This is a genomic window from Bacillota bacterium (assembly GCA_036504675.1).
In the GTDB taxonomy this organism is placed as follows: domain Bacteria; phylum Bacillota; class Sulfobacillia; order JAJYWN01; family JAJZPE01; genus DASXUT01.
Genome location: DASXUT010000020.1, coordinates 1 through 40,411 on the forward strand (window position 1 = coordinate 1; position 40,411 = coordinate 40,411).

Genomic DNA, 40,411 nt, shown 5'->3' on the forward strand with positions numbered 1-40,411 from the left:
GGTCGAGGCCAAAGAGGGGGTCAAGATCGAGCAGGAGACCCAGACCCTGGCGACCATCACCATCCAGAACTACTTCCGCATGTACAAGAAACTGGCCGGGATGACCGGCACGGCGGCCACCGAAGAAGAAGAGTTCCGGAAGATCTACGGGATGGACGTCATCATTGTCCCGACCTACCGGCCGATCATCCGCAAGGATCACCCGGACACGATCTACCGGAGCGAAAAGGGCAAGTTCGAGGCCGTCGTGGGCGAGATCGAGGAGCTCTACGACCGTGGCCAGCCGGTCCTGGTCGGCACGATCTCGATCGAGAAGTCCGAGCGGCTGGCGAAGATGCTCGAGAAAAAGGGCATCCCTCACCAGGTCCTGAACGCCAAGCACCACGAGCGAGAGGCCGAGATCATCGCCCAGGCCGGCCGGGTCGGCCAGGTGACCATCGCCACCAACATGGCCGGCCGCGGCACCGACATCCTCCTCGGCGGCAACCCGGAATTCATGGCCCGCCAGAAGATGCGCCAGAAGGACCACACGGACGAGGTCATCTCGGCCATCTCGGACAAGATCCCGCCGACCGACCCGGCGCTGACCGAGGCGCGCCAGGAGTACCTTGGATATCTGGAGGAGGCCACGGCGGAGACCCGCCAGGCCCATGACCGGGTGGTTGAGGTCGGCGGCCTCCACATCATCGGTACCGAGCGGCATGAGGCCCGGCGCATCGACAATCAGCTGCGCGGCCGGTCGGGCCGCCTGGGCGACCCCGGCTCCTCCCGCTTCTACCTGTCTCTCGAAGACGACCTGATGCGCCTGTTCGGCGCGGACAATATCTCCGGCATCCTTGACCGCCTGGGCATGGACGACAGCATCCCCATCGAGCACTCCCTGGTGACGCGGTCCATCGAGACGGCCCAGAAACGGGTCGAGGCCCGGAACTTCGACATCCGGAAGCACGTCCTGGAATACGACGACGTCATGAACATGCAGCGCGAGGTGATCTACGAGCAGCGCAAGCAGGTCCTGCGCGGGGAGAACCTCAGGCAGAACATCGCGACCATGCTCGACTCGCTGGTCGACGGGGTCATCGACACCTATGCCGACCCCAAGGTCCACCCGGAGGACTGGGACCTCGGGGCGATGCTCGAGTACGTCGAGGCCAACATCCTCCCCGGCAAGCTCCTAAAGGCCGACGAGCTCCAGGGGATGAGCCGCGACGAGATTAAGGAAGCCATCCTCGAGGCGGCGAACCGCCTGTATGACGAGAAGGAGCGGCAGATCGGCCCGGAGACCATGCGCGACCTCGAGAAGTACATCATGCTCAGGGTGGTCGACCAGAAGTGGATGGACCACCTCGACGCCATGGACGACCTCCGCGAGGGGATCAACCTGAGGGCATACGCCCAGAAGGATCCGCTCGTCGAGTATAAGATCGAGGCTTACGACATGTTCCATGGAATGATCCGGTCGATCCAGGAAGACGTGGTCCGCTACATCTTCCGGGTCAACGTCGTCCAGAAGCCGCAACAACGTCGGCAGATCACCCTCAGCGCCGGCGGGTCTGAAGCGGGTTCGGCGGCGATTAAGAAGGCCGCCGCGGCCAGCGGTGCCCCGGCCGACGCCCCACGGGCGGCCGAGGCCGGAGCCGAGGGGCCGCAGCAGCCCATCGTCGTCGGCAAGAAGCCGGGCCGCAACGACCCGTGCCCCTGCGGCAGCGGCAAGAAGTACAAGAAGTGCTGTGGGAAAGACGCTTGAGCGACAGCCCAACGCCCCCAACGACAGAACGAGGTGATGATTCCGGTGCCTTACGAAGACATTGACCGCATGCTGGCCGAGAGCGGCCGGAAGATCGAAGAATTGAGGGATTCACTTTGATCTCCCGGACAAAGAGAAACAGATAGGCGAGCTCGAGACCCAGGCCGGGCAGCCCAACTTCTGGAGCGATCAGGAATCGGCCCAGAAAGTGGTGGCCAGGCTCAGCCGCCTCCGGGAGCACGTGGACAGAGTCCACGGTCTGGCCAAGCGGCATGAGGACCTGGCGATCCTGGCCGAGCTGGGCCGGGAGGAGCAGGACGCGGCCATCGAGGCCGACCTGCAGAAGGACGCCGAGGCCCTCCGCGAGGCGGTCAATCGGGCCGAGGTGGCCACCCTGCTGAGTGGCAAGTACGCCGCCAACGACGCCATCGTCTCCCTCCACGCCGGGGCCGGCGGAACCGAGTCGCAGGACTGGGTGGAGATGCTCCTCCGGATGTACACCCGCTGGGCCGAGCGCCACGGGTACGACGTGAAGATCGTCGACATCCTCCCCGGCGAAGAGGCCGGGATCAAGAGCGTCACCTTCGTCGTCTCGGGCGACAACGCCTATGGCTACCTGCGGGCCGAGAAAGGCGTCCACCGCCTGGTGCGGATCTCGCCCTTCGACTCGTCCGGCCGGCGCCACACCTCCTTCGCCTCCCTCGACGCCATCCCGGAGATCGAGGACGACGGGGACATCGAGATCCGGCCCGAAGACCTGAAGGTCGACACCTTCCGCTCGGGCGGCAAGGGCGGGCAGAACGTCAACAAGGTCGAGACAGCCGTCCGCATCACCCATCTCCCGAGCGGGTTCATCGTCGCCTGCCAGACCGAGCGTTCACAGCTCTCCAACAAGGAGACCGCCCTCCGGATGCTCCGCTCCAAGCTCGTCGAGGCGAAGGAGGAGCAGCAGGCCAAGGAACTGGCCTCGATCCGCGGGGTGCAGACCGAGATCGCCTGGGGGAACCAGATCCGTTCCTACGTGTTCCAGCCCTACACGCTGGTCAAGGACCACCGGACGGCGGTCGAGATCGGCAACGTGCAGGCGGTCATGGATGGGGGGATCGACCCCTTCATCTACGCCTACCTTCAGAAGACGACCAAGGCTGGTTCACCGGCCTAGCCTATCGGTCCTGGACCATTCGAGACGGCCCTGATGAGATCGCCCCGACGAGGATGGAGCGGGAGGTGCCTTCCCATGAGAAGGATCATTGTCCTCACGGTGGTCTTCTTTCTCGCCCTGGCCCTCGTGACCGAATTGGTCCTGCCCTCGGTCATCGCCCGGGGGGTGGCCGGCGGGCTGCGCTCGGCCCTCGGTCCGGGTGACTTCAAGGTACAGCTCAAGGCCTACCCGTCCCTGAAGATGCTGACCGGAAGGTTCGACCAGATCACCATCGAGAGCACCAACGTCCAATCGGCCGGACTGGTCATCGACCAGCTGACGGCGACCATTTCCCAGGTCCAGGTGAACCTGCGCGACTTCCTGGCCAAGAAGATCACCGTCAATCGCGGTTCCAGCGTGGATGTGAAGCTGACGATCAGCGAGAAGAACCTCAAGCAGTACGTGATGGCCGACGTCAAGGGGGTCAAGGACCCGCGTCTGGTGATCGAACCCGGCAAGGTGGTCGCCGGCGGCTATCTGACCTTTGGCGGCAAGGACTACTTCGTCGTCAGCGAGGGCCGCTTCGTCGTCAAGGACGGGGGCAAGATCGGGCTCGAGTTGTTCAAGCTCGCCATCGACGACCAGGAACTCCCGGCCGGCCTGATCAGCAAGGTGATGCAGCTCATCGGCGGCCCGGACCTGTTCATCGACATGTACAAGTTCCCCATCCCGCTCGAGGCCAAAGAGGTCCAGATGAACCAGGGCAACCTGGTCATCGTCGCCCGCGGCATCGGTCGCTAGCTCGGGGGCCTGGGCGGGCCCGCGGTGCGCCCATCATCCGATAGTGAGGAGAGAGCGCCTTGATCCAAAGTCGCGTCAGACCTGTCGCCCTGACCCTCCTGGCCGTGGCCCTCGCCGTGACCCTGCTCTTCGGGGGCTTCGCCCTTGGCCGCCGAGCCCAGGCTCAGGGCGTCGGAGCCCAGCCCGGGACGGCCGATGACCCGGTGGTCACCAAGAGCTACGTCGATCAGTTCGTCGGGCTGCAGGTGGTGAGCGTGCCGGCGGGGCAGCAACTCATCGCCGACGCCGGAGCGGAGATCATCCTCCGGGCCGGGAAGGCCACGGCCATCGCCACTTCCGGCGGGGTGGCCGACCTCACCGCCGGCAAGGACCTGAAGCTCGGCGAGGCCATCGTGGCCAACCACCTCCTCCTCATCCCGCGGTCGGACGGCCGCGGCCTCAAGGCCGTGAACGACCTGGTCCTGATGGTCCGGGGGACGTTCGTGATCAAGTAAGGCGCAAGAAGTAAAGCGGCGGGTCAAGCCGTGAGTCAAGCGGCGGGCACAACGAGGCCCGCCGCTTTATTTGTCTACCGCGCACCCGCCCCGCGGGCCCGGCCCGAGGCCCGCGCGTCCCGCCCGGCGACCAAGCTCCACAGCCATGCCCGAAAGGGTTTTCCCAGCGGGTGGTAGAATAGGAGGAAGGACCTGACGCCGGAGGCTCACCAAATGCCCTCTAACTGGCTTTCCAAACGCTTCTCCGCCATCCTGCTGGCCGTCGCCGTGGCTGCGTCGATAATCGCCTCAGGGGTTGCCGTCTACCGGCGCCAGGCGGCTGTTTCTTGGTCCCCCTCGGTCGACCTGGCCGTCGACTACGACGAGGTCCTGCGCTCGGCCAACGCCCTCAACTTCGACCCGGTCGGCCTGCTCAAGGAACTGCGGGCGGCCGGGTTGACGTCGCTCATCATCCACGAGCGGACCCTTCAGGAGGTCAAGGACTATGGCGAAGCCGGGGTCCTGGACGGCTCGGAGCTGGCCAACCAGGCCTTGGTCGGCCGAGGCGACGGCCTCTACGAAGCCCTCAAGGCGAGCGGCCTCCATGACCCGTGGTCGACCTACGTCATCACCCCCCAGCCGGGCCTGGCCGAGAGCGTGCAGGCCGCCGTGGCCCGGCGTCTCGGGCAGGCGCGAACCGGCTGGTTCCAGTTCGGCGAGGCCCGCGTGGTCATCATCAAGGGGGTCACCCGTGAGGAGGGTCCCTCCGACCCGAGGACCGGGCGGGCCACGGTGAGCCTGACCACCCTCGCCGGCTACTGGCCGACCGACTTCGCTGCGGCCCGGGTCGCCGGCTTGAGGGTCATCCCCGTCCTGGCCAACGACGGGCGTCCCGGGCCGGTCGGCATCGAGCGGATCATCACCCAGATCGAGACAGCGGTCAGCGGGCGGCCGGCGACCGTCGTCCTGTTCAATGAAGATGAAGCCCTGGGCTATCCCGGTGGGCTGGCGGCCACCACCGCCCGCCTGAAGAACCTGGGCTGGGCCGTCGGCGTGGTCCGCGGTCAGCGGCCGGCGGGCCTGGGCGAAATCGTCCACGCGATGGATTACCGCGCCGTCAAGGCGGCCGCCGTCACCCCCGACGCCCGTCCCGAGGACAACCTCCTGGCCGCCAAGGACCGTGCCTACCGCCTCCTGATCATTTCGCCCTTCATGTACCCGAGCGCCGACGCGCCGACCATGCGCCGTCTGGCCGCCGACTTCACCGCCTCCCTCCGCGACGGGCTCGCCCGCTCGGGCCTCAGCCCCGGGGCGGCCGCCCCCATCCATCCCTTTGCCCTGCCCCGCGGTCCGGCCTTCCTGATCGGCTGGGGCGTCCTCGCGGCGGCCTGGGCCGTCTTCGAGGAGCTGATCCATGGGGCTGCTCGCCTCCGGTGGCCGTGGCTGATCGCGAGCGGGCTGGCGGCCGGGGCGGCGACCTACGCCGGACTGCCGGCCCTGTGGCTCGAACTCCTGGCCCTGGTGGCGGCCGTAGTCTACTCGGCCTGGGGCGTCCTGATCTTGCTCCGGGCCATCCTTGAACGGCGGTTCCGACCCGGCTTCGGCAGCGCCCTGGGCCAAGCGACGACGATCACCGCCCTGTCGATCGCCGGCGGGACGGTCGTCACCGCCCTCCTGGCTTCCCCGGCCTACATTCTCGAACTGTCCCTCTTCCGCGGGGTGAAGTTCGCCTTCGTCCTTCCTCTCCTCTTGGTGGCCCTGGCCTTCTTGGCCGAGACGGCCGGCGAAGGGCGAGCCATCCAACGGGCCGTCGAGGCCGTCGAGCACCCGCTGTCCTTCGGCGATGCCCTCTGGCTGGGTCTGGCCGGCCTGTTCGGCCTGGTCTACTTGGGGCGGAGCGGCAACTTCCCAGCCCTGCCGGTGACCCGGGCCGAGAGCCGCCTGCGGGTCCTGCTCGACCGGCTCCTCGAGGCCCGGCCGCGGACCAAGGAGTTCCTAATCGGCCAGCCGGCCACCGTCCTCCTGGGCTTCCGACCGTGGGCCAACCAGGCCGTCATCCTCGCCCTTTCCCTCCTGGCCGTGGTCGGCCAGGTCTCGGTGGTCAACTCCTTCGCCCATCTGCACACCCCGTATCCCTTGTCCCTCATCCGCAGTTTGAATGGATTGATCCTGGGCCTCATCACCGGGCTGGTCCTGGCCGCGGCGGTCGGCCTGTTCGTCGGACCCCGGGGGACCGGGGTCCGCGGAGGGAGTGAGCCCTCTTGACGTCTACCTCGAAAACCTGGCGGAACCTACGTCTGGCGGCCTCGGCCCTGATCGTCCTCGGCCTTCTGGCCGCCGGCTACCAGTTGGCCGAAAGGATGGCCGTCGAACGTCAGAACCGCACGGTCGAGTTGATCATGGACTACGACGAGATCCAGAACCTCGCCCGCACCGAGGGTTACGCGATCGAGCCGCTCCTCGTCGACCTTAGGGCGAGCGGCCTCGGGACCATCGCCATCCCCGAGGACACCATCGAGCGACTGCGCAACGATGGACGGTTGGGCTACTGGCCCGGCGGCCAGTTGGCGGCGATGGCTCTGACCGAAGGGCAGGCTGACCCGGTCCTCTCGGAGATGGCCGCGCAAGGGCGATTGCGCGGGGAATACACCTACGTCCTTTCCTCGGACCCGGCGACCATCGACCGCGTGGCGACCGAGTTGCGCCGTCGCGTCGCTCCCGACGTAACTACCTCAATCGACCTGGGAGCTGGTCGGACCATGCTCGAAGTGCGCCGGCAAGTGGCGGCGGCGGAAGTGATCGGCCTCGGCCCCCGGTCGGAGGAGTACAAGTACCTTGCTTCCCTCGGCTTCCGGACCGCCCCCCGCCTGGCCAACTACCCCGGGGCCACTTCTCAGGACATCGAGCGTGAGCTGGCCGCCCTGGCCAAGGACGGCCGAGCCGGCACGGTCATTTTCGCCGGGAAAGAGGTCCTGGGTTACCCGAACAATCTCGAGGCCACCGCCCGCGGGCTGACCGCGAACCGCCTGACCCTCGGCCTCATCGAGACCCCGGTCCAGCTGTCCCTGGTCCCGCAGGCCGGCCTGTCCGACCTGACCAAACTGGTGAGCTACCGCGCTGCCCGCGTCTACGCCATCTCCCGCAAGGAACTGGACAAGATCACCCCCGCCGAGATGCAGGACCGGTGGGTCCGTTCGGCCAAAGAGCGGAACATCCGGGTGATGTACCTGCGGCCGTTCCTCAAGACCCCCGGGGACCTTCGGAAGATCAACCTCGATCACGTCCGGCTGACCAAAGAGGGTCTGGTCCAGAGCGACTATCGCGTCGGGCCGGCCGCCGGATTGGCCGAAATCCACGTCCCGCGGTGGGTTGCGGCCCTCATCGTCACCGGCGTCGCCGCCGGCGGTTGGCTGCTCCTCCTCGACATCGTCGCCCTGCGGGCCCGGACCGGCCTGGCTCTCTTGCTCCTGGCCGTGCTCGGCGCCCTCTTTGCCGACCTCGTCTTCCCCGGGGCCCGCGGCGGCGGGCTCGGGATCCAGGCCATGGCCCTGGCCAGTGCGCTCATCTTCCCGACCGTCGGGACGGCCTACCCGTTGAAGCGCTGGTCGCGCTATCGTGGTAACCTCCCCCTGACCACGACGCTCGGCGTGGCCACCCTGTCGCTGCTCACGGCCACGGCCATTTCTCTGGCCGGCGCCGTCTTCATCGGGGCCCTCCTCGGCGATATCCGCTACCTCCTCGAATTCGAGTACTTTCGCGGGGTGAAGTTGGTCCATATCGTCCCGATGTTCCTCCTGTCCCTGATCTATCTGGCTTACCACGGCGCCGGGGCGACCCAGCCACCGAGGCGGCGCCGCCCCGACGTTTCCGGCCCGCCGCGCGACGTCATCGTCGAGGCGGCTCATTTCCTTCGGACCCAGGTCCGGGCCAAGCACGTCGTCATCCTTCTCCTGGCGGCGGTGGCCGGCTACATCTACATCGGTCGGACCGGCAACACCTCCGGCCTCGCCGTCAGCTCGTTCGAGCTGAACCTCCGCTCCGGGCTGGAACGCCTTCTGGTGGCCAGGCCGCGGACGAAGGAGTTCCTCATCGGCCACCCGGCCATGATCCTGGCCGCCTGGGCCGCCCTTCGCGGCTACCGTCCCTTGGTTTACCTTCTCATCCTGGCCGGGAGCATCGGCCAGGTGTCGGCGGTGAACTCCTTCGAGCACCTGCGGACGCCCTTCGCCCTGTCCCTCTTCCGTGGAATGAACGGTCTCGTCCTTGGGTACGCCATTGGTGTGGTCGCCCTCTTTGTCATCGACCCCCTGGCCGGCTGGCTCCGAGACCGACTCGGAGGTGGCCGTGGTGCCTAAAGTGGTGATCTCGGGGTACTACGGCTTCGGCAACGCCGGCGACGAGGCCATGCTGACGGCCATCATCGGGGCCCTTCGGCGGCACGGGGACTACGAGTTCGTGGTCCTTTCCGGCGACCCCGAAAGGTCCGCTTCCGAGCACGGCGTCCGCGGTGTCGGCCGGACCGACCTGCCAGCCATTTACCGCGAATTGAGGGGGGCCGAGGCCCTGATCAGCGGCGGCGGCAGCCTCTTGCAGGACGTCACCAGCCAGTTCACCGTGCCTTACTATCTGGGCCTGATCTACTTGGCCAAAGCCCTCGGCCGGAAGGTCGTCGTCTACGGGCAGGGGATCGGCCCTCTCTACTCGACCGGCGCCCGCTGGCTGACCCGGACCATCCTCAACCGGTGCGACCTGATTACCGTCCGTGACGACGCCTCCGCCAATGAGCTGGACCGCCTCGGGGTGAAAAGGCCGCCCATCCACGTCACCGCCGACCCCGTCCTGAGCTTGGCCCGGTCCGGCGCCAGGGACGGACAGATGATCCTGCGGGAGGCCCAGGCCCCGGCCGATGGGCCGCTGATCGGCCTGTCCCCCAGGGAGTGGCTGGGTCGCGCCGACTACAAGGCCGTCTTGGCCAAGGCCGCCGATCACCTGGCCGAGCAGACCGGGGCCAAGATCGTTCTCATCCCCATGCAGCACCCCGAGGATTGGCGGGTCTGCCGGCAGATCCGGGAGCAGATGCGTCGCCCGGCGGCGGTCCTCGAGCGGCATTACGGCGTGGAAGAGCTCCTGGCCGTCTACTCCCGCCTCGACCTCGTCATCGGGATGCGGCTTCACGCCTTGATCTTCGCCGCCCTGGCCGGGACGCCGATGGTCGGTCTGAGTTATGATCCCAAGGTTGATGCCTTCCTCCGGACGCTCGGGCAGGAGCCGGTGGGGACCACTGAGGACCTGCGACTGAGTGAGGTCATCAGCCGTCTGGATCGCGCCTGGGCCGACCGGGTGGCGTCCGGCGAGGAGATCCGTGAACGCTTGCGGGGACTCCGCGAACGGGCCGAGGACAGCGCGGTGTTGACCTCCCGGGTGATCATCGGACGCGCGTCGTCCGGAGGTGTCCGAGATGACTGAGGGGCGGGACAAGGCCCGCGACCGGGTGGATATCCTCGGCGTCTTCATCGACCGGGTCGACCTCGATGGGGCGGCCGCCCTGGTCCGCGGGATGGTCGAGGAACACCGGGCGGCCCGTGACGTGGCCGGGTGCGACGCCGCCGGGCGCGAACCCGGGGGCCGGATGATCGTCACCCCGAACGCCGAGGTCATCTATTCCGCTCGGCAAGATCCAGCCCTGGCCCATATCCTGAACCGGGCCGACCTGGCCGTGGCCGACGGTTCAGGGGTCGTCCTGGCCTCGCGGATCCTGGGTCGGCCGCTGCCCGAGCGGGTGGCCGGTTATGACTTGTTGCTAAAGCTGTTCACGACCGGCGCCGAGGCCGGCTGGCGGGTCTTCCTCTTCGGTACCTATCCGGAGACCGTCGCCGAAGCGGCCCGCCGCCTACCCGGCGACTATCCCGGCCTGATCGTGGCCGGCTTTCACGACGGATACTTCGGGCCGGCCGACGAAGCCGGGATCATCGAGCAGATCAGGGGCAGCCGGGCCGACCTGCTGGTGACCGCCCTGGGCGCGCCGAAGCAAGAACGATGGTTGGCCGCCCACCTGGGCGAGACCGGGGTGGGGGTGGGGATCGGCGTCGGCGGGTCCCTTGACGTCCTGGCCGGGAGGGCTCGCCGGGCGCCCCCGACCTTCCGACGGCTTCACGTCGAGTGGCTCTATCGCTTGGTCCGCGAACCCAAGCGGGCCCGTCGAATTCTCGGCTCCCTGCCGCGCTTCGCCTGGGCCGTGCTGGCCGAACGCGGCCGGCCGCGATCGCCCGCGCGCCCCTGATGACCAGCAAAGGCCAATCGCAAGGGGCCCATCGTCTCCAGTAAGGGAGGTCGCCTAAGACGACAGACTATCGTCAGCTAGAGGAACAAGCCAGGGCCACCCGACGGCACATCATCGAGATGACCGCGGCGGCCAAGTCCGGCCACCCGGGAGGATCCCTCTCCGCCGCGGACATCCTCACCGCGCTCTACTTCGGGGTCCTCCGAATCGATCCCCAACGGCCCAAATGGCCCGATCGGGACCGGTTCGTCCTCTCCAAGGGGCACGCCGCCCCGGCCCTCTACGCCACCCTGGCCGAGCGGGGCTACTTCCCGGTCGAAGAGTTGAAAACGCTCCGCCGCATCCACTCTCACCTTCAGGGCCATCCGGACATGCGCAAGACGGCCGGGGTCGACGCCTCCACCGGATCCCTCGGGCAGGGGCTGTCCATCGCCAACGGCATGGCCCTCGGTGGCAAGCTGGACAACCGCGACTTCCGCGTCTACGCGGTCCTCGGCGACGGGGAATGCGAGGAAGGTCAGATCTGGGAAGCAGCCATGGCTGCCGCCCATTACAAGCTCGACAACCTGACCGCTTTCCTCGACCACAACGGGCTGCAGATCGACGGCCCGATCGAAGCGGTCCTTTCGCCGGAACCGCTGGCCGAGAAGTGGCGGGCCTTCGGCTGGCACGTCATCGAGATCGACGGCCACGATTTCGGGCAGATCCTCAAGGCCGTCGAAGAGGCCAAGCAGACGTCCGGCCGACCGACGATGATCGTCGCCCGGACGGTCAAGGGCAAGGGTTGCTCGTTCATGGAGAACGAGGCCGACTGGCACGGCAAGGCGCCCTCTCCGGAACAGGCCGAGAAGGCGCTCGTTGAACTGCGCGAGACGGCCAAGGGGCCGGCGAGCGGGCCGGCGAAGGGAGGGGCCGGTCAGTGAAGGCCCTCGTCACTCTCGATTCCCAGGCCAAGAAGACGGCAACCCGCGATGCCTACGGGGAGGTCCTGTCCGAGCTCGGGCGGGAGAACCCCGACGTGGTCGTCCTGGACGCCGACCTCTCCAAGTCCACTAAGACGGCCGTCTTCGGCAAGGCCTTCCCGGGTCGCTTTTTCAACATGGGCATCGCCGAGGCCGACCTGATGGCCACGGCGGCCGGCCTGGCGACGGTGGGCAAGATCCCCTTCGCCAGCACCTTCGCCGTCTTCGCCACGGGGCGGGCCTTCGACCAAGTCCGCAACTCCATCTGCTACCCGCGGCTGAACGTCAAGATCGGGGCCAGCCACGCCGGCCTCACCGTCGGCGAGGACGGGGGTTCCCACCAGTCGGTCGAGGACATCGCCCTGATGCGCGTCCTGCCGAACATGACCGTCATCGTCCCGGCCGACGCCGCCGAGACGAAGGCCGCCGTCCGCGCGGCCGCGGCCCTCGATGGCCCGGTCTATCTGCGCTTCGGCCGGGTCGGGGTGCCCGCCCTCTTCGGCCCGGACTACCAGTTCCGGGTCGGCGAGGCGGCCGTCATCCGGGAGGGCCGCGACGTAACCATCTTCGCCTGCGGGGTGATGGTCGCCGAGGCCCTCAAAGCCGCCGCCGGCCTGGCCGGCGAAGGCCTCGAAGCCGAAGTGGTAAACGTCAGCACGATCAAGCCCTTCGATGTCCGGACGGCCGTCGAATCGGTCAGGAAGACGGGGGCGGCCGTTTCCGCCGAAGAGCACTCGATCATCGGCGGGCTCGGCGGGGCGGTGGCCGAATGCCTGGCCGAGAACCTGCCCGCCCCGCTGGTGCGGGTCGGCCTGAAAGACACCTTCGGCGAGTCCGGCACGCCCGATGAACTGCTGGCGGCCTATGGCCTGACCGCTCCCGACATCGTCAAGGCGGCCAGGGAGGCCGTCGCCCGCAAGGCGCGGTAGGGCGCGGGGCCGCGGCGAGGCCGCGGGCTCCCGGCCGCCGTGGCCCAGGCGCCGGCATAGCCCCGTTCCCAGGCGGCATGCTATGGTCGAATCTCTACAAGGGAGGATCGACCTGTCATGCCCAACGTCACCCGCTGGGAACCCTTCCGCGACCTGGCCAGCTTCCGCGACGATATCAACCGGCTCTGGACCGAGACCCTCAGCCGGTGGCCGGAAGGTGGCTGGCGAGGGGGCTGGAACCCGGCCATCGACATGCACGAGACCGATGCGGACGTGGTGATCACGGCCGAAGTTCCGGGGGTCACCCGCGACCAGATCGAACTGTCGGTGACCACCGACAGCGTGACCATCGCCGGCCAGACCGAAGGCGCCCGGCAGGAAGCCGACAAGGAACGCCACTATCACCGGCAGGAGCGCTACTTCGGCCAGTTCTCACGGACGGTCCAGCTGCCGACATTGATCGACCCGGCCCGGGCGATGGCCACCTTCCACGACGGCCTGCTGACCATCACCCTGCCCAAGTCCGAGGAACACCGGCCGAAGAAGATCCCCATTCAGCCCCGGTGACCTAAGCACGAGAGACCCAGGAACCCAACGATTTGCGAGCGAAAGTCAACTAGACAATAATCCCTCCAAGCGAGCCGCTGGTCATCCGACCAGCGGCTATTTGTTACCGCTTGGCGAAGCTTTGACATAATTGACAAAACCCAGGAGGAAACCTGACAAAACCCGTCGAAGAGAGCCGTACAACCGCTAACCGCGCCGCTTCACATAAGCACATCAAGACATAATCCGCGACCGCTGGGCGGTTGCCCGACGCCACTGCTTCGGAGGGGTTACCAGGTTGATCCAGTTCATTGACGTAACGAAGGTCTACCCCAACGACATCGTCGCCCTCAAGGACATCAACCTCGGCGTCGAACGAGGCGATTTCGTGTTCATCGTCGGTCCCAGCGGGGCCGGCAAATCCACCCTCATCCGCCTGCTCTACCGGGAAGAGACGGCCAGCCGCGGCCAGGTCATCGTCCACGGCAAGAACGTCGCTCGGCTTCGCCGTTCCTCCGTCCCCCTGCTCCGCCGGACCATCGGGGTCATCTTTCAGGACTTCAAGCTCTTGGCCGACCGCAACGCCTTCGACAACGTGGCCTTCGCCCTGGAGGCCACCGAGGCGCCGCGACGCGAGATCCGCAAGCGCGTCCCGTCCGTCCTCGAGCTGGTCGGATTGAGGGACCGGATGAAGGCCTTTCCGCACGAGTTGTCCGGCGGCGAACAGCAACGCGTGGCCATCGCCAGAGCCCTGGTGAACGGCCCGTCGATCATCGTCGCCGACGAGCCCACCGGCAACCTCGACCCCGATACCTCCTGGGGGATCATGAACCTCCTCCAGGCGATCAATCGCAACGGCGCGACCGTCATCATGGCTACTCACGCCAAGGGCATCGTCAACGCGATGAAGCGGCGAGTCGTGGCCATGGAGCATGGGCGGATCATCCGAGACCAAGCCCAAGGGGTCTACGCCCATGAAGCTAACTAGCCTCCGTTTCGGGGTCAAGCAGACGTTCCGGAGCATTCGCCAGAACGCCTTGATGAGCTTGGCCTCGATCCTGACCGTCGCCCTCTCTCTGCTCGTCGTGGGGATCTTCGGCCTGATCGCCGTCAACCTCGACCACATCGCCAGCTCCGCGGAGAAGCAGGTCGAAGTGACCGCTTTCATCAAGGATGACCTGGCCCAGCCGGCGGTCGACGCCCTCAAAGCCCGGCTCAAGGCGGTCCCCGGGGTCACCGAGGTGACCTTCGTCTCCAAGGAAGAGGCCCTTACCCGGCTCAAGGCGGTCTTTGCCAACGACCCCGGCCTCCTCGCCGAGGTCGAGGAGCAGAACCCGCTCTATCGCTCCTTCGAAATCAAGACGGACAAACCCGACGCCATCAAGCCGGCCGCCGAGGCCGTCGCCGAACTGCCCGGTGTGCTCCGGGCGACCTACAAACAAGAGCTGGTGGAGAAGCTCTTCCGGATCACCAGGGGCATTCGAGTGGCCGGGATGGTCATCATGGTCGCCCTTTTCCTGGCGATGGTCATGATCATCTCGAACACCATCCGGATTACCGTCTTCGCCCGCCGCCGCGAGATCGGCATCATGAAGCTGGTGGGGGCGACCGACACCTTCATCCGTTGGCCCTTCGTCTGCGAGGGGATGTTCCTCGGGGCTCTCGGCGCAGTCGTCACCGCGGTGACCATTTGGATCTGCTACACATGGGCTTGGAACGGTCTTCAGAAGAGCCTGCCGTTCATCCCCATCTTACCCAAGCAGCCACTGCTCCTGAATCTGACCATCCTCATCGTCGCGGCCGGTGTGGCCATCGGGGCCATCGGAAGCGCGATGTCACTGCGCCGCTTCCTGAGAGTCTGAGGCCCCGACACGGAGGTACATCAACCCTGCACGGAGGTTTTGCCCGATGACCACGTCGCCGGCCGGTCCGAAGCGCCAGAGCGACCTGAAGCTCCCGGCCACGGGCGCGCGGGTGGTAGGCCTGAAGCGTCTCGTCGCCGGCTTCGTCCTGGCCGCCATGGTCCTCGCCCCGGCGACCGTCTTCGGCGCCGGCACCGGCAACGTCAAGGACGCCCAGGACCAGCTGGATAAGATCAACCAGCAGATTCAGGACAAGCAAAGACAGCTCGGCACGGTCCAATCCCGAAAGAACCAGGTCCGGAATGAGATCAACCGGATTACCAGCCAACTGCAAAGGACTTCTCGGGACCTGGTCAGCCTGCAAAAGCAGATGACTCAGACCGAGAAGGACATCGCCCAGGCCCAGGCCGAACTGAGCGTAGCCGAAGCCGACCTCGGCAAGCGGCGCGGCTTCATCGATACCCGGGTCCGGGCCCTCTATGAGAACGGCAGCGTCAACTACCTCGAGGTCCTCCTCGGTTCCCGGGACTTCTCCGACTTCCTGAACCGCTTCGACCTGTTGAGTCAGGTCATCGCCAAGGACGTCGAAATCTACGGCCAGATCAGGACCACTCGCCAGCTGGTCTCCGACAAGAAAGCCGCCCTCGAGGACAAGCAGGCCCAGCTGACCGGCCTGAAGAAGCAGACCGAGGTCAAGAAGGCCAGCCTGGACGACAGCGAGTCGGAACGGCAGAAGGCCCTCAAGGAGTTGGCCACCCTCGAGAACGGTCTCGAGGACGACCTCGAAGCCCTCGAGAAGGCCTCTAACGAGCTGGCCGACTTCATCCGGGCCAACAGCAATGAAACCGGGCTGGCCACCGACCGCTCCCAGATCAGCCTAGCTTGGCCGGTTCCCCCGGCGCGGATCACCTCCCCATACGGCTACCGCTACCACCCGATCCTCAGGACCCGCAGACTGCATACCGGCATCGATATCGCTTCGCCGAGCGGCACGCCGATCAAGGCGGCCGAGTCCGGCCGGGTGATGATGGCCCGCTACAACTCGGTTTATGGCTACATGGTGATGATCGAACACGGCGCCGGGGTGGTCACCCTCTACGCCCATCAGCAGAACCGCCTCCAGGTCAAGGAAGGCGATCTGGTCAAGAAAGGCCAACTCCTTGGCTACGTAGGCAGCACCGGCTGGTCGACTGGGCCGCACCTCCACTTTGAGGTGCGCGTGAACGGCAACCCGGTCAGCCCGACCAGCTGGCTTCCGGCCAGGTAGGGCGGACAGGCTTGTCACCTAGGTTCAACACCGGTGTCTTCGCAGCGCGACGCGACTGGACGGCAAAAGCCGGGGCATGCCTTTTCCAAGGCCCCGGCTTTACTGATTCTTGCACGCCAGATGGCACATAATTATCCTATTGGCCGCCCGTCAGGCGATATGGTACACTTATAGGGTACCCAGTCAGAAAATTCATCGCCGCCCAGTCAAGGGCGGCCCTGTTAAATGGACGGTGAGCTGCTTGGTTTCCCGGAGAAAAGCCGTCATCTGGATGGTCGTCCTCATCCTGGGCACCAACGTCGGGACGTTCGCTCTGGCTACCGGCCAGATCCCCCTTGTCCGTGACTACGTCCGGCCTCAACTGCCCGGGGACATGGCCCAGTTCGACCAACTCTACCGGGTCATGCAGTTGATCAAGGACCGCTACGTCGACCAGGTCAGCGACGCCACCCTCGTCGAGGGGGCGAAGACCGGCATGGTCGCCGCCCTCAAGGACCCGCCGTCCTACTACCTTAGTCCGACGGCCATGAACGAGTTGCTCATCGACACGAGCGGCACCTACGCCGGAGTCGGGGTCGAGGTCTACTCGAGCAACGACTACATCGAAGTGATCGCGCCAATCGAAGGCACCCCGGCCGAGAAGGCCGGCATCCTGCCGAAGGACAAGATCATCAAGGTCGACGGGAAGGATATCGTCGGCGTGTCCACCGACGAGGTGGTCAATCTCATCCGCGGCACTCCGGGAACCAAGGTCACCCTGACCATCTTCCGCACCGGGGTCAGCGAGCCGTTCGACAAGGTGATCACCCGGGCCCAGATCGAGCTGAAATCGATCTACTCCAAGCTACTCTCCGACAAGATCGGGTACATCAGGATCACCCAGTTCTCGGAGAATAGTACCAAGCCCTTCACCGACGCCCTGACCACCCTCAAGGGGCAGGGGATGGCCGGGCTGATCATCGACCTCCGCAACGACCCGGGTGGGTCCCTCCAGACCTGCGAGGAGATCGCCGCCCAGATCCTGCCCTCCGGACCCATCATCCACCAGGTCGATCGATCCGGCAACAAGCAGACGGCCACGGCCCCCGGGCCAGGGCTGAAGATCCCCGTGGTGGTCCTCATCAATGAGGGTTCGGCCAGCGCATCGGAGATCCTGGCCGGGGCCATCCAGGACGCCGGGATGGGGGCCCTGGTCGGGACGAAGAGCTACGGCAAGGGGTCGGTGCAGACCATCTTCCCACAGCCAGGCAATACCGGCGTGAAGATAACCACCGCCCGTTACCTGACCAGGAACGAGAAGCCGGTCGACAAGATCGGCCTGACCCCGGACTACGAAGTGAAGATGGCGACGCCCAAAGAAGGCGAACCCATCATCAAGTTGGACGACCCGACCAACCCACAGCTGGCAAAGGCCATCGAGGTCATGAAGAATCTGCTGAAGCTGAAGAAGTAGCCGGTGGCATCCGATCCGGAGGTACATTGGGACGGCCCCCCCTGTCTCTCGACAGGAGGGGCCGTCTTTTCATCTTCCATCCGTTCTAGCCGGCGTCGGCACTCCCGCCGCCGCGCATCGCGGCGAGGTCACCCACCTTTATCGGCCTCACCGGCGGCCTTGAGTTGGGCCAAGCAATCTCGGCCGGCGGTGTGCCGGTCGCCTGAGAAATCATCTGCGCGACCATCCGGGCGCACGTCTTCCCCTGACAAAGCCCCATGCCGGCTCGGGTGCGTCGCTTCACGCTGTCGACGCTCCGGGCCCCATCGCGGATGGCTTCTTCGATCTCTTCTCTGGTGACTTCCTCGCACCGGCAGATGACGAGATCGTCACTCATGTCGGCCGCACCTCCCTTGGGGAACCGGGTCGGATGACTGCCTCCGAGGGCCTGATCGAGGAAGGGTCAAGGCCGCGGATTTCGCCGGCCAGCCTTGCCGGCACGGCCAGGGTGACAATGGCGGTCTGGTCGAAGGCCTTGGCCCGCCTGACCTTGACGACCCTGCCGGCCGCGATGCCTTGGCCGGCCCGGTCGGTCGCCATGACCATCTGGTCGACACTCGGCGACGGGAGACGCTCGTAGGGGAAGGAAACCAGGGCTTCACCCGTCGGCTCCCGCCCGGCCGCGCCCCCGTCCCCGGCCCTCGACAGGTCGATGACGAAGATCGCCAAACCAGGGCAGGCGGCCAGGCATTGGCCGCACCCGGTGCATCTGTCATCGTCCAACCGGGGCAGGTTGGTGATCGGCCTGCCGACCGTGATCGCTCCCCGCGGGCAGGCGCTCTCGCAAGGATTGCAGGGGATCTCCTGGACACACTCGATCACCGCCAGCGGACCACGGGCCATCCGCTCCCGGGGCGGGACCCGCCGGCTGCGGCTGAGCTCTTCTGAGGACGGGAAGCCGTCGTAGGCCACGCCTTTTTCGGTCAACGGCCGACACCCGCCTTTCCAACCTCGGGTTCTCTGTCCGGCGTCGGTCGCCCGGCCGCGAACGTCCTTACCAACTCGGCCTTAGCCAGGCGTCGGTGTTCACCGAAGGGGCCGGTCCTGAGGGCGGCGATCCTCTCTCTGACCAGACCCTTCTTTACCTCGGCCTCCTCCGAGCCGAGTCTCCCGACCGACTGAGCCACGGCCAGGCCGGCCAGCCGTCCCTCCTCCATGGCCGTGCTGGCTTCCTCGACCCCGGTGATATCCCCGGCCACGTGAATCCCATCGACGGTGGTCATCATGTCGTCATCGTGGAGTGGGACGAACCCCCCGAGCTTGGGGAAGTAACCCAACTCGCAGCCGGCCATCCGGGCCAGCTCGGTCAGGGGCGTAAGACCAACGGCCAGGCAGATCGAGTCGACATCGAGGATCTGTTCGGTCCCGGGCACCTGGTTGAACGGCTCGTCAAGGCGGCAGATGACCGCCCGCTCGACGCTGCTCTCACCCCCGGCCTCCTTAATCGTGTGAGAGAGCAGGATCGGGACGCCCGCCCGCCGGACCTTTGAGGAATGCACCCCGTATCCGCCGATCTTTGGCGCGGCCTCGACCAGCGCCACCACCTCCGCCCCGGCCTGCAGGAGTTGATAGGTGACGATCAGGCCGACATTCCCGGAGCCGATCATCAGGAAACGATGCCCCGGCAGGACCCGATGGATGTTGACCATTGTCTGAGCGGCGCCGGCCATCATCACCCCGGGTAGGGTGCTCCCGGGAAAGGCCAACCCGTTCTCGCTGGCCCCGGTGGCCAGGATGAGCCGGTCGGCCCGCAGCTCCTCAATTCCGTCGGGGGCCGACAGGCCGAGAAGGTTCCCTTCAAAGACGCCGTAGACCGCCCGATTCAGCAAGACCTTGACGCCGAGTTCCTGAGTCTCGGCGAGCAGGTCCAGGCCGATTCGATAGCCGCGGGTGCCGGCCCGATGTTCGCGGGAACCGAAGAACTTGTGAATCTGCTTGAAGAGCTGACCACCGGGCTTCCCGTTCTCGTCGACCAGGGTGACCTTCACCCCGCACCGGGCGGCCTCCACCGCGGCGGCCAGGCCCGCCGGACCCGCGCCGACGATGGCCAGTTCAGTCCGCTTCATTACCCTGCCACCTGCCTTCACCGCGCTGGGTCTCGATGACCATCCCGTCGCGAACCGGGGTGACGCATGTCCGCACGTTGGGTTCCCCATCGACGGTCATGACGCAATCGGTGCACCGCCCGATCCCGCAGAACAGCCCGCGCGGTTCGCCCCTCCGGGTGGTCAGGCGAAAGACCCTTATTCCGGCGGCCAGGAGGGCCGCGGCGATCGGCTCGCCGGCCGCGGCCCGGACGGGACGCCCGTCGACGATGATGGCCACGCTTTCCTCTTGTTCGCCTGGTCCCAGGATGGGGTGGTTGGAAACCCGCATGTAAAACGCCTCCTGATCTCAAGGGCCTTTCCTGCCCACGCGGCCTAAGACCTCTCCGGGGAGAACCCCCCGACCAGATGGCCGGTTCGTCCCCTGACCAGCAGGTCGGCGACCATTCGGCCGACCGCCGGAGCGGTGGTGAACGCCCCTTTGAAGGAGCCGCAGAAGAGCAGGTTGTCGACCTCGTGCCGAAAGCCGAAGAACGGCAGACCATCGTCGGAGTAAGGGGTTACGGCCGCCCAGGCGCGGACGATGTTCAGCTTGGCCAGGCCGGGGAAGTGCCGCAGGACCCTCTCGGCGACCTGTTTGAGACCGGCGTTGTCCAGGGCGGCCCGGTGGTCCTGGCACTCCTCCGTGTATTGCCCCAGGATGACGCTGCCCCTGGCCGCCTGGTTCAGGGCCAGCCCGACTCGGCGGGTCTCTCTGGCCGTGGCGGGGGTGAGGAAGCCGGCCCCGACCACCGGCCCGCGGATGGTCGGCGGCACCGGCTCGGTGACCATGGCCGTCCCCCGGTGAAACCGCACGGGGACATCCAGGCCGGCCAGCCGGCCGATGCTCCCCGTCCAGGCGCCGCCGGCGTTGACGAAGGTGCGTGCCCGGACCGCGCCAAGGTCGGTGAGGACGGCGATGGCCCGTTGGCCGTCCAGCTTGAAACCCCGGACCGGCGTATGCTCGGCGATGGTTGCTCCGTTCTTCCTGGCGCCGGCGGCGAACCCAAGGGTGACCCGAAGCGGGTTCAGCCTCCCCTCGAGCGGGCAGTAAGCCAGGCCGACCAGGCCATCAGGAGAGATAAACGGTTCGACCGCGGGGGCTTCTCGGGGGCCCAGGATCGACCCGGCCACGCCCCGCCGGGCCTGCCTCGCCAGAAGGCCTTTGGCCGTCTCCAATTGAGCCTCCGTGGTCAGGACATAGCTGCCGCCGGTGACCTCGTACTCCAGGTCCACCCCCAGCTCGTCCGAGAGACCGGGATAGAGTTCAAGGCTCTTGAGGGTTAGCGCCAGGTGGGCATCGGCTTCGCGGTCCAAGACGGAGGTCTGACCGAGGTTGGCGCCTGAGGCTCCGGAGGCGATTTCCCGCTGCTCCAGTAAGAGCACCTCGAGGCCCTCTTTGGCCAGGTAGTAGGCGGCGGCGCAACCCAGGACGCCCCCGCCGATGACCACCGTATCAACCTTCTTCGGCAAGTCTCTTCCAGTGTTCATGGTGGGAAAGACCTTCCACGCCTTGGATGGATTTCCTGCCAGCTAGGCGGCTTATTGTTAACGTGACTGAAAAGATTTTAATCCTACTTAAAAGCATGAAGGACTTCACCGAAGTCCCGTGGAAAAGAGGAATAAGCTCCACCATTTGGCACGTAGCAGTGTTTTTCCCATCCAGGAGAGGAGGCCGGATAGGTGACCCTCATTCAGTACTATCCCGGGGAGTCTCTGTTCCATAGGCTCGACCCCCGGGTCAAGATCCTCATCCTTCTCTTGCTGACCGTCGTCATCTTCATCGTTGAGAACTTCTTCGTCATCGCCATCATCTTTGCGACCATCTTGGCCCTCTGGACCAGCGCCCGGTTACCCCTCAAAGCGGTGGCCTCGTACTTCAAGTTCCTCCTCAGCCTCTTTGTCTTCTTGACCATCCTCCAGGCCCTCTTCTATCCAGGCACCAGGGTTCTGGTCCATCCGATCATCCCCGACGTCGTCCCGCTCCTCGGAGGCTCGGGGACCATCACCGTCGAGGGGCTCCTCTTCGGCCTGTTGATCTGCTTCCGTCTTCTCGTCCTGGTCTGTCTGCTCCCCCTGATCACCATGACCACGCCCATTCACATGTTCGCCCTGGGCCTGGTGAGGATGGGGATGACCTACAGGATCGCCTATACCGCGACGACGGCCATCAACATGATCCCGACCCTCCAAACGGAGACCGGTGTGATCATCGACGCCCAGCGCCTCAGGGGCTTCACCGTCTTCGAGAAGGGGACGATTGTGCAGAAGATGAGGGCCTATCCGGCCTTGGTTGTCCCCCTGGTCATCGGGGCCATGCGCCGGGCCCAGTTGATGGGCGTGGCCATGGACGCCAGGGCCTTCGGGGCCCTCGACAAGCGTTCCTACGTCGAGGATATCGCCATGCGTCCGATGGACTGGGTGGCGGCCGGCGTCCTCGTGGTCTACTCGGCCGCCACGCTCTTGGCCAACTTCACCCTGTAGAGAGGGGACGTACCAGTGTCTGACGTCCTGGTAAAAATAGAGAACCTGGCTTACCGGTATCCCCGGACCAAGCGTTATGTCCTGACCGACATCAACCTGGAAGTCGAGCGGGGCGAGTTCGTCGCCATCATGGGCGCCAACGGCTCCGGCAAGACCACTCTGTGCCAGTGCCTCAACGGGGTCATCCCCCACTCGCAGGGCGGCCGCCTGAAGGGCCGGGTCACCGTTGCCGGTCTCGACACTCAAACGAGCTTCACCTCCCAGCTCGCCCAGAAGGTCGGGATGGTCCTGGACGATCCGGAGACGCAGCTCTTCACAACGAAGATCAGCAACGAGATCGCCTTCGGCCCGGAGAACCTCTGCCATCCGGTCAAAGAGATCATCGAGCGGATCGGCTGGACGCTCAAGGTCGTCCGGCTCGAGGGGTTCGAGGATCGGCCCCCGACGGCCCTCTCCGGCGGGCAAAAGCAGCGTTTGGCCATCGCCGCGGCGCTGTCCATGTTGCCCGAGGTGATGGTCCTCGACGAACCCACCTCGCAACTGGACCCCGTCGGGACGGTCGAGGTCTTCGAGGTCATCCAGGAGCTCAAGGAGCGGCATGGGATGACCATCTTGATGGCCACCCACAAGAGCGAGGAGATCGCCCGCTTCGCCGACAAGGTGGTCGTCCTTCAGGAAGGCAGGATGGTCGCCTGTGACCGTCCTCAGGTCATCTTCTCCGACGCCAAGCTGATGCGCGAGACCTGGATCAGGCCCCCGCAGGTCTCGGAGTTGGCTTCGTACTTGGGCGAGCGTGGGGTGAACCTCCCGGCCTGCCCGGTGCTCAAGTCCGACGCCGTGGAAGCCGTTACCCAGCTTCTGTCAGCCAAGGAGTGAAGACAGTGGAAGAACCGGTGATTCAGGTCCAGAACCTCACCTACACCTACCCCGGCGGCTTCACGGCTCTCCGTGAGATCAACTTCAGTGTCCGGAGGAACGAGTTTGTTGGGATCATCGGACAGAACGGCGCGGGCAAATCGACCCTCCTCAAGAACATCACCGGGCTGCTGACGCCCGCCGTCGGGCGGGTGGTCGTCCACGGCTTTGACACCCGGCGGGCCAAGGTGGCGGACATCGCCACCCATGTCGGTTTTGTCCTCCAGAACCCCGACCGGCAACTGTTCGCCCAGACCGTCCGGGAAGAGGTCGCCTTCGGACCCAAGAACCTCGGCCTCCCGGATTCCGATATCGAGGAACGGGTCCAGACCGCCCTCGCCTATGTGGGACTTGAAGGCAACCGGGAGGGCTTCCCTCCGGCCCTGAGCAAGGGCGACCGGGCCAAGGTGGTCATCGCTTCAGTCCTGGCCATGCGGCCGGAGCTGATCATCCTCGACGAGCCGACCAGCGGACAGGACTATCGGGGCTGCTATCAGATCATGGATATCGCCCGTGCGTTCCATCAATCGGGCCACACCGTGGTCGTCGTCACCCACCACATGGCCCTCGTCGCCGAGTACGCCGACCGGGTCATCGTCATGGGCAACGGCAGCATCCTCATGGACGACACGACTCGCAACGTCTTCGCCCGGCCCGACCTTCTCCGTCAGACCTACATCACGCCGCCCCAGATCACCCAGGTCGCCTCCGAGCTGAATGGGGCCGTCGGTCTGACGGAAACCGTCCTCCGCGTCCCCGAGCTCGGCGAGGCCGTCCTCCGCCGGCTGGGCGGGAAGGTCCCCCAGAACTAACCCCCATCGTCGCCGGAGGACCCCGATGATCATTGACGGCCATGTCCATTTGACCCGGCCCCTGTCCATGCTCCTTGAAGGGATGAACGCGGCCGGTGTCGACCGGGCGGTAGTCTGTTCGGCCGGCCTGGCCGAGGGCGAGACGATCACCGACCTGGCCACCGCCCGCCTGGGGATGGACCGCATCGCCCGGGCAGGGGCGCAGGCGGGTTACGGTGCCGACCGCCTATGGGCAATCAACGAAGGGCTGGCGGCGGCCGTAAAAGCTTCCAGCGGCCGAATCGGAGCCCTCGGGAAACTCGATCTCCATCTGCCCGACGAGGTCGTGGCCCATGAACTCGAGCACCTCCGCGACCTCGGCCTGTGGGGCGTCGGTGAGACCGTCGGTCTCCACGGTCGGGTCGAGCGGCTTGAGCCCGTCCTCCGGGCGTTATCAAACGCCCCTCGGCCGGTGCTTCCGGTATGGATCCATGGGGACTACCCGATGGATGCGGACGACCTGGAGCAGGTCCTGGCCCTCGCCCGAGGGTACCCGGCGGTCCCCATCGTCATCGGCCACCTTGGCGGGGACCATTGGATCCCGGTCATCGACGGGGCCCGCCGGCTGGACCATGTCTACCTCGATACCTCCGAGGCCGTGAACCTTGTCGCCGTGCGGGTGGCCGCCGCGGAAATGCCTGACCGTCTCCTCTTCGGTTCCGATTTCCCCTGGGAAGACCCGCGGGTGGCCTTGATGCGGGTCGGGCAAGTGGGTCTGGAATCGCCGGCGCTCCAGAGGATTCTTGGACAGAATGCGCTGGCTCTCTGGCCAAACCTTTGAAAGTCGAACTCCCGGATGACCGCGGCGGGGAGGAGGCGTGGTGAAAGAGCTGCCGGCCTCTCGGGAGTCGACGGCCCAATGATAAAAGGAGGAGCAGCCATGACCAATCCTGTTGTTACCGGCCGGGAAGCGGGACTCAAAAAGTACCTTGGGACGACCCACCCCGCGGTAATCGCCGTCTGGGCGGCCCTGATCGCGGTAGCGAACCTACTCCCCTCGATTCCCTTGATCGGCACGGGTGGTACCTTCAGTGTCAGCGCGGCTCTACTTCCCCTGGCCGGAATCTTCTTTGGTCCTATCCCGGGCGCCGTCTGCGCCGCCATCGGTCAGTTCATCGGTCAGATCCTCGCCCCGCACATCGCCTGGCTCGGCATGGGGACCTTCATCATCGGGACGACCAACGCCCTCGTTGCCGGCTTCATATCTCGTAAGAACTGGGTCGCTCCGGTGGCCATCATCGCCCTCTTCACCCTCCTCTGGTTCACCACCGCCATCGGCCAGCAGGCCGTCCTCTTCCCGATCGTGGTCTACGGTTCGGGTATCGTCATCGGTCTGGTCGGAGCTCTCTGGGGAGCGAGGCTGCTGGAGAAGGACAACCCCGTGGGTCGAGGCGTCGCCATCTGGCTGGCCTCCTACGCCGGCTTCATGGCCGCGGCCGCGGTCGGCAACTACCTCGGCATCCTGGTCGTCAAGATCCCGGCCAAGGTCTGGAATGTCCTGGCCTTCGTGACCCCGGTGGAACGGACGATCTTCTCTCTGGGCGCCATGATCATCGGTATTCCGCTCCTCGTCGGCCTCCCGAAGATCGGCATTTTCGTGGGCCCGCAGCCCAAGGAAGAAGACGACGACTGAGCTTCAGCGTTTCGGGCGGAGGAGGTCCAAAGCTCCTCCTCCGCCCGGGCCCCTAATTTGCCGGAGGTGACCGACAGAGTGTTCAGTGTCAACGAAGAAGCCGCGAAGATTGCCCGCCGGATGATCTCCGAGGCTGACCTACTCAACATTGAAGTTAGCAGGCTGGACAACGGTGCGACCGTTCTCGACTGCGGGGTTTCCGCGGCCGGGGGATGGCTGGCCGGAAAACACTTCGTCGCCGTAACCATAGCCGGACTCGGCGAAGTCGCCTTCGGCACCTTCCAACTCAGCGGACTTGTCCTTCCCTCGATCGACGTCTACGTCGACCGGCCGGGGATCGCCTGCCTGTCGTCGCAGTTCTCGGGGTGGCGCATCCCCGGGGTCAGGTACAACACCCTGGCGCCGCTCGGGTCCGGGCCGGCCCGGGCCATCGCCCAGAACGACAAGTTCTGCAAGCCGGTCCCTTACGTGGACAAGAACCACGAGGTCGTCTGGGCCATCCAGACCACCGTCCTTCCGGATGTCGCCATGACCGATTCGGTCGCCGCCGCCTGCGGCGCCGAGCCGGAGAACCTCTATGTCCTGGCCGCCGCCACCGGGAGCTTCGCCGGGGCGATGCAGGTCGTCGCCCGCAACGTCGAGCCGGCCATGTGGCGCGTCGCCTCCCAGGGGTTCGACCCCAACAAGGTCATCTGCGGTTACGGTTCCTCTCCGCTCCCGCCGATCGTTCGCGACGAACTGAAGGCGATGGACCGGGTCAACACCTCCCTCCTCTACGGGACCAGTGTCCTCCTCTACGTGGACTGCACCGACGCCGAGGTCGAGGCGGTCATCGAGCGGCTGCCGCTCTCGGGTTCCCGGCTGTACGGTGAAGAGTTCATTGACATCTTCGAGCGGGGGAAGCGCGATTTCTATGAGATCGACAAGGACGTCCATACGGTGGCCCGCTTCACCATCAACAACGTCGCCACCGGACGGACTTACAGCGCCGGAACCATCCGTCCCGACCTGCTGGAAAAGTGCTTCTCCAGATAGACCAATGATCATCGATGTGCACAACCACGTTCTCTCGCCGGAGGTCATCGCCGGGGCCCGCCACTACATGACCCGGGATGCCCACTTCAAGACCCTCGGGGAGAGCCCGAAGAACAAGTACGCCACCGCCGATGACCTCGTGGCCGAGATCGGGGCGACCGGCGTCGACCAGGCGGTGGCCTTCGGTTTCGCCTTCAAGGACCAGGGCTTATGCCGGGAGACCAATGACTACGTGATTGACGCCGTTCGGCGCTACCCGGGTCGGTTGATCGGCTTTGCCTGCGTCTCTCCTCTGGCCCCGGGTCTGGAGGCGGAGCTGACCCGGTGTCATGAGGCCGGTCTGGTCGGTGTGGGCGAGCTGTTCCCCGATGGCCAGGGCTACGACATCTCCGACCAGGCCCAGGTGGGGTTGCTGGCGGGCGTCTGCCGCGAGCGGGGGATGCCTATCCTTCTCCACACCAATGAGCAGGTCGGGCACGCCTACCCGGGGAAGGGGGTCACCGGACCGGTCAGGGCGGCGGCCTTCGCCGAGCACAACCCCGGGGTGACGGTCATCCTGGCCCACCTTGGTGGGGGGCTGCTGTTCTATGAGCTGATGCCGGAGATGCGGCGCATCCTCCGCGACGTCTACTACGATACCGCCGCCATGCCCTTCCTCTACGACAAGGCCCTCCTCCAGGCCGCCGCCACGGCGGGGGTGCTGGAGAAGGTCCTCTTTGGAAGTGACTACCCCCTGCTATCCCCGGGCCGCTACGTCGAAGAAATCGACCGAGTGGGCCTGGACTCCTCACAAAAGGCCCTCATCCTAGGAGCTAACGCCGCACGGGTGATCCCAACCGCCACGGGGAGATGATAACTTGGCGATTCTGATCAAGAACGCCAGATACCTGATTCAGGACGCGGATACCGTCCTGGAGGGGGCCGACCTCGTGATCCGGGGCAACCGGATCGCTTCGGTCTCACCGACCGGGGGAGAGCCCGGCGTCGGTGACGGCGCGGGCGCCGGACCGGTGGAGGAAGTCATCGACGCCACGGAGAAAGTAGTTATCCCGGGCTTCGTCAACGCCCATACCCATCTGTACCAGAACCTCCTGAAGAACGTGCGCGAAGATCTCCCTCTCAAGCAGTGGTGTGAAGAGGTCACCTTCCCCTTTGCCGACGTTGTCCATCAAGACCACTGGCAACGCAACGACATCTCGGTCGGGTACGCCTGGTCGGTCCTCGGGGCGATGGAGATGGTCCGCTCGGGGATAACGTCCTTCATCGACATGGATCTTACCCTGGACACCATCTTCGAGGCCTGGCTGGACGTGGGTGTCCGGGGCATCGCGGCAATCACCATGGTCAACCGTTGGGTGCCGAAGGACCTGATGCGAGACGACTCAGTCCGCAAGGCCGAGGTCCTGTCCTACGTTGATCGGTGGACCGGCTCGGCTGGGCGGGGACTGGTTCAAGTCGTCCTGGCCCCGTCCACCCCGTTTGCCTGTACCCCTGATATGCTGGCCTGGATCCGCTCGATTGCCGACCAACGGGACCTCGGAGTCCAGACCCATGTCTCCGAGACCCGGTGGGAGGTCGAGCAATCCACCAGGGAGACCGGGACCACCCCCCTGGCCTATCTCGACTCGCTCGGTTTTCTGAAGGGCCACCTCACCGCGGCCCATTGTGTCCACCTGACGGCGGCCGAGATTGACCTGGTCCAGGAGCGGGGGGTCATCCCCATCTACAACCCCAAGAGCAACATGAAGCTGGGCAGCGGGGTCGCTCCGGTGGCCCGGATGCTCAGGCAGGGCATCCCCGTCGCCCTGGCCACCGACGGGGCGGCTTCCAATGATATCATGGACATGTTCGAAGAGATGCGGGTCGGGGCACTGCTCCAGAAGGTGGCCGCCGAGGATCCCTCGGTCATCTCCGCCCGGGACATGTTCCGAATGGCCACATCGAACGGCGCCCGAGCCGCCCGGCTCGACGCCGGTGAGCTGAAGCCGGGGAAGCTCGCCGACCTTGTCATCCTGGACCTCAACCAAGTGCACACCTCGCCGATTCACGACATTGTCCAAGCCCTTGTGCTCTGTGGAAAGGCAGCCGACGTGGAGACCGTCCTCATCGACGGCAAGGCAGTGATGCGCGACCGGAGGTTCACGACCATCTCTGAGGAGGAGACCTTCCAACGTGCAGTGGCGATCGGAGCGGACCGCTATGAACGGTCCCGGCAGAAGACCCTCAAGGCCGAGTTTTAGACCAAAACCGGTGGCGACACGCCCGGTGGCGGCCTACCTATGATCGGGCCGCTGATCAAGAAGATCAGGCAGGAGAACGGGATGAGCCAGACCGAACTGGCCGTCAAGACCGGATTGACGCCGAGCTTCGTCTCGCAGTTCGAGCGCGGCCTGACCGAGCCGTCGCTGGCCACCCTCCGGAGGATCTGCGAAGTCCTAGGGGTCTCCATGTTCCAGTTCCTGGTCGGGGACGAAGAGGTCAACCCGCTGGTGAAAAAGGATCAGCGGAAGCGGATCGTCTTTCCCAAGTCGAACCTCGTCCATGAACAGTTGACCAGGAGCGGCGGCCGCAAGCTGGACATGTCCTACAGCGTCCTGCCGGCGGGGGTGGTCTCCAGCGATGAACCGCTGAACCATGCCTGCGACGAGTGCATCTTCGTCCTCAGCGGCCGGCTGGAGATCCGCCTGGGCGAACAGCTGTACCTGGTTGACGAAGGTGACAGCATCTACATCGACGCGCGCACGCCTCACCAAATGCGGAACATCGGGGAAGATGAGGCCCGCATCGTCATGTGCAGCGCGCCGGCGATTTTCTGAGCGGCCTTGGTGGCCGCCAGGCACCATGGACGAGAGGTCAACCCGCTGGGGGAGCCCTCTCGTCCATGCTTTGTCAGCCCTTTCCCGACCAGCCCATGGGCCGTTGCCGCGCTGACCGCGGCCGAGAGGAGGACCGGTAGATGCAGATTGTCGGTGAACTGATCAACAGCAGCCGCAAGGGGGTTCAATCGGCGGTGGCCGCCAGGGATGTCGCCTTCATCCAAGACCTGGCCCGAAGACAGGTCGCGGCCGGGGCCACGATGCTGGACATCAATGCTGGGACTTTCCTCGAGGCCGAGCCAGAAGCCCTGGAGTGGCTGGTCAGGGTGGTCCAGGAGGCCGTCGACCTGCCCCTGTGCCTGGACAGCCCCAACCCCGTCGCCCTGGAACGCGCCCTCCGGACCCACCGGGGGAAGGCCCTGCTGAACTCGATCACCGCCGAGGAGGAACGACTCTCCTCGCTGATCCCGTTGGTTATAGAGTCTCAATGCTCCGTGGTCGGCCTGCTCATGGACGACGGCGGCATCCCGCAGACCCTGGAGGACCGCCTCCGCATCGCTCACCGGCTGGTCTCAAGGCTGACGGCGGCCGGTGTGCCGGCCGGGGACATCTTCCTTGACCCGCTGGTCCAGCCGGTCGGCGTCTCCGGGGCCTACGGCCCGGTTGTCCTCGAGACCATCCGCCGGGTCGTCAGTGAGCTGGCCCCGGTTCACACCATCTGCGGGCTGTCCAACGTATCTTTCGGGCTACCGGCCAGGAAGCTCCTGAATCGGGCCTTCGTGGTGATGGGGGTGATGAGTGGTCTGGACACGGTCATCCTCGATCCCGAGGACCAACAGCTGATGGGACTCCTCGCCGCGGCCCGGGTCGTCTCCGACCGGGATGACTTCGCCCTCGAATACATCAGCGCTTTTCGCGCCGGGAGGCTGGCCGAATGACCACCGAGACCCTCCAGCGGATTTCGGATGCCGTGCAGCGTGGCGACGCCAAGGTAGGCGACCGGCTGACCAGGGAGGCTCTGGCGGGGGGGACCGCCCCTGGGATCATTCTCACCCAAGGCCTTCTCACGGCGATGGCCACCATCGGGGCCAGGTTCAAGGCCGAGGAGGTCTTCATCTCCGAGGTCCTGATGGCCTCAATGGCCATGAAGGCCGCGATGGGAGTGCTGAGGCCCCTTCTCTCGGCCGGCGAGGTGCAAACGAAGGGGACCTTTCTCCTCGGCACGGTCAAAGGGGACCTCCACGACATGGGTAAGAACCTAGTCGCGGCAATGGTCGAGGGGGCCGGGTTCACGGTCGTCGACCTGGGCGTCAACGTCCCGCCCGAGCGTTTCGTCCAGGCCATCGTCGAGCTTAGACCCCGCCTCGTCGGGCTGTCGGCCCTCCTGACGACGACCATGCCCTGGATGAAGAAGACCATTGAAGCGATCGACCGGGCCGGCCTCCGGGAGTCGGTCAGGGTCTTTGTCGGGGGAGCCCCGGTGACCCAGGACTTCGCCGACCGGATCGGAGCCGACTTCTATGCCCCGGATGCCGCCAGCGCCGCGGAGCTGGCCGTCCGGGCAGCCCGGTGACGACTCGGCGGGCGCTGTGTGGTCGATGATCCAACCAATTAGAGGGGTGAGTAATGTGGCCATAAGCTCGAGGAAGTTCTTCCTTCCCACGGACGTCCGGTTCGGCCGGGGAGCCCTGGCCGGGTTCGATGACTTCGTCCGGCCGGGGGAGCGTGTCTTCATTGTCGCCGACCCCGGAGTCGAGAAGGCCGGCCTGGTCAAGCCGGTCCAGGAACGCATCGCCGGCAATAAGGGCGAGACGGTCGTCTTCAACCGGGTCGAGCCCAACCCGACCTCCCAGATAGTCCTCGAAGCGGTGGCGGAACTGAAGAAGTCCTCGGCCACCGCCGTGGTGGCCGTGGGGGGCGGGAGTTCTCTCGACGTCGGTAAGGTCGTGGCCGCTCTGGCCACCAACGATGGCCCCCTCGAGGAATACCAGTGGCACGACAGGCCCTTCACCATCGAACCATTGCCCTTCATCGCCATCCCCACCACGGCCGGGACCGGCAGCGAAGTCACCCGGGTGGCGGTGATCGTTGATCGGAAAGTAAAGAAGGGAATCAACTCCGATCGCCTCTTCCCCCGGGCCGCGTTGGTCGACCCCGAACTGATGACCGGGTTGCCGCCCAGACTCACCGCGGCCACTGGGTTGGACGCCCTCAGCCACGCGGTCGAGGCCTACGTCGGGATAAACGCCAACTCCGCGACCGACGCCTGGGCCCTGGAGGCGATCAAGCTGATCGGCCGTTCCCTGTGGCGGGCCTGCGGCTGCGGGACCGACCTCGGGGCCCGCGAGGACATGGCCGTGGCCAGTACCCTGGCCGGAGCGGCCATGGACCAGGCCGGCCTGGGCATCGTCCACTCGATGGCCGGGCCGCTGTGCACCCATTTCCACCTCCCCCACGGGGAAGCCAACACGGTCCTGCTCCCATACGGCATGCGCTTCAACCTGATGGCCAGGCCGGAGCGGTTCGCCACGATTGCCTCGGCACTGGGTTGCCAGACCACCGGACTCAGCCCTTGGGAAGCCGGGCTGAAGGCGGTCGAGGCGGTCGACCAGCTGATCCGGGAGAGCGGTCTGGACGTCAACCTGGCTGCGTACGGTCTCAGCGCGGCCGATGCCGACCTCATCGCCGAGGGGACCGAAGAAATGATGTTCCTGTTGCGTAACAACCCACGCTTGCCCTCCCGGCAGGAATGCCGGGAAGTCTTCCTGGCTACGCTGGAGAGGAGGAACCCCGTTCTCTGAATTCAGCCCCTTGCGTGGGATGACCCTGACAATGCTATAATGGACATTGGAGCAGACCTTCGGGCTGCAAAAACAGAGAGCCGCGATCGCCCGCTCGGGATCGTGGCTTTTTGTACCCAATCCGGCTGCGATTGGGCTGGTCGACGTGGACGCCCAAGATTAGGCCGGTGAGGAGCTGACGCGCTTGTTCCCCTTCCTCGACGTCATCAAAGGCATCCTACAGCTGGCCCCGAGCGTCCTCTTCGGGGGCCCGACCTTCCTGTTCTTCTGGATCATGGTCGGCGTCGTCGCCCTCATGTACCAGAGGATCACCGACCTGGAGAAGAAGCTCCACGGGGTGGCCAGGAACGAGGCCCTCGACCAGACCCTCTCGGCCATCTTCTTCGGCTTCTTGGCCGGCCTCGCCGGGAGCTTCGTCCTCATCTTCGTCGGCGTATCCCTGTCGCAGGGCGATACCGTCTGGGTGATGGGCCTGGCCATCCTGCTGATGCTCGTCGATCGCCGTCTGATCTGCTTCTCCTACGCCGGCGGGATCGTCTCCCTGTCCTCACTCCTCTTCGGCTGGCCGCACGTCAATGTCCCCGGCCTGATGGGGCTGGTGGCCGTCCTCCACATCACGGAGAGCCTCCTCATCCGGTTTACCGGGGCCAGCTGCGCCACCCCCGTCTACATCAAGAACCGGGGTGGACGGGTGGTCGGCGGCTTCACCCTTCAGAAATTCTGGCCGGTCCCCATTGTCGTCCTGGTCCTCGCCTTGATCACCGACCGCAGCCTGCTCACCGGGGTCACGGCGATGCCGGAGTGGTGGCCGCTGATCCGCAGCAAGGGCATGCCCCTGGACGACCCCAACTGGATCTTCACGATGATCCCGGTGGTCGCGGTCATCGGTTACGGCGACATCGCCATCACCAGCCCGCCTGAGATCCGGGCCAGGCGCAGCGCGAGCTACCTGGCCTTGTATAGCTTCGCCCTGCTCGGGCTGGCCATCCTCGCCTCTCACAGCACCCTGGCCGCTTGGCTGGCGGCCCTCTTCAGCCCGCTCGGTCACGAGGTGGTCGCCGTCTCGATGAGCCGCCGCGAGTTGAGGGGCCGGCCATACTACGTGCCCCCGCCGCGTGGCGTGCGCATCCTCGACGTCCTGCCGGGAGGGCCGGCCCGGACGGCCGGGCTGCGGCCGGGGGACATCATCCTCGAGGTCAACGACGAGCCTGTGAACAAGAAGGTCGAGCTGTTCGACTGGTTGCGTCCCCCCGGCGCGGGCTACACGCCGGACGGGCTCAGGGGAGCGGCCTGGCTGCCGCACATCAACCTCAAGGTCCTCCGGGGCGAGAAGCTTCTCCACCTGCGGGCAACCGAGCTGCGCCGGGAGGAAGGGGTCATCGGGCTGATCATGGTCCCCGAGGAGGGCGACGACTTCCAGGTCGAAACGAAGAGCGGCGGGCATCTGCGGCCCCTGTTGGATTGGGTGGCCGGCCGGCTGCGCGGCGCTGCCGGGCGAAGCGGAGGGTGGAGGAACCAATGATCGAGACAGAACCGACCCAGAAGTTCAAGGTCGTCAGCGAGTATGAGCCCAGGGGCGACCAGCCGAAGGCCATCGACCGGCTGGCCGAGGGGATTCTCGGCGGGGCGCGGGTCCAGACCCTGCTCGGCGTGACCGGCTCGGGCAAGACGGCCACCATGGCCTGGACCATCGAGCGGGTCCAGCGGCCGACCCTCGTCATCGCCCACAACAAGACCCTCGCCGCCCAGCTCTGTGCGGAGTTCAAGGACTTCTTCCCGGAGAACAAGGTCGAGTATTTCGTCAGCTACTACGACTACTACCAGCCTGAGGCGTACATCCCGCAGACCGACACCTACATCGAGAAGGACTCGATGATCAACGACGAGATCGACAAGATGCGCCATGCGGCCACGGCGGCCGTCATGGAGCGGCGCGATACGATCATCGTCGCCAGCGTCTCCTGCATCTTCGGCATCGGTTCGCCCGAGGACTACCAGGAGATGAGGCTGTCGCTGGAACAGGGGCAAGCCGTCGACCGCGACGCCATCCTCAGGCAGCTGGTAGAGATCCAGTACGAGCGGAACGACGTCAACTTCACCCGCGGCACCTTCCGAGTCCGTGGCGACATCGTCGAGGTTTTCCCGGCCTCCTTCGACGAGCGGGCCATCCGGGTAGAGCTCTTCGGGGACGAGATCGAGCGGATCACCGAGGTCGACGTGCTGACCGGGGAGATCGCCGGCGAGCTCACGCACTTCACGGTCTACCCGGCCAGTCACTACGTGACCCTCCAGGCCAAGCGCGAGCGGGCCATCCACGGCATCGAGGAAGAGCTGGAGATGCGGCTGAAGTGGCTGCGCGAGCACGAGCGGTTGGTCGAGGCCCAGCGGCTCGAGCAACGCACCCGCTACGATCTGGAGATGCTCCAGGAGGTCGGCTTCTGCTCGGGCATCGAGAACTACTCGCGACACCTCAGCGGCCGGCTTCCCGGGCAGCCGCCATATACGCTGCTCGACTTCTTCCCGAAGGACTTCCTCATCGTCATCGACGAGAGCCACCAGACCATCCCGCAGGTCCGGGCGATGTGGGCCGGGGATCGGTCGCGCAAAGAGGCTCTGGTCGAGTACGGGTTCCGCCTACCGTCGGCCCTCGACAACCGGCCCCTGAACTTCGCCGAGTTCGAGCAACGGATCAACCAGATCGTCTTCGTCTCGGCCACCCCGGCTGCCTACGAACGCGAGCATTCGACCCGGGTGGTCGAGCAGATCGTCCGCCCGACCGGCCTGGTCGACCCGGCCGTCGAGGTCCGGCCGGTCAAGGGGCAGATCGACGACCTCCTCGAGGAGATCCACGACCGCGTCGGGCGCGGCCAGCGCGTCCTGGTGACGACCCTGACCAAGCGGATGGCCGAGAACCTTACCGACTACCTCCGGGAGGCCGGGGTCAAAGTCCGCTATCTGCACTCGGAGATCCACACCCTGGAGCGGATGGAGATCATCCGCGACCTGCGGCTGGGCGTCTTCGATGTGCTCGTCGGGATCAACCTCTTGCGCGAGGGGCTGGATTTGCCCGAGGTCTCGCTGGTGGCGATTCTGGACGCCGACAAGGAAGGGTACTTGCGGTCCGAGACCTCACTGGTCCAGACCATCGGCCGGGCCGCCCGCAACATCGACGGCAAGGTGATCATGTACGCCGACGTCATCACCGACTCGATGAAACGGGCCATCGGCGAGACCGACCGCCGCCGGGCCCTGCAGGAAGCCTACAACAAGAAGCACGGGATCACCCCGGAGACGGTCAAGAAGGCCGTCCGCGACGTGATGGAGACCTCGGGCGGGGCGACCAAGGTGGCCGAGGCCAAGGACATCTACAAGCCCGGGTTCGACGCCGGCAAGCTCAACCGGCGGGAGCGCGACAAATTGCTCGAAGCCTTGCGCAAGGAAATGAAAGAGGCCGCCAAACGGCTCGAATTCGAGCGGGCGGCCGATCTGCGGGACGCGATCATCGAGATCGAGCAGGGGAGCGGGGGGAAGGCGCCGGAGCCGCGACGGGCGAACTGACCGACGTGGCTACGCTCACAGGCTCAGGTGGGTCAGGATGAGATCCAGGAGGGTCTCCAGCCGCCAGGATTATGCCGGCGTAGCACAGGAAGCTCGCGCAGGTCGTGATCAGCAGCTCTTGAGACAGGCCACCTGGATTGAACGACTGATCCTGGGCGAAGATGCGGGACCTGAACGGCGGCGGGAAGCTGCTGCAGATCGTTGAGGGGGTCTCCAGATGACCGTGCCGGAAGCCGCCAGACCCACTGCCTCCGGCCGAATCTCGTCGGCCTGGCGGAACCGCCTCGGGTGGATCGCCGTGGCCCTGTCGTCCTTGGTCACCTCGTTCTTCGCCATGTTCGCTTTCGGGGAGAGCATGGCTTGGGGTCACCTTCCTGGCCATCGCCGTGCCCTGGACGGGGACCATCTTCGTCCTTCTGGGCGCCCTCGCCGTCTTGCTCTTTGGGGGTGCGCTGGGGCTGGTCCTTGGGCTCCTGCTGATTGTGGCTGGGATTCTGTTCTACCTCGGCCGACCCCGGCCCCGCAGGTTGGCGTATTGGGTCGCCGCGGGGGTTCCGATCCTGGTTGGAGGATTGACCATCGTGATGGTCGCCTTCCACGCGCCGCGAGTCTCTGGCTGAGTCCCGGTACGCGGCGGTCAATGTCAAGAGCGGCTGAGCGAGCATGGCTCGTCAGCCGCTTCTTTGTCGGGCGCTCGCTTGTGGAGATGGGTCAGGTCTTCGGGGCCTCAGTGCGATCAGCCCCTTGCACTTCGAGTCCAGTTGCTCATAGGGTCGGGAGAATCAGGTCCACCAGCGTGCCGCCATCCAAAGGCGGAGATTGCTCTTGCTCCGCGCGAAGTGGCAAGCCGGATTCGTGGAAGACCTTCCCACAGAATACTCGCCTGAGGACCGATGGCCTTGATCAGTAGACCGCTTGGCGAGACACTCTTAACCTCGGGCGGGGCGGCCAAGGTGGCCGAAGCCAAGGACCTCTACAAGCCCAGGTTCGATGTCTCGGAGCTGGGCCGGAGGGCCCTTTCCTAGAACAACGAAGGGACTACCTTCCACGAAGGAAGAACAAATGGTCGAAAAGTGACGAACGGTTGCAGGCCCAGACACGAAGGAAGAATCCGTAATCTCGGCAAAAATGAGTCTTCTTGTAACCCTGTGAATGCGAAACAGTGCCTTCGGAAGGAGTCCTCGCGGATGAACAGTCGGCAATGCGATTCCGGAATCAACGGCGTGGGAAGGATTCCCTGGGGCAGCCACATAGGGCTACTGTACGAGACCAAGGATGAGCTTATCGATCTCCTGGTTCCATACTTCTCGGCCGGGCTCGAAGAAAACGAGATGTGCGTCTGGGTAGTCTCCGAACCCCTTACCCCAGAGATCGCTTTGGACGCTCTCATCGCCATGCGCCCCGCGGTGAAGAGAGGGCTGCTCGAAGGCCGGATACGGATCATTGACTATGCCGAATGGTATCTACCGGACGGTGTTTTCCGAGCCTCGCGGGTCGCCGACGGTTGGGTCGAACTCGAGAAACAGGCGCTCGCCTCGGGGTTTCGTGGCCTGCGGGTGGCCGGGAACACATCGTGGTTGAACGGTCAGGTGTGGGACGACTTCATGAGCTACGAAGAGACGCTATACGGAAAGCTGGACAAGTACCGTATCGTCGCCCTGTGTTCCTATCAAGCAACCGGTCTCACCACCTGGCAGAAGTTCGAAGTCTTCAAGAACCATCAGGTGATCCTCATCCGGGACAGTGGGGAATGGCGTTGCATCTGGAATCCCCACGTCAAGGCATCGGAATGGGAAGCGATGTTCCAAGACCTGTCGGAAGCGGTCTTGTTGGCTGACGACACCGGGGAGTTGATCGCCGCTAATCATGAAGGATTGTCAATCCTCGGACTTACCTCAGTTGACCAGTTTCCGCGCCACTATGCCGCCGCCACTCTGCCGGGCTTGTTCTTCGGCTCAAGTCAGCCTTTGGAGCCGGGCCCATGTCGTGATCGGCCGGCTTGCTTCCGCAACCATTTGGGGCGAGAGCTTGACCTCGTCGTCTCTGTTTCGGACACCCGACGTCTCTCGGGCAGTCCAGGTCGACACCTCATTGTTGCCACAGACGTATCAGAAATCAGAAGGCTTGAGAGGGCCAAAGACAGCTTCATGCAAGTCGTCAGTCATGAACTCAGAAACCCTCTGCAGGTAGTCAGGGGCTTGGTGCAACTCACCCAGTATAGGTATGCCGGCATTTTGCCGGAAAAGGGCGTCGATACCCTGAGAAGACTCGACACCCAAGTCACCGACCTTGCTCGCCTCGTTGAAGATATCCTGACCGCCTATCGGCTTGACAAAGGGGAGTTTCCAATCAGCCTTGGCCTCTTCGGTCTGGCCGATTTGGTCACCGATGTCGTCTCCACTTATACCGCTAATGGGTCACACGAATTGATTACCGAGACCTACGGTTCGAATTCGGTGAGCATCCTGGTCGATGGATTTCGGGTCAAGCAGATCATCTCGAACTTGCTGAGCAATGCCTGCAAATACAGCGAAGACGGCCAGAGAATTTGGGTCAGAACACGGATCGGGGCCGACCATGTGCAGGTCATGGTCGAAGATGAGGGAATCGGCATCCCCAGAGACCAGCTGGAGAAGATCTTCGAAGGGTTCTATAGGGCTGACAACGTCAGCCAGTGGAAGACCGGGGGAATAGGCCTTGGGCTGTACATCAGTCGCAACCTTGCCCGGAGGATGGGAGGCGACCTGTGGGCGGAGCAAAACCCAGGCGGTGGAACCACAATGGTGATGGAATTGCCACTGCAGCAAGGGTCGGAAAAGCAACTGGCGTAGCGCTCGCTGCCGATGACGCCGGAGCAGGTTTGCCTCGGCCCCGGTCGAATAGGTGAAGTATGGACACACCGCAATCCTCTTCCGGCACGGATCGGATGGGCCTCGTCGAACGCCTGCATGAGCTGGCCTTGAGTGAGGGCATCACCCATTTCGGCGTGGCCGACCTGGGCCCGGCCGGTGACTTCATCGCCGCCCAGGGAGGCCGGCGTCTGCTGGGCTTTCCCCGGGCCATCTCCCTGGGCGCCGACCTCAGCGATGCGATGGTCGAACCCATCGAGGACCAGGATGACCGCGGCCCGCTGCTGACTTATCGCTACTACATCTACGAGATGGTCAACCGGCTCCTGAACCAAGCGGCCACCCGGGTGACGGCGGCCCTTCAGGCGGAGGGGGCCAAGGCCTACGCCATCCCGGCCTCCCATAGCCTCGACACCGACCGGCTCTGCGGCCTCTTCTCCCACAAGCTGGCGGCCCGTCTGGCCGGCCTCGGCTGGATCGGCAAGAACTGCCTGCTGATTACTCCGGAGCACGGTCCGCGGGTCCGCTTCGCCACCGTCCTGACCGACGCCGACCTGCCGACCGGCCAACCCTTGCCCGACGGTTGCGGGACCTGCGAGATCTGCGTCAAGACCTGCCTGAGCGGGGCCATCGTAGGCCGGGCGTTCGACCAGGCCGAGCCCAGAGAGGCCCGCTTCCTGGCCAAGACCTGTGAAGCCCGGTCGAAGAAGCGAAAAGAGGCCCTCGGGATCACTGACCCCGGATCCCTCTGCGGCCTGTGTGTCTTGGTCTGTCCGTACGGCTCCCGGCCCTGATCCCCTGCTTGCCGGGAGATCGGACGGAGCCGCCGCGGGCAAGACAAAAGCCCGGCCTGGGCCGGGCTTTTTCATTGACCTCACGGATGACTCTACTTCGCTTCATCCACCGCTTTCTGGACCCATTCGGCGAAGGTCTTCTCCGGCACCGAGCCTTCGAATTCGACCTTCGTGTCTCCCTGGCGGATGACCACCTTGGGCACCGCATAGACGCTATTCTCCTGCGACCATTCGGGGAATTCGGCGGCCTCGATCACCGAGGCGTGAACCTTGTCGCTCTCCATGGCCATCTCATGAGCCAGCCGCGCCGCGGCCGGACAGTGCGGTCACGTAGGGGTGACGAAGACGTCGATCCGGACGTCCTTCGTCAGCCCTTGCAGCATGTCCTTGGTCGGCTGGGCCAGCCTGGTCTGCTCCTTGGACACATCCATCAGGTCGGCGACCAGCACCGAAAACTCCATCCCGCCCGGGAGCCCGTAGAAGCGCACCCCGCGATCCTTCCCCTGCGAGTCGAGAAGGACCATCGCCGGGACCTTCTCGATTCCGTACTTCGCGGCCGCCGCCCCATCCTGGCTGAGGTCATGGATCTCCACCTTCAGCTTGGACGACAGACCCTCGAGCTCTCTGGTCAGGTCGGCGGCGGTCTGGCAATACGGGCAGCCCTCATCCGGCTCGGTCTGGGCTTCGCCGGTCGCACCGTCCTTGGCTTCCTGTAACCGCGTGAATAGGAGCAGGCTGACCTCGCCCTTGAACTCGTCGCCGAAAAGCTTTTCGAGGTAAGCCCGGTCCTTCTCCTGAATCAAAGGCACTTCTCCATCACCTCGCTTGCCAATCATTATGCCCGGAATCGGAACGCCACTGCACTTCCCGGGGAATACCCCAAGGGGTATATCCCAGCCCGTATTCAGTGTATCAGCCCGCGCCCGCTCAGTCAATGAGCGGCACGGTCTCGAGGCTGTCAAGTTAATGTTGGTGGCCTATTAGGCGATCCGCAGCCGGCCGTTACGATAGGCCCGCTGGAAGGGTTTGGTTTACTTGTTTGAAGAAGTGAGATAGCCCGTGGGAAGCGTTGCGGCCCATGGTCAACGCAG

At 65.3% G+C, this 40,411-nt stretch carries 37 protein-coding genes and 2 pseudogenes; 32 read left to right on the top strand and 7 right to left on the bottom strand.

What is annotated here, in order from left to right:
* The 15 genes and pseudogenes from VGL40_01485 to VGL40_01555 form a co-directional block, all read left to right on the top strand.
* A partial coding sequence (locus VGL40_01485; protein ID HEY3313943.1) for an SEC-C metal-binding domain-containing protein occupies positions 1 to 1,747 on the top strand: 1,747 nt, incomplete at its 5' end.
* 69 nt (positions 1,748 to 1,816) lie between these two features.
* Positions 1,817 to 2,909 (top strand): peptide chain release factor 2 gene (prfB, locus tag VGL40_01490; protein ID HEY3313944.1). Its coding sequence is split into 2 segments (ribosomal slippage): positions 1,817 to 1,864 and positions 1,866 to 2,909, totalling 1,092 coding nucleotides; the frame shifts between segments, so codons are not numbered across the junction.
* Between the two features lie 75 nt (positions 2,910 to 2,984).
* Complete coding sequence (locus VGL40_01495; protein ID HEY3313945.1) at positions 2,985 to 3,689, top strand: DUF2993 domain-containing protein; 705 nt, start codon at positions 2,985 to 2,987, stop codon at positions 3,687 to 3,689.
* 59 nt (positions 3,690 to 3,748) lie between these two features.
* Complete coding sequence (locus tag VGL40_01500; protein ID HEY3313946.1) at positions 3,749 to 4,183, top strand: hypothetical protein; 435 nt, start codon at positions 3,749 to 3,751, stop codon at positions 4,181 to 4,183.
* 213 nt (positions 4,184 to 4,396) lie between these two features.
* The gene (locus VGL40_01505; GenBank protein ID HEY3313947.1) at positions 4,397 to 6,427 is read left to right on the top strand and encodes a DUF5693 family protein; all 2,031 of its coding nucleotides are present in this window, start codon (positions 4,397 to 4,399) and stop codon (positions 6,425 to 6,427) included.
* The gene (locus tag VGL40_01510; protein ID HEY3313948.1) at positions 6,424 to 8,517 is read left to right on the top strand and encodes a DUF5693 family protein; all 2,094 of its coding nucleotides are present in this window, start codon (positions 6,424 to 6,426) and stop codon (positions 8,515 to 8,517) included. The genes VGL40_01505 and VGL40_01510 overlap by 4 nt, the downstream gene beginning before the upstream one ends.
* Complete coding sequence (csaB, locus tag VGL40_01515; protein HEY3313949.1) at positions 8,510 to 9,628, top strand: polysaccharide pyruvyl transferase CsaB; 1,119 nt, start codon at positions 8,510 to 8,512, stop codon at positions 9,626 to 9,628. Before VGL40_01510 ends, csaB begins: the two co-directional genes overlap by 8 nt.
* The gene (locus VGL40_01520) at positions 9,621 to 10,442 is read left to right on the top strand and encodes a WecB/TagA/CpsF family glycosyltransferase (GenBank protein ID HEY3313950.1); all 822 of its coding nucleotides are present in this window, start codon (positions 9,621 to 9,623) and stop codon (positions 10,440 to 10,442) included. Before csaB ends, VGL40_01520 begins: the two co-directional genes overlap by 8 nt.
* 71 nt (positions 10,443 to 10,513) lie before the next feature.
* Positions 10,514 to 11,365 (top strand): annotated as a pseudogene (locus VGL40_01525) (transketolase).
* The gene (locus VGL40_01530; GenBank protein ID HEY3313951.1) at positions 11,362 to 12,333 is read left to right on the top strand and encodes a transketolase family protein; all 972 of its coding nucleotides are present in this window, start codon (positions 11,362 to 11,364) and stop codon (positions 12,331 to 12,333) included. Before VGL40_01525 ends, VGL40_01530 begins: the two are co-directional and overlap by 4 nt.
* A 117-nt stretch (positions 12,334 to 12,450) precedes the next feature.
* Positions 12,451 to 12,900: an Hsp20/alpha crystallin family protein gene (locus tag VGL40_01535; GenBank protein ID HEY3313952.1), complete on the top strand. Its 450-nt coding sequence runs from the start codon at positions 12,451 to 12,453 to the stop codon at positions 12,898 to 12,900.
* 277 nt (positions 12,901 to 13,177) lie between these two features.
* The gene (gene ftsE, locus VGL40_01540; GenBank protein ID HEY3313953.1) at positions 13,178 to 13,867 is read left to right on the top strand and encodes a cell division ATP-binding protein FtsE; all 690 of its coding nucleotides are present in this window, start codon (positions 13,178 to 13,180) and stop codon (positions 13,865 to 13,867) included.
* Positions 13,854 to 14,741, top strand: coding sequence for a permease-like cell division protein FtsX (gene ftsX, locus VGL40_01545; protein ID HEY3313954.1), 888 nt, complete (start codon positions 13,854 to 13,856; stop codon positions 14,739 to 14,741). Before ftsE ends, ftsX begins: the two co-directional genes overlap by 14 nt.
* Positions 14,742 to 14,787: 46 nt before the next feature.
* Positions 14,788 to 16,008, top strand: a complete 1,221-nt coding sequence (locus VGL40_01550; protein ID HEY3313955.1) for a peptidoglycan DD-metalloendopeptidase family protein — start codon at positions 14,788 to 14,790, stop codon at positions 16,006 to 16,008.
* 241 nt (positions 16,009 to 16,249) lie between these two features.
* Complete coding sequence (locus VGL40_01555; protein ID HEY3313956.1) at positions 16,250 to 17,461, top strand: S41 family peptidase; 1,212 nt, start codon at positions 16,250 to 16,252, stop codon at positions 17,459 to 17,461.
* An 85-nt stretch (positions 17,462 to 17,546) separates the two neighbouring features.
* On the opposite strand, the gene VGL40_01560 is transcribed toward VGL40_01555, so the two are convergent.
* From VGL40_01560 to VGL40_01580, 5 genes are read right to left on the bottom strand one after another with little or no spacing between them, the layout of a single operon-like run.
* Complete coding sequence (locus tag VGL40_01560) at positions 17,547 to 17,837, bottom strand: (2Fe-2S)-binding protein (GenBank protein HEY3313957.1); 291 nt, start codon at positions 17,835 to 17,837, stop codon at positions 17,547 to 17,549.
* Entirely contained in the window at positions 17,834 to 18,427 is a 594-nt protein-coding gene (locus VGL40_01565) for a 4Fe-4S binding protein (protein ID HEY3313958.1), read from the bottom strand. The genes VGL40_01560 and VGL40_01565 overlap by 4 nt, the downstream gene beginning before the upstream one ends.
* Positions 18,424 to 19,566, bottom strand: coding sequence for an FAD-dependent oxidoreductase (locus tag VGL40_01570; protein ID HEY3313959.1), 1,143 nt, complete (start codon positions 19,564 to 19,566; stop codon positions 18,424 to 18,426). The genes VGL40_01565 and VGL40_01570 overlap by 4 nt, the downstream gene beginning before the upstream one ends.
* Positions 19,553 to 19,876 carry a (2Fe-2S)-binding protein gene (locus VGL40_01575; protein HEY3313960.1) on the bottom strand — a complete coding sequence of 108 codons (324 nt, stop codon included), beginning with the start codon at positions 19,874 to 19,876 and terminating at the stop codon, positions 19,553 to 19,555. Before VGL40_01575 ends, VGL40_01570 begins: the two co-directional genes overlap by 14 nt.
* A gap of 44 nt (positions 19,877 to 19,920) precedes the next feature.
* The gene (locus VGL40_01580) at positions 19,921 to 21,075 is read right to left on the bottom strand and encodes an FAD-dependent oxidoreductase (GenBank protein HEY3313961.1); all 1,155 of its coding nucleotides are present in this window, start codon (positions 21,073 to 21,075) and stop codon (positions 19,921 to 19,923) included.
* A 192-nt stretch (positions 21,076 to 21,267) separates the two neighbouring features.
* Between VGL40_01580 and VGL40_01585 the strand changes: the two genes are divergently transcribed.
* The 17 genes from VGL40_01585 (at position 21,268) to VGL40_01665 (ending at position 39,320) form a co-directional block, all read left to right on the top strand.
* Positions 21,268 to 22,068, top strand: a complete 801-nt coding sequence (locus VGL40_01585; GenBank protein ID HEY3313962.1) for an energy-coupling factor transporter transmembrane component T — start codon at positions 21,268 to 21,270, stop codon at positions 22,066 to 22,068.
* A 15-nt stretch (positions 22,069 to 22,083) separates the two neighbouring features.
* Positions 22,084 to 22,944, top strand: coding sequence for an ATP-binding cassette domain-containing protein (locus VGL40_01590; protein ID HEY3313963.1), 861 nt, complete (start codon positions 22,084 to 22,086; stop codon positions 22,942 to 22,944).
* Between the two features lie 5 nt (positions 22,945 to 22,949).
* On the top strand, positions 22,950 to 23,795 hold the full coding sequence (locus VGL40_01595) for an ATP-binding cassette domain-containing protein (GenBank protein ID HEY3313964.1): 846 nt from the start codon (positions 22,950 to 22,952) through the stop codon (positions 23,793 to 23,795).
* Positions 23,796 to 23,820: 25 nt separating this feature from the next.
* On the top strand, positions 23,821 to 24,615 hold the full coding sequence (locus VGL40_01600) for an amidohydrolase family protein (protein ID HEY3313965.1): 795 nt from the start codon (positions 23,821 to 23,823) through the stop codon (positions 24,613 to 24,615).
* 99 nt (positions 24,616 to 24,714) lie between these two features.
* Complete coding sequence (locus VGL40_01605) at positions 24,715 to 25,467, top strand: ECF transporter S component (GenBank protein HEY3313966.1); 753 nt, start codon at positions 24,715 to 24,717, stop codon at positions 25,465 to 25,467.
* Positions 25,468 to 25,545: 78 nt separating this feature from the next.
* The gene (gene mch, locus VGL40_01610) at positions 25,546 to 26,502 is read left to right on the top strand and encodes a methenyltetrahydromethanopterin cyclohydrolase (GenBank protein ID HEY3313967.1); all 957 of its coding nucleotides are present in this window, start codon (positions 25,546 to 25,548) and stop codon (positions 26,500 to 26,502) included.
* A gap of 4 nt (positions 26,503 to 26,506) precedes the next feature.
* Positions 26,507 to 27,355 (top strand): amidohydrolase family protein, encoded by an 849-nt coding sequence (locus tag VGL40_01615; protein ID HEY3313968.1) that lies wholly within the window; start codon positions 26,507 to 26,509, stop codon positions 27,353 to 27,355.
* A 4-nt stretch (positions 27,356 to 27,359) separates the two neighbouring features.
* The gene (locus VGL40_01620; GenBank protein HEY3313969.1) at positions 27,360 to 28,742 is read left to right on the top strand and encodes an amidohydrolase; all 1,383 of its coding nucleotides are present in this window, start codon (positions 27,360 to 27,362) and stop codon (positions 28,740 to 28,742) included.
* Between the two features lie 39 nt (positions 28,743 to 28,781).
* The gene (locus tag VGL40_01625; protein ID HEY3313970.1) at positions 28,782 to 29,318 is read left to right on the top strand and encodes an XRE family transcriptional regulator; all 537 of its coding nucleotides are present in this window, start codon (positions 28,782 to 28,784) and stop codon (positions 29,316 to 29,318) included.
* A gap of 140 nt (positions 29,319 to 29,458) precedes the next feature.
* On the top strand, positions 29,459 to 30,256 hold the full coding sequence (locus VGL40_01630; protein HEY3313971.1) for a methyltetrahydrofolate cobalamin methyltransferase: 798 nt from the start codon (positions 29,459 to 29,461) through the stop codon (positions 30,254 to 30,256).
* Complete coding sequence (locus VGL40_01635) at positions 30,253 to 30,891, top strand: corrinoid protein (GenBank protein HEY3313972.1); 639 nt, start codon at positions 30,253 to 30,255, stop codon at positions 30,889 to 30,891. Before VGL40_01630 ends, VGL40_01635 begins: the two co-directional genes overlap by 4 nt.
* Positions 30,892 to 30,946: 55 nt before the next feature.
* Complete coding sequence (locus tag VGL40_01640) at positions 30,947 to 32,119, top strand: iron-containing alcohol dehydrogenase (protein HEY3313973.1); 1,173 nt, start codon at positions 30,947 to 30,949, stop codon at positions 32,117 to 32,119.
* Positions 32,120 to 32,303: 184 nt separating this feature from the next.
* Positions 32,304 to 33,641 carry a PDZ domain-containing protein gene (locus tag VGL40_01645; GenBank protein ID HEY3313974.1) on the top strand — a complete coding sequence of 446 codons (1,338 nt, stop codon included), beginning with the start codon at positions 32,304 to 32,306 and terminating at the stop codon, positions 33,639 to 33,641.
* Entirely contained in the window at positions 33,638 to 35,677 is a 2,040-nt protein-coding gene (gene uvrB / locus VGL40_01650; protein ID HEY3313975.1) for an excinuclease ABC subunit UvrB, read from the top strand. Before VGL40_01645 ends, uvrB begins: the two co-directional genes overlap by 4 nt.
* An 899-nt stretch (positions 35,678 to 36,576) precedes the next feature.
* On the top strand, positions 36,577 to 36,702 hold the full coding sequence (locus tag VGL40_01655; protein HEY3313976.1) for a hypothetical protein: 126 nt from the start codon (positions 36,577 to 36,579) through the stop codon (positions 36,700 to 36,702).
* Between the two features lie 162 nt (positions 36,703 to 36,864).
* Complete coding sequence (locus VGL40_01660) at positions 36,865 to 38,508, top strand: MEDS domain-containing protein (GenBank protein HEY3313977.1); 1,644 nt, start codon at positions 36,865 to 36,867, stop codon at positions 38,506 to 38,508.
* 95 nt (positions 38,509 to 38,603) lie between these two features.
* Entirely contained in the window at positions 38,604 to 39,320 is a 717-nt protein-coding gene (locus VGL40_01665) for a 4Fe-4S double cluster binding domain-containing protein (GenBank protein ID HEY3313978.1), read from the top strand.
* Between the two features lie 92 nt (positions 39,321 to 39,412).
* Here VGL40_01665 and VGL40_01670 read toward each other — a convergent pair.
* Positions 39,413 to 39,634 (bottom strand): annotated as a pseudogene (locus tag VGL40_01670) (thioredoxin family protein).
* 12 nt (positions 39,635 to 39,646) lie between these two features.
* Entirely contained in the window at positions 39,647 to 40,123 is a 477-nt protein-coding gene (locus VGL40_01675) for a hypothetical protein (protein ID HEY3313979.1), read from the bottom strand.
* Positions 40,124 to 40,411: the final 288 nt, after the last annotated feature.

What these genes read in the sequence shown, in the direction of transcription:
- VGL40_01520 (HEY3313950.1), top strand. Translation starts at nt 9,621, where the DNA reads ATGACTGAGGGGCGGGACAAGGCCCGCGACCGGGTGGATATCCTCGGC.
- uvrB (HEY3313975.1), top strand. Translation starts at nt 33,638, where the DNA reads ATGATCGAGACAGAACCGACCCAGAAGTTCAAGGTCGTCAGCGAGTAT.
- VGL40_01495 (HEY3313945.1), top strand. Translation starts at nt 2,985, where the DNA reads ATGAGAAGGATCATTGTCCTCACGGTGGTCTTCTTTCTCGCCCTGGCC.
- VGL40_01570 (HEY3313959.1), bottom strand. Translation starts at nt 19,566, where the DNA reads ATGAAGCGGACTGAACTGGCCATCGTCGGCGCGGGTCCGGCGGGCCTG.
- VGL40_01625 (HEY3313970.1), top strand. Translation starts at nt 28,782, where the DNA reads ATGATCGGGCCGCTGATCAAGAAGATCAGGCAGGAGAACGGGATGAGC.
- VGL40_01665 (HEY3313978.1), top strand. Translation starts at nt 38,604, where the DNA reads ATGGGCCTCGTCGAACGCCTGCATGAGCTGGCCTTGAGTGAGGGCATC.
- VGL40_01635 (HEY3313972.1), top strand. Translation starts at nt 30,253, where the DNA reads ATGACCACCGAGACCCTCCAGCGGATTTCGGATGCCGTGCAGCGTGGC.
- VGL40_01630 (HEY3313971.1), top strand. Translation starts at nt 29,459, where the DNA reads ATGCAGATTGTCGGTGAACTGATCAACAGCAGCCGCAAGGGGGTTCAA.
- VGL40_01560 (HEY3313957.1), bottom strand. Translation starts at nt 17,837, where the DNA reads ATGAGTGACGATCTCGTCATCTGCCGGTGCGAGGAAGTCACCAGAGAA.
- VGL40_01580 (HEY3313961.1), bottom strand. Translation starts at nt 21,075, where the DNA reads ATGAACACTGGAAGAGACTTGCCGAAGAAGGTTGATACGGTGGTCATC.
- VGL40_01660 (HEY3313977.1), top strand. Translation starts at nt 36,865, where the DNA reads ATGAACAGTCGGCAATGCGATTCCGGAATCAACGGCGTGGGAAGGATT.
- ftsX (HEY3313954.1), top strand. Translation starts at nt 13,854, where the DNA reads ATGAAGCTAACTAGCCTCCGTTTCGGGGTCAAGCAGACGTTCCGGAGC.
- VGL40_01505 (HEY3313947.1), top strand. Translation starts at nt 4,397, where the DNA reads ATGCCCTCTAACTGGCTTTCCAAACGCTTCTCCGCCATCCTGCTGGCC.
- VGL40_01600 (HEY3313965.1), top strand. Translation starts at nt 23,821, where the DNA reads ATGATCATTGACGGCCATGTCCATTTGACCCGGCCCCTGTCCATGCTC.
- VGL40_01605 (HEY3313966.1), top strand. Translation starts at nt 24,715, where the DNA reads ATGACCAATCCTGTTGTTACCGGCCGGGAAGCGGGACTCAAAAAGTAC.
- VGL40_01535 (HEY3313952.1), top strand. Translation starts at nt 12,451, where the DNA reads ATGCCCAACGTCACCCGCTGGGAACCCTTCCGCGACCTGGCCAGCTTC.
- VGL40_01615 (HEY3313968.1), top strand. Translation starts at nt 26,507, where the DNA reads ATGATCATCGATGTGCACAACCACGTTCTCTCGCCGGAGGTCATCGCC.
- VGL40_01575 (HEY3313960.1), bottom strand. Translation starts at nt 19,876, where the DNA reads ATGCGGGTTTCCAACCACCCCATCCTGGGACCAGGCGAACAAGAGGAA.
- VGL40_01550 (HEY3313955.1), top strand. Translation starts at nt 14,788, where the DNA reads ATGACCACGTCGCCGGCCGGTCCGAAGCGCCAGAGCGACCTGAAGCTC.